General features: G+C 71.2%; 54 protein-coding genes (2 of these 54 running past the window's edge). 32 read left to right on the forward strand and 22 right to left on the reverse strand.

The window, feature by feature from the left end:
• The 4 genes from RC1_RS03530 to spt form a co-directional block, all read left to right on the forward strand.
• Positions 1–1533 carry the 3' portion of a fatty acyl-AMP ligase gene (locus tag RC1_RS03530; protein WP_012565967.1) on the forward strand. The gene continues 237 nt to the left of window position 1, outside the view, so only the last 1533 of its 1770 coding nucleotides appear in the window; its start codon lies off the left edge, out of view; it ends in the stop codon at positions 1531–1533.
• 11 nt (positions 1534–1544) lie between these two features.
• Complete coding sequence (locus tag RC1_RS03535; protein WP_012565968.1) at positions 1545–2510, forward strand: NAD-dependent epimerase/dehydratase family protein; 966 nt, start codon at positions 1545–1547, stop codon at positions 2508–2510.
• 182 nt (positions 2511–2692) lie between these two features.
• Entirely contained in the window at positions 2693–2944 is a 252-nt protein-coding gene (locus RC1_RS03540; RefSeq protein ID WP_012565969.1) for an acyl carrier protein, read from the forward strand.
• A gap of 3 nt (positions 2945–2947) precedes the next feature.
• Positions 2948–4168, forward strand: coding sequence for a serine palmitoyltransferase (gene spt, locus RC1_RS03545; protein ID WP_012565970.1), 1221 nt, complete (start codon positions 2948–2950; stop codon positions 4166–4168).
• Positions 4169–4257: 89 nt separating this feature from the next.
• Here the strand turns inward: spt and RC1_RS03550 are convergent, their stop codons facing one another.
• Genes RC1_RS03550 through RC1_RS03565 form a run of 4 tightly spaced genes read right to left on the reverse strand, consistent with a single transcriptional unit; the run spans position 4258 to position 8027 of the window.
• On the reverse strand, positions 4258–4854 hold the full coding sequence (locus tag RC1_RS03550; protein ID WP_012565971.1) for a class I SAM-dependent methyltransferase: 597 nt from the start codon (positions 4852–4854) through the stop codon (positions 4258–4260).
• Between the two features lie 7 nt (positions 4855–4861).
• Positions 4862–5836: a hypothetical protein gene (locus RC1_RS03555; RefSeq protein ID WP_012565972.1), complete on the reverse strand. Its 975-nt coding sequence runs from the start codon at positions 5834–5836 to the stop codon at positions 4862–4864.
• A complete protein-coding gene (locus RC1_RS03560; protein ID WP_012565973.1) occupies positions 5833–6786 on the reverse strand; it encodes a diacylglycerol kinase family protein in 954 nt (317 codons plus the stop codon). The genes RC1_RS03555 and RC1_RS03560 overlap by 4 nt, the downstream gene beginning before the upstream one ends.
• Positions 6783–8027: a CDP-alcohol phosphatidyltransferase family protein gene (locus RC1_RS03565; RefSeq protein ID WP_234703822.1), complete on the reverse strand. Its 1245-nt coding sequence runs from the start codon at positions 8025–8027 to the stop codon at positions 6783–6785. Before RC1_RS03565 ends, RC1_RS03560 begins: the two co-directional genes overlap by 4 nt.
• 127 nt (positions 8028–8154) lie before the next feature.
• Between RC1_RS03565 and RC1_RS03570 the strand changes: the two genes are divergently transcribed.
• The 7 genes from RC1_RS03570 (at position 8155) to RC1_RS03600 (ending at position 14904) form a co-directional block, all read left to right on the forward strand.
• Positions 8155–9126: a metallophosphoesterase family protein gene (locus RC1_RS03570; protein ID WP_012565976.1), complete on the forward strand. Its 972-nt coding sequence runs from the start codon at positions 8155–8157 to the stop codon at positions 9124–9126.
• A 129-nt stretch (positions 9127–9255) separates the two neighbouring features.
• On the forward strand, positions 9256–9720 hold the full coding sequence (locus RC1_RS03575) for an HIT family protein (RefSeq protein WP_012565977.1): 465 nt from the start codon (positions 9256–9258) through the stop codon (positions 9718–9720).
• The gene (locus RC1_RS03580; protein ID WP_012565978.1) at positions 9717–10961 is read left to right on the forward strand and encodes an LptF/LptG family permease; all 1245 of its coding nucleotides are present in this window, start codon (positions 9717–9719) and stop codon (positions 10959–10961) included. The genes RC1_RS03575 and RC1_RS03580 overlap by 4 nt, the downstream gene beginning before the upstream one ends.
• The gene (lptG, locus tag RC1_RS03585; RefSeq protein WP_012565979.1) at positions 10958–12037 is read left to right on the forward strand and encodes an LPS export ABC transporter permease LptG; all 1080 of its coding nucleotides are present in this window, start codon (positions 10958–10960) and stop codon (positions 12035–12037) included. The genes RC1_RS03580 and lptG overlap by 4 nt, the downstream gene beginning before the upstream one ends.
• Positions 12038–12155: 118 nt before the next feature.
• Entirely contained in the window at positions 12156–12944 is a 789-nt protein-coding gene (locus RC1_RS03590; RefSeq protein WP_041785116.1) for a sterol desaturase family protein, read from the forward strand.
• Entirely contained in the window at positions 12941–14104 is a 1164-nt protein-coding gene (locus tag RC1_RS03595) for a hypothetical protein (RefSeq protein ID WP_012565981.1), read from the forward strand. The genes RC1_RS03590 and RC1_RS03595 overlap by 4 nt, the downstream gene beginning before the upstream one ends.
• Entirely contained in the window at positions 14101–14904 is an 804-nt protein-coding gene (locus tag RC1_RS03600) for a nucleotidyltransferase family protein (RefSeq protein WP_012565982.1), read from the forward strand. The genes RC1_RS03595 and RC1_RS03600 overlap by 4 nt, the downstream gene beginning before the upstream one ends.
• Here the strand turns inward: RC1_RS03600 and RC1_RS03605 are convergent.
• A complete protein-coding gene (locus RC1_RS03605; protein ID WP_012565983.1) occupies positions 14901–15371 on the reverse strand; it encodes an Lrp/AsnC family transcriptional regulator in 471 nt (156 codons plus the stop codon). The genes RC1_RS03600 and RC1_RS03605 overlap by 4 nt on opposite strands.
• A gap of 149 nt (positions 15372–15520) precedes the next feature.
• On the opposite strand from RC1_RS03605, the gene ald reads away from it, so the two are divergent.
• Entirely contained in the window at positions 15521–16633 is a 1113-nt protein-coding gene (gene ald / locus RC1_RS03610; protein ID WP_012565984.1) for an alanine dehydrogenase, read from the forward strand.
• A gap of 45 nt (positions 16634–16678) precedes the next feature.
• Here ald and RC1_RS03615 read toward each other — a convergent pair whose 3' ends face one another.
• Positions 16679–17605 (reverse strand): MBL fold metallo-hydrolase, encoded by a 927-nt coding sequence (locus RC1_RS03615; protein ID WP_012565985.1) that lies wholly within the window; start codon positions 17603–17605, stop codon positions 16679–16681.
• 18 nt (positions 17606–17623) lie between these two features.
• Positions 17624–17893, reverse strand: coding sequence for a hypothetical protein (locus RC1_RS03620; RefSeq protein ID WP_012565986.1), 270 nt, complete (start codon positions 17891–17893; stop codon positions 17624–17626).
• A gap of 203 nt (positions 17894–18096) precedes the next feature.
• Between RC1_RS03620 and RC1_RS19830 the strand changes: the two genes are divergently transcribed.
• The 18 genes from RC1_RS19830 (at position 18097) to RC1_RS03710 (ending at position 35582) form a co-directional block, all read left to right on the forward strand.
• Positions 18097–18606 (forward strand): MarR family winged helix-turn-helix transcriptional regulator, encoded by a 510-nt coding sequence (locus tag RC1_RS19830; RefSeq protein ID WP_012565987.1) that lies wholly within the window; start codon positions 18097–18099, stop codon positions 18604–18606.
• 74 nt (positions 18607–18680) lie between these two features.
• Complete coding sequence (locus RC1_RS03630; RefSeq protein WP_012565988.1) at positions 18681–19157, forward strand: protein tyrosine phosphatase family protein; 477 nt, start codon at positions 18681–18683, stop codon at positions 19155–19157.
• 368 nt (positions 19158–19525) lie between these two features.
• Positions 19526–20749 (forward strand): DUF2336 domain-containing protein, encoded by a 1224-nt coding sequence (locus RC1_RS03635; RefSeq protein WP_012565989.1) that lies wholly within the window; start codon positions 19526–19528, stop codon positions 20747–20749.
• Positions 20750–20814: 65 nt separating this feature from the next.
• Positions 20815–22002 (forward strand): inositol-3-phosphate synthase, encoded by a 1188-nt coding sequence (locus RC1_RS03640; protein WP_234703823.1) that lies wholly within the window; start codon positions 20815–20817, stop codon positions 22000–22002.
• The gene (locus RC1_RS03645; RefSeq protein WP_012565991.1) at positions 21999–22604 is read left to right on the forward strand and encodes a histidine phosphatase family protein; all 606 of its coding nucleotides are present in this window, start codon (positions 21999–22001) and stop codon (positions 22602–22604) included. Before RC1_RS03640 ends, RC1_RS03645 begins: the two co-directional genes overlap by 4 nt.
• Complete coding sequence (locus tag RC1_RS03650) at positions 22601–23686, forward strand: CgeB family protein (RefSeq protein WP_012565992.1); 1086 nt, start codon at positions 22601–22603, stop codon at positions 23684–23686. Before RC1_RS03645 ends, RC1_RS03650 begins: the two co-directional genes overlap by 4 nt.
• A 24-nt stretch (positions 23687–23710) precedes the next feature.
• Complete coding sequence (locus RC1_RS03655) at positions 23711–24484, forward strand: sugar phosphate nucleotidyltransferase (protein WP_012565993.1); 774 nt, start codon at positions 23711–23713, stop codon at positions 24482–24484.
• A complete protein-coding gene (locus RC1_RS03660; RefSeq protein WP_012565994.1) occupies positions 24481–25317 on the forward strand; it encodes a TIGR04290 family methyltransferase in 837 nt (278 codons plus the stop codon). The genes RC1_RS03655 and RC1_RS03660 overlap by 4 nt, the downstream gene beginning before the upstream one ends.
• Positions 25299–26234: a beta-xylosidase gene (locus tag RC1_RS21335; RefSeq protein ID WP_012565995.1), complete on the forward strand. Its 936-nt coding sequence runs from the start codon at positions 25299–25301 to the stop codon at positions 26232–26234. Before RC1_RS03660 ends, RC1_RS21335 begins: the two co-directional genes overlap by 19 nt.
• Entirely contained in the window at positions 26231–27133 is a 903-nt protein-coding gene (locus tag RC1_RS21340; RefSeq protein ID WP_083759241.1) for a PIG-L deacetylase family protein, read from the forward strand. Before RC1_RS21335 ends, RC1_RS21340 begins: the two co-directional genes overlap by 4 nt.
• The gene (locus RC1_RS03675; protein WP_012565997.1) at positions 27124–28200 is read left to right on the forward strand and encodes a glycosyltransferase; all 1077 of its coding nucleotides are present in this window, start codon (positions 27124–27126) and stop codon (positions 28198–28200) included. Before RC1_RS21340 ends, RC1_RS03675 begins: the two co-directional genes overlap by 10 nt.
• Positions 28201–28209: 9 nt before the next feature.
• Positions 28210–29178 (forward strand): GNAT family N-acetyltransferase, encoded by a 969-nt coding sequence (locus tag RC1_RS03680; RefSeq protein ID WP_012565998.1) that lies wholly within the window; start codon positions 28210–28212, stop codon positions 29176–29178.
• Positions 29175–29978, forward strand: a complete 804-nt coding sequence (locus tag RC1_RS03685; RefSeq protein ID WP_012565999.1) for a hypothetical protein — start codon at positions 29175–29177, stop codon at positions 29976–29978. Before RC1_RS03680 ends, RC1_RS03685 begins: the two co-directional genes overlap by 4 nt.
• 136 nt (positions 29979–30114) lie before the next feature.
• Positions 30115–31260 (forward strand): endonuclease/exonuclease/phosphatase family protein, encoded by a 1146-nt coding sequence (locus RC1_RS03690; RefSeq protein ID WP_012566000.1) that lies wholly within the window; start codon positions 30115–30117, stop codon positions 31258–31260.
• 143 nt (positions 31261–31403) lie between these two features.
• Positions 31404–32399 carry a threonine ammonia-lyase gene (locus RC1_RS03695; protein WP_012566001.1) on the forward strand — a complete coding sequence of 332 codons (996 nt, stop codon included), beginning with the start codon at positions 31404–31406 and terminating at the stop codon, positions 32397–32399.
• A 151-nt stretch (positions 32400–32550) separates the two neighbouring features.
• A complete protein-coding gene (coxB, locus tag RC1_RS03700) occupies positions 32551–33561 on the forward strand; it encodes a cytochrome c oxidase subunit II (RefSeq protein ID WP_012566002.1) in 1011 nt (336 codons plus the stop codon).
• Between the two features lie 4 nt (positions 33562–33565).
• On the forward strand, positions 33566–35194 hold the full coding sequence (ctaD, locus tag RC1_RS03705; protein ID WP_012566003.1) for a cytochrome c oxidase subunit I: 1629 nt from the start codon (positions 33566–33568) through the stop codon (positions 35192–35194).
• Between the two features lie 145 nt (positions 35195–35339).
• Positions 35340–35582: a hypothetical protein gene (locus tag RC1_RS03710; RefSeq protein ID WP_012566004.1), complete on the forward strand. Its 243-nt coding sequence runs from the start codon at positions 35340–35342 to the stop codon at positions 35580–35582.
• A 41-nt stretch (positions 35583–35623) separates the two neighbouring features.
• Here RC1_RS03710 and RC1_RS03715 read toward each other — a convergent pair whose 3' ends face one another.
• The 3 genes from RC1_RS03715 to RC1_RS03725 form a co-directional block, all read right to left on the reverse strand.
• Complete coding sequence (locus RC1_RS03715) at positions 35624–35881, reverse strand: hypothetical protein (protein ID WP_012566005.1); 258 nt, start codon at positions 35879–35881, stop codon at positions 35624–35626.
• Between the two features lie 460 nt (positions 35882–36341).
• Positions 36342–37463, reverse strand: a complete 1122-nt coding sequence (locus RC1_RS03720; protein ID WP_012565724.1) for an ISAs1 family transposase — start codon at positions 37461–37463, stop codon at positions 36342–36344.
• Between the two features lie 118 nt (positions 37464–37581).
• On the reverse strand, positions 37582–38877 hold the full coding sequence (locus RC1_RS03725; protein WP_012566006.1) for a DUF3422 family protein: 1296 nt from the start codon (positions 38875–38877) through the stop codon (positions 37582–37584).
• Positions 38878–39265: 388 nt separating this feature from the next.
• On the opposite strand from RC1_RS03725, the gene RC1_RS03730 reads away from it, so the two are divergent.
• The gene (locus RC1_RS03730; protein ID WP_012566007.1) at positions 39266–40528 is read left to right on the forward strand and encodes a molybdopterin molybdotransferase MoeA; all 1263 of its coding nucleotides are present in this window, start codon (positions 39266–39268) and stop codon (positions 40526–40528) included.
• Between the two features lie 18 nt (positions 40529–40546).
• Here RC1_RS03730 and RC1_RS03735 read toward each other — a convergent pair whose 3' ends face one another.
• The 12 genes from RC1_RS03735 to RC1_RS03790 form a co-directional block, all read right to left on the reverse strand.
• Entirely contained in the window at positions 40547–41530 is a 984-nt protein-coding gene (locus tag RC1_RS03735; protein WP_049766636.1) for a hypothetical protein, read from the reverse strand.
• 1639 nt (positions 41531–43169) lie between these two features.
• Positions 43170–43949, reverse strand: a complete 780-nt coding sequence (locus tag RC1_RS03740; RefSeq protein WP_012566009.1) for a MinD/ParA family protein — start codon at positions 43947–43949, stop codon at positions 43170–43172.
• Positions 43946–44938, reverse strand: coding sequence for a flagellar biosynthesis protein FlhF (locus RC1_RS22440; RefSeq protein WP_012566010.1), 993 nt, complete (start codon positions 44936–44938; stop codon positions 43946–43948). Before RC1_RS22440 ends, RC1_RS03740 begins: the two co-directional genes overlap by 4 nt.
• A 56-nt stretch (positions 44939–44994) precedes the next feature.
• Positions 44995–47100 carry a flagellar biosynthesis protein FlhA gene (gene flhA / locus RC1_RS03750; protein ID WP_012566011.1) on the reverse strand — a complete coding sequence of 702 codons (2106 nt, stop codon included), beginning with the start codon at positions 47098–47100 and terminating at the stop codon, positions 44995–44997.
• 49 nt (positions 47101–47149) lie between these two features.
• Positions 47150–48607 (reverse strand): sigma-54-dependent transcriptional regulator FlbD, encoded by a 1458-nt coding sequence (flbD, locus tag RC1_RS03755; RefSeq protein WP_012566012.1) that lies wholly within the window; start codon positions 48605–48607, stop codon positions 47150–47152.
• An 85-nt stretch (positions 48608–48692) separates the two neighbouring features.
• A complete protein-coding gene (locus RC1_RS03760; RefSeq protein WP_012566013.1) occupies positions 48693–49598 on the reverse strand; it encodes a motility protein A in 906 nt (301 codons plus the stop codon).
• Positions 49599–49603: 5 nt separating this feature from the next.
• A complete protein-coding gene (gene fliN / locus RC1_RS03765) occupies positions 49604–49873 on the reverse strand; it encodes a flagellar motor switch protein FliN (protein WP_234703861.1) in 270 nt (89 codons plus the stop codon).
• 79 nt (positions 49874–49952) lie between these two features.
• A complete protein-coding gene (locus tag RC1_RS19835) occupies positions 49953–50669 on the reverse strand; it encodes a FliH/SctL family protein (RefSeq protein ID WP_012566015.1) in 717 nt (238 codons plus the stop codon).
• 31 nt (positions 50670–50700) lie between these two features.
• The gene (fliF, locus tag RC1_RS03775; RefSeq protein WP_041785986.1) at positions 50701–52356 is read right to left on the reverse strand and encodes a flagellar basal-body MS-ring/collar protein FliF; all 1656 of its coding nucleotides are present in this window, start codon (positions 52354–52356) and stop codon (positions 50701–50703) included.
• Positions 52357–52625: 269 nt separating this feature from the next.
• Positions 52626–54161 carry a phospholipase D-like domain-containing protein gene (locus tag RC1_RS22445; protein ID WP_012566017.1) on the reverse strand — a complete coding sequence of 512 codons (1536 nt, stop codon included), beginning with the start codon at positions 54159–54161 and terminating at the stop codon, positions 52626–52628.
• Between the two features lie 17 nt (positions 54162–54178).
• Entirely contained in the window at positions 54179–54361 is a 183-nt protein-coding gene (locus RC1_RS03785; RefSeq protein WP_012566018.1) for a CsbD family protein, read from the reverse strand.
• 85 nt (positions 54362–54446) lie between these two features.
• The gene (locus RC1_RS03790; RefSeq protein WP_012566019.1) at positions 54447–55478 is read right to left on the reverse strand and encodes a VOC family protein; all 1032 of its coding nucleotides are present in this window, start codon (positions 55476–55478) and stop codon (positions 54447–54449) included.
• A 447-nt stretch (positions 55479–55925) separates the two neighbouring features.
• Between RC1_RS03790 and RC1_RS03795 the strand changes: the two genes are divergently transcribed.
• Positions 55926–56024: the 5' end (the start) of a DUF3450 domain-containing protein gene (locus tag RC1_RS03795; protein WP_012566020.1), read on the forward strand. 684 nt of this gene lie beyond the right edge of the window; 99 of the gene's 783 nt are visible here — the first part of the coding sequence; it begins with the start codon at positions 55926–55928; the stop codon falls past the right edge of the window.

A 56024-nucleotide genomic window follows, 5' to 3' on the forward strand; every position in this document is an offset into this window, starting at 1 on the left:
GCGGAGACGGACGGCGACTTCCTGCGCGCCTTCTATGCCTGCCAGTATGCCGGGCTGGTGCCGGCGCCGATGCCGCTGCCGGCGGCCTTCGGCGGCAAGGACGCCTACATCGACCATATCCGGCGGATGATCCAGAGTGCCGGTGCCGCCGCGGCCCTGGCGCCCGCTTTCCTGCTGGATTGGCTCAACGCCGCCGCGACCGGGCTGGACCTGAAGGCCGTGGGCACGCTGGCGCAGTTCGCGGACGTGCCGGCCGGCGGCGTGGACCTGCCGCGGGTCGAGCCCGGCGCCCTCTGCTATCTCCAGTTCTCGTCCGGCAGCACCCGCTTTCCTCTGGGCGTCGCGGTGACGCAGCGGGCGCTGATGGCGAACGCGGCGGGCATCACCCGGCATGGCCTTCAGGTCCGCCCCGGCGACCGCTGCATCTCCTGGCTGCCGCTCTACCACGACATGGGGCTGGTCGGATTCCTGCTGGCGCCGCTGACCAGCCAGCTCAGCGTGGATTTCCTGGCGACGCGCGAGTTCGCCCGCCGGCCGCTGCTGTGGCTGCAACTGATGACGGACAACGGCGCCACCCTCTCCTACAGCCCCAGCTTCGGCTATGAACTGGCGGCCCGACGGGCGGAGACGGCCTCGACCGCGACGCTGGACCTGTCGCGCTGGCGGGTGGCCGGGATCGGCGGCGACATGGTGCGGCCGCGGGTGCTGTCCCGCTTCGCCGAGGCCTTCGCCCCGCGCGGCTTCCGGCGGGAGGCGTTCGTCGCCAGCTACGGCATGGCCGAGGCCACCCTGGCGCTCAGCTTCGCCCCCCTGGACCGCGGCATCGTCACCGACACGGCCGATCTCGACCGGCTGGAGAATGACGGCGTCGCCGTGCCCTCCGGCTCAGAGGCGGCGCGGGCACGGGAGTTCGTGCTCTGCGGCCCCGCCCTGCCGGCGCACGAGATCCAGGTGCGCGGCGAGGACGGGACGGTCCTGCCCGAACGCCGCGTCGGCCGCATCTTCGCCCGCGGCCCGTCGCTGATGCGGGAATACCGCGACCGGCCGGAGGAAACGGCGCAGGTCCTGTCCGCCGACGGCTGGCTGGACACGGGCGATCTCGGCTACGTGGCGGACGGTCAGATCGTCATCACCGGCCGCGCCAAGGACCTGATCCTCGTCAACGGCCGCAACATCTGGCCGCAGGACCTGGAATGGACCGCGGAGACGGGGGTGCCGTCGCTGCGCAGCGGCGACACGGCCGCCTTCTCCGTGGACAGCGATGCCGGCGAGGCGGTGACGGTGCTGGTCCAGTGCCGGGCCACCGACCCCGAGGCGCGCGAGGATCTGCGCCGGGCCGTGGCCGGGGTGCTGCGCGCCGCCCACGGGCTGGAGGTGGCGGTCGTGCTGGTGCCGCCGCATTCGCTGCCGCAGACATCCTCGGGCAAGCTCAGCCGGTCGCGCGCCCGGCAGATGTTCCTGGCCGGCGCCTTCGCTGCTTCTGCCGCCCCGGCCGGTCCGGCCGCCGCGTCGGCACCCGGCCCCGCCGCCTGATCCCGCCGGGCATGGACGGCCCGCTTCCTGTCGCCGCCGTTACCGGGGCCACCGGCTTCCTGGGCAGGTTCCTGGTCCGTGCGCTGCACCGCCAGGGCTTCCGGGTCCGCATCCTGGCGCGTCAGGACCCGGTGCATCCGCTGTTCCGTGACATCCCGCTGGAGGTGGTGCCGGGCGACCTCGCCTGTGCGCCGGCGCTGGCGCGGCTGGTCTCCGGGGCGACATCCGTGGTGCATGCGGCCGGGCTCATCAAGGCAGCCTCGGCCGGGGAGTTCTTCGCCGTCAACGAGGGCGGGGCCGCCCGGGTGGGGGCGGCGCTGGCCGGCCATGCCGCGGGCGCCCGCCTGGTGGTTGTCTCCAGCCTTGCTGCGCGGGAGCCGGAGCTTTCCCCCTATGCCGCCAGCAAGCGGGCGGGGGAGGGGGCTGCCGTCTCCGCGGCGGCGACGGCGGACTGGTGCATCGTCCGGCCGCCGGCGGTCTACGGCCCCTGGGACCGGGAGACGCTGGCCCTGTTCAAGGCCGCGGCGGGGCCTGTCGTGCCCGTCCTGGGCGGCCCGGCGGCGCGGCTGGCGCTGATCCAGGTGGAGGAGGCGGCGGCCGCCGTGGCGGCGTTGGCCCGCCCCGGCGGACCGGCCGGAACCACGTTCGAACTGGCCGATCCGCGGCCCGCCGGCTACGGCTGGGACGACCTGCTGGACGCGGCGGCGGCGGCGGTAGGTCGGCGCGCAAGGCGCATCCTCCTGCCGAAATCGGGCTTGCACGTCCTTGGCCGTATGGGCAGCCTCCGCGCCCGGGTCACCGGCCGGCCGGTCATGCTGACGGTGGGCAAGGTCCGGGAGATCCTGCACGAGGACTGGTCGGTCCAGCCGGACCGGATGCCCCCGCCGGGGCTGTGGTCCCCCCGACTCGGGCTGGTCGAAGGGTTCGCGGCGACCGCCGCGTGGTACCGCGAGAGGGGCTGGCTGGCCGTCATCTAGCGGGGTGTTGCTGATTTACAATCATTTTCCCGGCTCTCCGCGGGACGGGAAACGCCCTGGCAGGTTTCTGCTTGCATCAGCGGACGTTGCACTTACCTTACGGCGACGTGACCGATTTCTGATGCGGCGAGTTCACGGGTGGAGTGACCGCGGTCACATTGCAAACTTGACGGCATGACTAGATGAACTCCGATACCGACGCCATCATTGAAGAGATTGTCCGTGCCCTCGGGCCAAACCTGACTCCGGGCGTCGTCATAACCCCTGAAACGAACATCACCCGCGATCTGGGGCTGGATTCGCTCGCGGTGATGAACTTCGTCATGGTTCTTGAAGACAAGTTCGACGTCTCAATCCCTCTCGACAAGATCGCGGAAGTGGAAACCGTGGGCGATCTTGCGAGAACCATCAATGAACTCCGGGGCGGCAACTAGAACATGACCATACTCGCGAAATTCGCACCGCTGCGGGAGGCCTACGAGAAGCTCAGAGAGTTTGGTCACGATCCCTTCTCGGTCCAGTTCGACCGGATCGTTTCGCCGACTGAGGGCATTCTCGGGGGCCGCCGCACGATCCTGCTCGGGACCAACAACTATCTGGGGCTGACTTTCGACCAGAGCTGCATCGACAGGGCCGTGGAGGCCGTGGTCGAGCAGGGGACCGGCACGACCGGGTCCCGTATCGCGAATGGCAGCTATGCCGGCCACCGCGATCTGGAGGCCGCCCTCGCCCGCTTCTACGGGCGCCAGCACTGCATGGTCTTCACGACGGGCTATCAGGCGAACCTGGGCATCCTGTCCACGCTGGTGGGCAAGGACGACATCCTGGTGATCGACGCCGACAGCCACGCCAGCATCTATGACGCCTGCAAGATGGGGCAGGCGCAGGTCGTGCGCTTCCGCCACAACGACCCCGACGATCTCTACAAGCGGCTGAACCGTCTGTCCACGCATCCGGGCAACAAGCTCGTGGTGGTGGAGGGCATCTATTCGATGCTCGGCGACACCGCGCCCCTGAAGGAGATCGCCCAGGTCAAGCGCGAGACGGGCGCCTTCCTGCTGGTGGACGAGGCGCACTCGATGGGTGTGCTCGGCGCGCACGGGCGCGGTCTGGCCGAGGCCGCGGGCGTGGAAGAGGATGTCGATTTCATCGTCGGCACCTTCTCCAAGAGCCTGGGCGCCGTCGGCGGCTTCTGCGTCTCCGACCTGCCGGACTTCGACATCCTGCGCGTCGCCTGCCGGCCCTACATGTTCACGGCCTCGCTGCCGCCGTCGGTCATCGCCTCCACCATGCAGGCGCTGCACCGCATGCAGGAGGAACCGGCCCTGCGCCTGCGGCTGACGGCCAATGCCCGTCGCCTGTACGACGGGCTCAAGGGCCTGGGCTTCCGCGTCGGGCCGGAGGCGAACCCCATCGTCTCCATCGCCCTGCCCAGCCGGGAGATCGCCATCGCCTTCTGGAACATGCTGCTGGACAGCGGCCTGTACCTGAATCTGGCGCTGCCGCCGGCCACGCCGGACAATCTCCCCCTGCTGCGCTCCAGCGTCAGCGCGGCGCACACGCCCCAGCAGATCGACACGGCCATCGGCCTGTTCGCCCAGATCGGCCGCAGCCTCGGGCTGCTGCCGGCCACCAAGGTGCATGCCGCCGCCGAGTGACGGCGCGGGTATCTCGCAGGGTCCGGGAAGGGCGGGGGCGCAGGCTCCCGCCCTTTTCCGTTCAGGCTTTCCCGATCAGACTTTCCCGCTCAGGCTGCCCGGCGCCAGAGACCGGCCAGCCAGGTCTGCCGGCGGCGCGGCACGCCCGGCGGCCGGCGCCATTCCTCCACCGGGGCGAACCCCGCCCCGTGCAGCAGCCGGCGCGTCGTCTGCGGCCGCCGGAAGGACATCCAGCGGTCGCCGTCCCAGCCCTCCAGACCGTCGCCCGTGGGATCGCAGCAGTAGAGCACGCCGGCCGGGCGCAGCGCGCGGGCCAGCTCCGCCAGCAGCGGCTCCAGCAGCGGTGTCGGCACATGCATCAGCACGGCCTGGGCGAAGATGCCGTCGAAGCGCGCCGGCGGCAGGGTCAGGGCCAGCAGGTCCCGCTCCCAGACCTCGCAGCCGCTTTCCGCCCGGGCGCGTGCCGCCAGGGCCGGGCAGGCATCCAGCCCGACCGCCGCGTGGCCGGCTGCCGCGAAGGCCCGGAGATCGCGGCCCGGCCCGCAGCCGAGATCGAGGATCGCCGCCCGGGCGGGCAGCAGCGCCAGGAAGCGGGCGCGGCTGTCGCTGGTGTCGTGACTCAGCAGCGCCTCGGCATAGGCCTCGGCGTGCGCGACGTAGTGGCCGATGGAACCGGGTCCGGTCATGGCGGGGTCAGCGGATGGCGCCGCGGCGCCAGAGGAACCAGAGCACGCCGGGCGCGGCCAGCAGCGGCCAGCGCCGCTGCCAGGGGGCCAGCGCCAGCCGCACGCCGGAATGCCGCTCCACCTTCCAGGCGATGTAATCGACCCCGTTGCGGAAGGTGAAGGCGGCCTTCACCAGCCGCGCGACGTTCAGCAGCTTGCCGGCGACCTGCCGCCGCTGCCAGCGCCGCCGGGCCGCCTCCCGCTCGCCCGTGGCGAGGGCGGGGCGCAGGGTGCCGTCGCCGGACCCGGCGAAGCCGGTGCCGGCCAGGGCGAGGGCGGGGCGGAACAGGGCGGCGTAGCGGTCGGCGGCATGGCCGACGATGCCGCTGGCGCGGTCGGCCTTCTCCACCCGCAGCTCGGCGGCATAGGTGTGGCGGAACAGGGCGTCCCAGTATCCGGCCGGGGGGCCGCTCTCCGGCCCCAGCCGCGCCGCCCACCAGGCCGCGGTGGCGACGGCGGCCGCGACGGCCCCCGCCGCCCAGCGCCCGGCGTCGGCGTCGCGTGCATGGACAAGGCGGACCGGCTGGGCGAAGCGGGCCCAGATCGTCGTATCCAGGCTGTCCGGCCGCACCGCGCGCTCGAACTGGCGGCGGGACATCACCGCCACCTTGGCCCGCACTGTGCGGCCCTGCCAGTCGGATTCATGGAAGAAGACGTTGGGCGGCAGCAGCCGGTTCGCCAGCGCCTGCCAGGTCCCCCGGCCGTGCCAGCCGCTCAGGCTGTCCACGATCACGTAGAAGTCCAGCACCCCGTCCAGGTCGCCGGTGCGCAGCACGGAACCGTAGAAGAGGACGGCGGCGACGCTGTCGCCCCCATGCCGGACCAGATCCAGCGCCAGGGCGGTGGCGGCCGGCGCGACCGGCTCCGCCAGTTCCGCCGCGATCGCTCCGACCAGCGCCTCGGCAGCGCCGGCGGCCGGCGTGGCCGGGGCGGTCGGTGTCATGGGATCACGAAGTCCATGCTGCGGCCGGCGGACAGATGCACGGTGCCGCCGGGGCCGGGATCGAACATCTCGCCATCGACGACGAAGGGCGACCGGATGCCCAGCGTCAGCGTCTCCGCCACGCCGCTGCGGTAGCCGTCGGCCAGCATGAAGGGCTCGGGCCGGCCGCGCATCAGCGGCACCACCGCCCGGTGCAGCGATTCCGGGTGGGCGGAGATGTCCAGATAGCGGATCGGTTCCCGCCCCTCGCCCCAGAAGGGCCAGATCCCCAACACCAGCCGGTGCAGCGTCGTCGCCAGGAAGAGGAAGCGGTTCGCCTCCGGCCCGTTCGAGCCGTCCACGACGACGTTCATCGGCTCCCCGTCCAGCCAGCCGTCCTTGCCGCGCAGGGCCCGCGCCAGGGCGCCGGCGATGGTCAGCGCCACCGCCGGACCCTGGTACAGACCGCGGGAATGAACCTTCTCCTGCGCCAGGGCCGTGCCGCGGGTGAAGGCGGCGGTGCCCATGAACATGCCGCGCACCGGCGGCCGCGAGCCGTCGGCCCAGGTTGCCTCCAGGACCGGGCGGCGCTGGATATGGCTGCCCAGATAGCCGCGCCGGGCCTCCTCCACCAGCCGGCAGAAGGCGCGCGTGCCGTGGCCGGTGGTGCCGACATCGGCGGCGATCAGGTTGGTCTTGCCCGAGGCCAGGATGGACAGCATGGGCTGCTGGTCACCATAGGCTTCGGGCAGGGCGGTCAGGACCTCCCGCACCGTGCCGTCGCCGCCGTCCACGACGATGATGCCGACCTCGTTCCGGGCGAAGTCGGCCAGCACCTCCGTCAACTCGGCCGGGGTGGCGGGCTCGGCATAGAACAGGCCCAGCATCTCCGCCGCCCGCCCGGCCATGTCGCCGTGGCTGGAGCGGTTGCGCTGACTCCTCGGATTGCGGATCAGGCCCAGGCGGATCATGGGGCCAGCCAGGACCGTACCGGACCGTGCCGCTTCGCCTCGAAGGCCTGGAGGATCTGCGCCGTGTGGACCAGGAAGCTCGCCGCCGTCCAGACGGTCACGGCCAGCATGCCCAGGTCCGGGCGGCCGAAGAGGGTGAAGGCCGTCAGCAGCAGCAGGTTCGGGTTGCGCCGCGCCGTGACCAGCCGGAACTGGCTGTCGAAGCGGCGCCAGATGTGGATCTCGATCTTGAACAGGGCAAGGAACAGACCCTCCTGGAGGCGCTGCGCCACGTAGCCGCCGACGAGGATGGCCAGCACCAGCGGCTCGTTCCCCAGCGGCATGCCGGCGGCTCCCAGCCCGACGACCCAGGCCCACCACCAGAAGGGCGGATGCACGAGGTCGATGCCGTGGTCGAAGACGTTGCCCCACTTGGACGAGGTCAGCGTCACCCGCGCCAGCTTGCCGTCCACCGTGTCGAGGAAGGTCATCCCCCAGGCGAACAGCAGGCCGATCACGAACCAGCCCATCCAGAACGAGAGGAACGCCAGCACCACCAGCGCGGCCGACGCGGTCGTCACCTGGTTCGGCGTCACCGCGTTCAGGGCGCACCATTTGGTGGCGGCCTGGGCCGGGCGCGGCCAGACATACTTGGTCACCAGATCGGTGACGCCCTTGTAGGAGCCGTCGAAGGTCCGCCGCTCGATGGCGGGGACCGTCTCCGGCGTCAGCCGCAGCAGGAAGGGCGGCTCCTTCTTGCGCAGGGCATTGTTGTAGTCGGAGGACAGCTCCCCCGGCCGGACGGTGCGCAGGGCCGGGAACTGCCCTTCCGGCAAGGCCTGCCCGGAGAGAAGGACTAAAGCCACGGCCGGGGCGTTCTCGGCATCGACATGGGCGGCCACCGCCTCACCCGAGACCGGATCGAGCAGCAGCGTGCCCGGCGCGCGGACCAGATCGCGCACCAGCACCTCGTCGAAGACGAAGTCGGCGCGCAGCAGGATCTGCGGGGCCGTTCCCGGATCGGGGGCCTCCGACCAGGAGCGCACGGCGGTCACGCCGGCCCGCACGAGCTGGCGGCGGAGGCGCTCGACGGAGGACATGCCCCAGATGTCGGCCGGGCTGTCGCCGATGATCGCTGCCTGTGGCAGGGCCGGGACGGTCCGGTTCTCGATGGCCTGGCTCTCCCCAGGCGAGGCATCGGGGGTGTCCGCAGCGGAGGTCGCAGCGCCGCTCGTCACAGTGTCGGTCAGGGAATCAGTCATTGTCATCAATGCTTCTTAACGCAATGTTTCGGGTTAGATAGCTGTTCGGGCGGGCGCTGCCTACGCACCGACTGGCCGCAACGCCTGATTTGGCGGTGATGTGACGGATTTCTTCAGCGGGTGTTGCATGTTTGCCCTTCGTTTCGCGCATTTCACCGATCCGCACCTGCCACTGCCGCCGGCCGGCCCGGGCTGGACGGCACTGCTGTCCAAGCGGCTGTTCGGGTATCTGTCCTGGCGCCGCCGCCGGCACCGCATCCACCGGCCGGAGGTACTGGCCGCGCTGCTTGACGATATCCGCGCCCGGAAGCCGGACCACCTCGTCTGCACGGGGGACCTTGCGAACATCTCCCTGCCGGCGGAGTTCGAGCGTGCCCGGGTCTGGCTGGAGGCCACCGCGGCCCCGCGGGATCTGACGCTCGTCCCCGGCAATCACGATGCCCTGGTGCCCGTTCCCTGGGTGCGGGGCCTGGGGCTTTGGGAACCGTGGATGCGGGGCGATCCCGGCACGGGGCCGGACGGCACCGCCGGCGGGGAGGGGCTGTTCCCGTCGCTGCGGGTGCGCGGCGCCGTCGCCTTCATCGGCCTCAGCTCGGCCGTGCCGACCGCGCCCCTGCTGGCCACCGGCCGCGTCGGCCAGACCCAGCTCCGGCGGCTGGAGGCGCTGCTGCAAGAGCAGGGCGCCGCCGGGCGCTACAGGGTCGTGCTGCTGCACCACCCCCTGGCCGACGGGACCGTCCGTGCCCGCAAGGCGCTGACCGACCGGGCCGCCGTGCGCGCGGTGCTGGCCCGCGCCGGGGCCGAGCTGGTGCTGCACGGGCATGCCCACTGCGCCCGTTTCGCGGCGCTGCCGGGACCGCTCGGGCCGATTCCGTCGCTGACCGCCCCCAGCGCGTCCGCCGTCGCCCATGGCCGCTACGATGCGGCGCGCTGGTCCCTGGTCGAGGTCCGGCGCACGCCCGACGGCTGGCGCACCGCGGTCACGGTGCGCGGCTGGGAGGCGTCGGCGGGAGCCTTCGGGACCCTGGGCCATTACGACCTGCTGATGCCCGCGCAGACAGGCGCGGCGGGGGGAGGGGTGGCAGATCGCGCCGCCTGACAGGAAGCCGGAAGAACCGCCGGGGCGCGGGCCAGTGACGGTTTGCGCCCGCGGCCTTCCATCACTAGAGTACGCGCCCATCGCCGAGGCGCTGTGCCCGCCGTCACTCCGCCGTGCAGGGATTCCCAGATGTCCGCCGTTCCCACCGCGACCATGACGAAGTTCGGCTATCCGCGCACGCTGGTGGCGGAGACACCGCACTGGGCGGTGCTGGTGCGCCCGAAGCAGCCGACGCTGGGATCGCTGGTCGTGGCGGCCCGGCAGCCGGCGACCGCGTTCGGCCAGCTCGGCGTGGATGCCTTCGCCGGCCTGCAGCCGGTGGTGGCCCGGGTGGAGGCGGTGTTGCGCGAGGTCGTGGGCTATGAACGCATCAACCATCTGATGCTGATGATGGTGGACCCCGACGTGCATTTCCATGTCATCCCCCGCTATGAGGGCTCGCGGGCGTTCGAAGGGGTGACGTTCCCCGATGCCGGCTGGCCGGGGCCGCCCGCCCTGGGCGACGCCGTCGATCCCGATCCGGCCGTGCTGGACCGGCTGATCGCCCGGTTGCGCGCCGCCTGGGATGCCGAGGCGACGGGAACCGGCGCGTGACCGAGGTCGCCAACAGCGCCGCGGGAATGGACCGGACCCGGATTCCCTTCGGGACCCGGCTGATCGACCGCTACATCCTGACCGAGACGGCGAAGCCGCTGGCCCTGTCGCTGGTCGTCGTCATGCTGGCCCTGTTGCTGGAGCGCATCCTGCGCCTGTTCGACCTGCTGGCGAACCATGGCGGGCCGTTCCAGCTCGTGCTGCGCATGGCGGCCAATCTGGTGCCGCACTATCTCGGCCTCGCCCTGCCCGCCGCCTTCTTCATCAGCATGTTCGTCGTCGTCGCCAGGTTCGGGGACGAGAACGAGCTGGACGCGCTCCAGTCCAGCGGCCTGTCCGTGCCGCGGATCACCCGGCCCTTCCTCTGGCTGGGGACGGGGCTGATGGTGTTCAGCGTGCTTCTGTTCGGGTTCATCCAGCCCTACAGCCGCTACGCCTATCAGGCGATCCACTACGCCGTCGTCAACGCCGCCTGGGACGCGACCGTGCCCCAGTCAGCCTTCGTCGATGCGGGGCAGGGGGTGACGATCACGGCCGACATGGTCGATCCCACCGGCCGCAACCTGGAGCGGGTCTTCGTGCAGCAGCTCCGCGACGGGGAGGAATGGGTGACGACGGCCGAATCCGGCCGGCTGGGCGTCAGCGACGACCGCAAGCGCATTCTGCTGACGCTCGACAACGGCGTGCAGGTGCGGACCCGGCCGGACGCCACCGTGGAGGTGGTGCGCTTCGGCCGCCTGACGCTGGACCGCGAATTCACGCTGGAGGCGCCGCCCTTCCGCCCGCGCGGCGGCAGCGAGCGCGAGCTGACCCTGGTCGAGCTGTGGCAGGAGATGCACCAGCCCATCACCCTGGTCCCGCGCGGCACGCTGGAGGCCGAGTTCCATGCCCGGCTGGTGCGGGCGGTGTCGCTGCCGTTGATGCCGCTGCTGGCCCTGCCGATGGGCATGGCGGCCAAGCGGGCGCGGCGCGGGCTGGGCATCGCCCTGGCCGCGGCGATCCTCGTCCTCTACCACCATTCCATCCAGATGGGCGAAAGCCTGGCCGACATCGGGCGCGTGCCCGCCGCCCTGGGGATCTGGGTTCCGTTCGTCGTCTTCGCGCTGCTCTGCGGCTGGCTGTTCTACCGTACCCAGGACCGGCCGGGCGAGAACCCGTTCGCCCATGCCTTCGACCGCCTTGATGCCGTGCTGCACGGCGTCATCCGGCTGCTGCCCCGTCGCCGCAAGGAGCGGCCATGACCGGAACCCTCGCCCGCTATCTGTCGCGCCAGTTCCTGGTGCGCAGCCTTGCCGTGCTGGTGGCGCTGACGGCGCTGCTCCAGCTTCTGGACCTGCTGGATGCCGCCAGCCGCGTGCTGGAGCGGGGGGGCGCTCTGGGGGATCTCGGCACCTACGCGCTGCTGCGGCTGCCCTCCATCGTCGAGCGGCTGGTGCCGCTGGCGGTGCTGGTCGGCTCGCTGACGACGCTCTACGGGCTGGTCCAGAACAACGAGATCGTCGCCATGCGGTCGGCCGGGCTGACGCCCTACCAGTTGCTGGCGACATTGATGCCGGCGGCCGTCGCCATCGCCGTCTTCCATCTGATCCTCTCCGACCAGATCGCGCCACGGGCGGAACGCGCCTTCCTCACCTGGTGGGCGGAGACCGAGCCGCCGACGGACGACGACCTTCCCCTGGCGGAGAAGAAGCTCTGGCTGCGGGTCGGGAACACCATCGTCGCCGCCGAACGGGTGCTTGAGCGCGGCGCCCGGCTGGAGCAGGTCAGCCTCTATCCCCGCGACGACCAGGGCCGCGTGACGGAACGGACCCGGGCCGCGGCGGCCGTCTACGGTGACGGGAACTGGACCCTGCTGGACGGCACCCGGCTCGACCTGACCCGGGGCGATTTCAAGGCCGAGCCGTTCGCGCGGGCGCCCTGGCCGGTGCGGCTGCATCCCGCCAACGTGGTCGAGGTGTTGCAGCCGACGGAGAACATCCCGCTGCTGCGGCTGCGCAGCATCCTGCGCGGCGACTGGGCCGGCCGGCAGAGTCCTGCCTATTACGAGACGCGCCTGCACGAAACCTATGCCGGGCCGCTCGCCACGCTGATCATGGTGCTGCTGGCGGCGCCGGTGGCGCACGGCATGCGCCGCAGCGGAGCCGTGGGCGGCAGCATGGCCCTGGGGATCGGCATCGGGCTGACCTACCTGCTGGCGGACGGCATGCTGGCGGCGCTGGGGGAGGCGGGTGCCATGCCGGCCGTCATCGCCGCCTGGGCGCCGACGGTCTTCTTCGCCGCGGTGGGCGGTGCCATCCTGGTGCATGTGGAGGGGTAGGCACGCATCCGGGCAGGCAGGCGCCTTTCCACGGCCCTGGTGTGACGGCGGTCGCTTGATGCCGTCCGCCGGCGGTCCTACCTTCCCGGCGGCTCGGTGGAGGAACAGGAGATCGCGCATGTGGGGCGAAGCCTGGCGGGGGCGGAGCTACGATCTCGGGCGGATGACGCTGCGGGATCTCACGGTCGCCTACTGGACCTATCCGGCGATCCAGGTCTACACGGCCCTGGCGCTGCTCAGCGCCGGGCTGGCCCTCGCCTGGGCCGGCGACCCGGCCGCCCTTGTGCTGACCGTCCTGGTGGCGTCCGCCGTCTATCCGCTGGCGTGGTACGTGATCCACCGCTTCATCCTGCACGGTCGCTGGCTCTACCGGATGCCCTGGACGGCGGCGCTGTGGAAGCGCATCCATTTCGACCATCATCAGGACCCGCACCGGCTGGAGGTGCTGTTCGGCAGTCTCGCCAACACGCTGCCCACCATCGCCCTGGTGACGCTGCCGGTCGGCTGGGCCATCGACGGTCGGGCCGGGGCGGCGGCGGCGCTGGCGACGGGGCTGGTCACCACCTGCGTCTACGAGTTCTTCCACTGCATCCAGCATCTGAACTACAAACCCCGCTGGGCCTGGGTGGCGCGGATCAAGCAGCTCCATCTGGCCCACCATTTCCATGATGAAGACGGGAATTACGGCATCGTGAGCTTCCTGCCCGACAGGCTGTTCGGCACCTACTATGCGGAGGCGCGGCAGCGGCCACGCTCGCGGCACGTCTTCAACCTGGGCTACGACCTGGAGGAAGCGAGGCGCTATCCCTGGGTCATGGAGCTGACCGGCGCACCGCCGCGCGACCGGCCGGAGGGGGCGGGCCGGCGCGGTGGCGAGACGCCGGCCGGCGGGAGGGCTTGCCTGTGAGCGCGGCAGAACTGCTGGAGCCCGCCGGGGCCGGGGTGGAGATCGTGCCGGTGACGACGCCGGCCGAGATGGACCGCTTCATCCGCCTGCCGTACCGGCTGCACGCCGGCCACGCGCACTGGGTTCCGCCGCTGCTGCTGGAACGGCGGGAGACGCTGGACCCGAAGAAGAACCCGTTCTTCCAGTACGCCGAGGTCGCCTTCTTCCTGGCCGTGCGGAACGGGCGGGATGTCGGTCGCATCAGCGCACAGGTGGACCGCCAGCGCCTGTCGCTGCGGCCGGACGGGGTCGGCCATTTCGGCCTGATCGACGGGGAGGACGACCCGGCCATCTTCGCCGCGCTGACCGCCGCGGCCGAGGACTGGCTGCGCCGGCACGGCATGACCTATGTCATGGGACCGTTCGACCTGTCCATCAACGAGCAGATGGGCCTCTTGGTCGATGGCTTCGACACGCCGCCGATGCTGCTGATGGCGCACGACTTCCCTTATGTCGCCCCGCGGCTGGAAGCGCTGGGCTACGGCAAGGAGAAGGACGTCTACGCCTACTACTACGACATCCGTGACGAGTTTCCGAAGGCGGTCCGGCGCATGCTGGACCGGCCGCTGCCGCCCGGCACCGTGCTGCGCCCTGTGGACATGTCCCGCTTCCTGGAAGAGATCCGGTCGCTGACGGAGATCTTCAACGAGGCCTGGTTCGACAACTGGGGTTTCGCGCCGCTGACCCCCACGGACACCGATTATCTCGCCAGCTCGATCCGCCCGCTGATCGAGAAGGACCTCGTCTGGTTCATCGAGATCGGAGGGGAGCCCGCGGCCTTCATCGTCGTCCTGCCCAACCTGAACGAGGCCATCGCGGACCTGGACGGAAAGCTGCTGCCCTTCGGCTGGGCCAAGCTGCTGTGGCGGCTGAAGGTGCGCGGCCTGAAGACGGCCCGGGTGCCGCTGATGGGCGTCAAGCGCAAGTTCGCCAAGGGGCTCTCGGGTGGCCAGTTCTCCTGGCTGCTGATCGACGCCTGCCGCAGATCCTGCCTGAAGCGGGGTGTCCAGACCTTCGAGCTGGGCTGGATCCTGGAGGAGAACGGCCCCATGCGGCGGATGCTGGAGAACATCAACGCCCGTATCTACAAGACCTACCGCATCTATGGAAAGCCGCTGTGAGCGACACTGCGACACTGCCGGACCCCGGCCGGGTGACGGCCCTGGTGCTCGCCGGCTCCCGTGGGCCGGGCGATCCGGTGGCGCTGGCCGCCGGTGTCAGCCACAAGGCGATGGCCCCGGTGGCGGGAATTCCCATGCTGGTCCGCGTCGTCCGCACGCTGCTGGCGGTGCCCTTCGTCGGGCGCATCGCCGTGGCGATCGAGGATGCCGGCGTCGTGCGGGCGGAGCCGGAGCTGGCTGCCCTGGCCGACAGCGGACGGCTGGAGCTGCTGCCCACGGCACCGTCGCCCGCCCGCACGGTGGGGGAGGCGCTGGAACGCCTGGGCACCCCGCTGCTGGTGACGACGGGCGACCATCCGCTGCTGCGCCCGGACTGGGTTTCGCATTTCTGGACGCACCTGCCCCCCGATGCCGACGTGGCCGTCGGGCTCGCCCGCTCGGAGACGGTGCTGGCCGCCGTGCCGGAGACGCAGCGGACCTGGATCCGCTTCTCCGACGCGGCCTATTCGGGCTGCAACCTGTTCGCCTTCCGCACCCCGGCGTCGGCCCGCGTGGCCGAGCTGTGGCGGACGGTGGAGACGGAGCGCAAGAATCCGCTGAAGCTGATCGGCCTGCTCGGTCCCGTCGCCGTCGCCCGTTTCGCCCTGGGCCGGCTCTCCTCGACGGCGGCGCTGGCCCGGCTGGAGAGGATGTCCGGGGTGCGCGGCGCCTTCGTCGAGATGCCCTGGGGGGAGGCGGCGGTGGACGTGGACAAGGCCGCCGACCTTGTCCTGGCCGAGCGGCTGCTGCGCGCGGCCTAATCCGTCGGGATCGCCGTGCGCTTGGCGACCGTGCGCAGGGTGAAGCTGGAGCGCACCCGCGCCACACCGGGCAGGCGGGTCAGCATCTGGGTGTGCAGCCGCTCATAATCGGCGCCGTCCTGCACCAGCACGCGCAGCAGATAGTCGCTGTCGCCCGCCATCAGGTAGCACTCCATCACCTCGGGGCATTCCCGGACCTTCGCCTCGAACGCGGCGAGGTCCTGTTCCTGCTGCCGGTCCAGCGTGATCGAGACGAAGACGGACATGCCGCGGCCCAGCACGCCGCCGTTCAGCAGCGCGACATAGCCTTCCACCACGCCCTCCTCCTCCAGCCGGCGCAGACGCCGGTGGCAGGCCGAGGGCGAGAGGCCGACCCGGTCGGCGAGGTCGGCGTTGCTGATCCGTCCGTCCGCCTGGACGGTGTCCAGGATGCGGCGATCCATCGTGTCGAGGTCGATCTTGCGCATTGCAGCATCAGGGGCCGAAGGATCTGCGCGCCGGACAGCGTTGCGCGCACGATCCTGCGGATAGGAGCCACGCCGTTGCCCCCCTTTGCAAGGACATTCCGGCCCCGGCCCGACTATCATCCGCGACCGTTCCGGACAGGGAGGATGTCATGCTCGTCGGCGTGCCGAAGGAGATCAAGAATCACGAGTACCGGGTCGGCCTGACCCCGGGCAATGTGCGCCAGCTCGTGGCGCACGGCCATCAGGTCATCGTCCAGCGCGGCGCCGGCACCGCCATCGGCCTGACCGACGAGCTGTACACCGCGGCCGGGGCCACCCTGGTGGACGAGCCGCAGGAGATCTTCGCCCGCGCCGAGATGATCGTGAAGGTCAAGGAGCCGCAGCCGCACGAATGCTGCATGCTGCGCCCCGGCCAGATCCTGTTCACCTACCTGCATCTCGCCCCCGATCCGGAGCAGACCCGGCTGTTGCAGCAGTCCGGCGCCGTCTGCATCGCCTATGAGACGGTGACCGACCGCAACGGCGGCCTGCCGCTGCTGGCGCCGATGAGCGAGGTCGCCGGCCGCATGTCCATCCAGGCCGGTGCCCACTGCCTGGAGAAGAGCTACGGCGGCATCGGCATCCTGCTGGGTGGCGTGCCCGGCACCCCGCCGGCCAAGGTCGCCGTCATCGGCGGCGGCGTCGTCGGCACCAATGCCGCCCGCATGGCCATCGGGCTGGAAGCCTATGTCACGGTGCTGGACAAGTCGCTGGACCGGCTGCGCCAGCTCGACATGCAGTTCGGCCGCCGTCTGAACACCGTCTATTCCAACGACGAGACGGTGGAGCAGGCGGTGCTGGAGGCCGATCTCGTGATCGGTGCGGTGCTGGTGCCCGGCGCCTCGGCCCCCAAGGTCGTCAGCCGTGAGATGGTGCGGCGGATGAAGCCCGGCTCCGTGCTGGTGGACGTCGCCATCGATCAGGGCGGCTGCTTCGAGACCTCGCACGCCACCACCCACGACAACCCGACCTATGTGGTTGACGGCGTGATCCACTACTGCGTCGCCAACATGCCCGGTGCTGTCGCCCGCACCAGCACCTTCGCGCTGAACAACGCCACGGCGCCCTTCGTGCTGGCGCTGGCGGACAAGGGCTGGCGCACGGCGCTGACGGACGATGTCCACCTGCTGAACGGCCTCAACGTGTTCGAGGGCCGGCTGACCCATCCGGGTCTGGCGCATCTCGGCGACGTGGTGCCCGCCGGGACGGCGATCGGGGCCTGACGCCCGCACGGGCGGGGTCCGCAGGGGCAGGGGATCGGTCGGCCGTCACGAGCGGACGGCCGGTCGCACCTCCACCCGGTCGAAGTCCTTCGCCACCATGACCGGCTCGAAGCGGGCGCGGGCTTCCGCCTCCACTTCGGCCGGGTCGTAGCGGTCGGACTGGTGCGTCAGCACCAGCCGGCCGACACCGGCTGCCTGCGCCAGCCGGCAGGCATCCGCTACCGTCAGGTGGCTGCGGCTGCGCGCCGTCGCCTCGTCGGCGGTGCGGTAGGTCGCCTCGATCACCAGCAGGTCCACCCCGCGCACCGACTCCACCAGGGCGTCGGCGTCGCCACAGTCGCCCACCACGGCCAGACTGGTCCCCCGCTCGGCCGGGCCCAGCGCGTCCTCCCGCCGGACGGTCCGGCCATCCGCCAGCGTCACGGCGCCGGCATGGGCCAGCTCATGCCGTTCGCGCCCCTCCGGAACGCCCAGCGCGTCCAGCCGGGCGCCGTCCAGCGGCCGGTGCTCCGTCTCCTCGAAGCGGAAGCCGAAGCTCTGCGTCTCGTGATGGCACACCGGAAAGGCAGTGACGGCGACCCCGCCGGTCTCGCAGAAGCGGCCCGGCTTCAGGGTGGCGTAGATCACGTCCAGCCCGGGATGGTCGTCGGGCCAGACCACCTGATCCAGCAGGACCCGGGCGATGTGCAGCGCCTCCTCCGAGCCGTAGAGCGTCAGCCTGTCGGCCTGATCCCAGAGATCGAGTGTCCCGACCAGGGAGGCGAGGCCGAGGATGTGGTCCAGATGACCGTGGGTCAGCAGGATCCTGTCCAGCCGGCGGACGCCGACGCCGCCCTGGCGGATCTGCCGCAGGGTGCCCTCGCCGCAATCCACCAGGAAGCGGTCGGTCTCATGCTCCACCAGAAGGGCGGAGAGGCCGCGCCGGGCCGAGGGCACGGTCGCCCCGGTGCCGAGGAAGGTGAGCTGGAACATGCGCCGTCCGTGATCGGGTCATCCGGTCCGGTCTGCCGGGGACTCGGCCGGCGCTGCGGGCGCGGCGGTTCCGGCGGACCGTTCCAGCACCTTACGCACTTCCGCGAGTTCCGTCCCGATCCCCTCCAGGGCCGCGGCGATCCGGGCCAGGGTATCCTGGCCCGCCTCCTGCGGACCGCCGGGGGGATCGTCGCTGTAGAAGCCGCCGGGCGGCTCGACGACGCTGCCGTCGTCCCGCGTCGGCACGTCGGTTTCGACCTCGCGGCCCAGGATGGTGCGCTTGCTCATGGCCGGCGGCCCCCGTCATCGTTCTCCGGAAGGGCGAACAGGCGGGGGCAAGGGGCGTTCCGGGCCGGCGTGATGCGGCGGCCCTGATGCGGCCGAACGACCTTTCGCCGTCCCAACCTTTATTGATCAAGGTCAATGTCGCCGGGTCCTGCCCCATGCAGGATCGTTACAGGTCGTTTTCTCTCCTTCAGGTGAGTCACCCCATGCCGGACAGCCTGTTTCGCTTCAGGGCCGAGGACGCCGTCGCCCTGTGCCTCGTCGATGTCGCGAACGCCCTGTCGCGGCAGAGCGAGGCCATCCTGGAACAGGCCGGCCTTACCGCGCCGCAGTGGACCGTTCTCCTGAACGTCGCCGGCGACGCCAATTTCCATGACGAGACGAAGATGACCGGCAGCATCTTCTCGTCGGAGATCGCGGCCGCGCGCGGCCTGTCGCGCCCGCACATCAGCGCCACCGTGACCGAGCTGATCCGCAAGGGCCTGATCCGTCAGGACGACGATCCGCAGGACCGTCGCCGCAAGCTCTTGTCCGTCACCGGCCAGGGACTGGCCGTGCTGCGCCGCTTGCAGCCGCTGCGCCAGTCCGTGAACGACATGCTGCTGGCCGATCTCAGCCCGACCGAGTGTGAGCGTCTGCTGCACACGCTGCTGACCCTGCGCCAGCGCGCCCGGGCCGCCGACCATGTGGCCCCGGCCCTGAAGCAGGCCTCCTAGGAGGGCGGGGTCTCCCCGGCCGATCGGGTGACCGGCCGCCCCCTGGCGCGGGGCCGGGCTGTGGAGTAGCCTGGATGTCCGATCCGCAGTCCGGAGGCGACGCGATGGACCTCAAGGCCCGCCAGTTGGAAGACACCGTCTTCACCGCCCCGCAGATCAGCGAGGATGACATCGCCGAGGCTGCCCGGCAGGGCTTCAAGGCGATCATCAACAACCGTCCCGACGGTGAGGAGCCGGGCCAGCTCGACCATGAGCGGGCGGCCACGGCCGCGGCGCGGCACGGTCTCGCCTACGCCTATGTTCCGGTGGATGCCCGGACCATGGGACCGGCCGTGGTGGACGCCTTCGCGCGCGCCCTCGCCGCGGTGGAGGGACCCGTGCTGCTGCACTGCCGTACCGGCACCCGCTCCACCCATCTCTGGGCCATGGCGGCGACACGGGACGGTCGCTTCACGCCGGACGAGGTGACCGCCCGCGCGGCCCGCGCCGGCTACGATCTGGAGCCGCTGCGGCCCGTCCTCGCCGGCTACGCCAGCGGCGCCGGGCGCTGATCCCCGGACCTGCCGGTTTCATCCCGTTCCCCTGTGTGCCGATGCGGAACGCGGCAGCGCCGACGTGCGCCTGCTGTAGGGGCTGTGCCTGACCTGAACGGGAAGAGGTGATACGGGAACGGAGATGTCCCGGAACAGAGATGCCGTTGCATTCCACCCGGATGAATCTGGAATTCAAGATACGGGCTTGGTATTTTGCGAATGAATCTTCATCCTGCTCTTTGTTTTTCTGAAGTTTTTGAAAATTTTAAACGAAAATATCAATGATAATGGACGGGTTATTCCATGGGCGGGGTCATCGACCTGACCTGACCTGACCTGACCCGACCCGTTCCGCCGCACGGTCCGCAACCCCGGAGCCGATCGCCATGAGCAGAACCCCGACCGCCGAGACGCCCCGCCCGGGCACGCGCGCCCTGTCCGCCGGTGACGTCAGGAAGCTGCTGGCCGACCGCTCGGCCCAGGCGCGGATCGACACCATGTCCAAGGTCGTCGTGGAACTGTCCGAGGACCGGCTGGAACCGCGGGAGGCGGAACTGGCGCGCGAGGTGCTGCTGCGCTTCGCCCGCGATGCCGAGGTGGCCGTGCGCGAGGCCGTGGCCTGGCAGATCCACAACAGCCCGGTCCTGACCGACGATCTGGCGCGCACCCTGGCGGCGGATGTCGGCCGTGTGGCTTTTCCGGTGCTGCGCTTCGCCAGGCTGGCGGACGACTTCCTGCTGGAGGTGCTGAGCGGCCGGGATGCGGAGAAGCATGTCGCCATCGCCGGTCGCGCCCGGGTCTCCCCCGTCGTGGCCGACGCCATCGTGGAGACGGCGACCCTGCCCGCCATCGGGACGCTGCTGCGCAACGACGGGGCGGAAATCCCCACCCCGACCCTGGAACGGGTGGCGGACCGCTACGGCGATGTGGCGATGGTGGCGGACCCCCTGGCCGACCGGCCGGACCTGCCGCCGACGGTAGTGGAGAAGCTGATCCACCGTGTTTCGGAGGATCTGCGCCGGACCCTGGTCGAACGCTACCAGGTGCCCCCGTCGGTGGTGGCGGAACTGGTCGGGCGCGGGCGCGAGGCCGCGACCATGCTCCTGCTGGCGCCGCTGACGCGCGACGGCACGGATGTCGAGCTGCTGGCCCGGCACCTGCATGTCAACGGCCGCCTTACACCGACCCTGCTGTTCCGGGCGCTGTGCGCCGGCGATCTGGCGCTGTTCACGGCCGGCATGGCGGTGCGCGCCGGGATCGCCGTCGCCAATGCCGGCATCCTGCTGGCCGACGACGGGCCGCTGGGGCTCCGCTCGCTGTTCGAGCGGGCGCAGATCCACTCGCACCTGACGCCACCCTTCCGCTCCGCCCTGAAGGTCGTGCGGGAGACGGGCTACGAGGGTGGGGAAGCGGACCGGCGCGCCTTCCAGCTTGCCGTGCTGGCCCGCGTCCATGCCGAGTGCGGCCATATCGAGGAGCATGCGGTGGACGAACTGCTGATGCAGCTCTTCGACGGCAAGAGCGAGGAGGAGATCGACCGGGCCATGGAGATGGCGGGCCTGCCCTTCCTGCCGCTCCGGGCCAGCGACGACCGACGCTCCGGCGCCTGACCCCCCGTCCGGCCGCTGTGGCCGGCACTGCCCCGAACGAACGTAAGTGGGAACAAGCGGGGCCGGTGGTCGTTGAGCCCAGGGCAGGTGGGGCGCGGCCGGTCGCGCCCCTGCGGGACGGGGCGGAGCGGATCGTGGTGGCACGGGCGGTCAAGGCGGAACCCAGGGTCCGGATCGCGCTGGCGGGGGTGGGCAACTGCGCTTCGTCGCTGATCCAGGGCATCGCGTTCTACCGGGGCGCCGGGGACAACGACGCCGTGCCCGGCCTGATGAATGTCCGCCTGGGCGGCTATCATGTCGGGGATGTGGAGGTCGCGGCGGCCTTCGACGTCGCCCACGCCAAGGTCGGTCTCGACCTGTCGGAGGCGATGGTCGCCCCGCCGAACAACACCCGGCGTTTCGCCGAGGTGCCCCGGCTGGACGTGCCGGTCCGCCGCGGCCCGACGCTGGACGGGCTGGGCAGCTACCTGCGCGACCGCGTGCCGGAGTCCGAGGCGCCGCCCGTGGACGTCGCCGCGGTGCTGCGCGACACCGGCACGGACGTCCTGGTCTCCTACCTGCCGGTCGGATCGCAGCGGGCGACGGAATACTATGCCGAACAGGCGCTGAAGGCCGGCTGCGCCTTCGTCAACTGCATCCCGGTCTTCATCGCCAGCCGGCCGGAGTGGCGCCGCCGCTTCGAGGAGGCGGGGCTGCCCCTGATCGGCGACGACATCAAGTCCCAGGTCGGCGCCACCATCGTCCACCGCATGCTCGCCAACCTGTTCCGCGAGCGCGGCGTCCGGCTGGACCGGACCTACCAGCTCAATTTCGGGGGCAACGCCGATTTCCTGAACATGCTGGAGCGGGAGCGGCTGGAATCCAAGAAGCAGTCGAAGACCCAGTCGGTGGTCAGCCAGCTCGACCGTCCGTTGGCGAACGACGACGCCCATGTCGGGCCGAGCGACTTCGTGCCGTGGCTGACCGATCGGAAATGGTGCTACATCCGGATGGAGGGGACCGGCTTCGGCGACGTTCCCCTGAACCTGGAGCTGAAGCTGGAGGTCTGGGACAGCCCCAATTCCGCCGGCGTGGTGATCGATGCGGTGCGCTGCGCCAAGCTGGCGCTGGACCGCGGCATCGGCGGGGCGCTCGACGGACCCAGCAGCTATTTCATGAAGTCGCCGCCGCACCAGTGTACCGACGCGGAGGCGCGGCAGCGCACGCGCGACTTCATCGACGGCAGGGACCCCGGGACCGGCGGGGTGGCATGACCCGGTTCCTGCTGGTCCGGCACGCGCCGCACGCTCAACAGGGGCGGACGCTGGTCGGCCGCACCGATGTGCCCCTGTCCGACGAGGGGACACCGCTGGCCGCCGCGCTGGCCGAGCGGCTGGCGGGAGAGCCGCTGGCGGCGGTGCAGGCCAGCCCCCGCCTGCGCACCCGGTCCACCGCCGCGATGATCGCCGACCGCCACGGGCTGGCGGTGGAGACGGCGGCGGACCTCGACGAGATCGACTTCGGCGCCTGGACCGGCAAGGACTTTGACGCCCTTGAGCCCGATCCCGGCTGGCGCTCCTGGAACGCCTGGCGCACCGGCTCCCGGCCGCCCGGAGGTGAAACGATGCTGGAGGTCCAGGGGCGGATGCTGCGGCACCTGGAGGGGGTGCGCGCACGCCGGCCCGACGGCACCGTCGCGCTCGTCTCCCACGGCGATCCGATCCGCGCCGTGCTCGCCTTCTGGCTGGGCATTCCGCTGGACCTCGCGCACCGGCTGGAGGTCGATCCCGCCTCGGTCAGCCGGGTGGAACTGTCCCCCTGGGGACCGCGGGTCCTGTCGGTCAACGAGACGCTGCGGCCGGGGGCGGGCGTATGAGGCTGGTCGTCTTCGGGCTAACCATCTCATCCTCCTGGGGGAACGGGCACGCCACGCTCTGGCGTGGTCTCTGCGCCGCCCTGGCCCGGGCCGGCCACCGCGTCACCTTCTTCGAGCGTGACCAGGACTGGTACGCGGAGACCCGCGACTGCCACGACATCCCCGGCGGCGCGCTGGTGCTCTACCGCGACTGGGCCGAGGCGCTGCCGCAGGCCCGCGCGGCGCTGGAGGGGGCCGACGCCGCCATGGTCACCAGCTACTGCCCCGACGGCATCGCCGCCAACGACCTGGTGCTGGAGGAGGGACGGGGCGTGAGGGTGTTCTACGACCTGGACACCCCGGTGACGCTGGCCCGGCTGGAAGCCGGCGAACCGCTGGGTTACATCGGTCCGCACGGGCTGCGCGGCTTCGACCTGGTGCTGAGCTACACCGGCGGCCGTGCCCTGGACGCGCTGCGGACCCGGCTGGGCGCGGAACGGGTGGCGCCGCTCTACGGCCATGTCGATCCGGCCGTCCACCGGCCGGTGCCGCCGCAGCCGCAGTACCGCGCCGACCTCTCCTACCTGGGGACCTACGCCGCCGACCGGCAGCGGGCGCTGGAGATTCTGCTGGTCGAGCCGGCGCGCCGCCTGCCGCGGCGCCGTTTCGTGATCGGCGGGGCGCAGTACCCGGCGGACTTTCCCTGGACGGAGAACATCTGGTTCGTCCGCCACCTGCCGCCGCCGGAGCACCCGGCCTTCTTCAGCGCCTCCCGCCTGACGCTGAACGTGACGCGCGCCGCCATGGCCGCCATGGGCTGGTGCCCCTCGGGCCGGCTGTTCGAGGCGGCCGCCTGCGGCACGCCCATCCTCTCGGACCGCTGGGAGGGGCTGGACGCCTTCTTCACGCCGGGGCGGGAGATCCTGGTCGCCGGCACGACGGAGGAGGCGGTGGCGGCCATCGAGCGTGACAACGCCGACCTGGACCGCATCGCCGCTGCCGCGCGGGAGCGCGTGCTGGCCGAGCACACGGCCGACCGCCGGGCGGCCGACCTTCTGGCCCACCTGGAGCAGGCCCGCCGCCCGGCGCGGGCCGTTCTCTGACGGATCGAGAAGGGGGAGGCGCCGATGTGGGGCATCGTACCGGCCGCGGGAAACGGCACGCGCATCCAGCCGCTGGCCTTCTCCAAGGAGCTGCTGCCCGTCGGCAGCCGCCTGGACGGGGAGACGGAGCGGCCGCGGGCGGTCAGCGAGTATCTGCTGGAACGCATGGTGCTGGGCGGGGCGGACAAGCTCTGCATGGTGATCTCCCCCGGCAAGTCCGACATCCTGGAATATTACGGCGGCAGCTACGGCACCGCCGCCATCGCCTATGTCGTGCAGCCGCGTCCGGGCGGGCTCTGCGATGCCCTGTTCCGGGCGCTGCCGCTGGTCGGTCCGGACGAGCCGGTGATCGTCGGCCTGCCGGACACGGTCTGGTTCCCCGAACATGCCCTGCGCGCACTGCCGGAGGACGATCTCTCGTTCCTGCTGTTTCCGGTGGACAGGCCGGAGCTGTTCGATGCCGTGGTGCTGACCCCGGAGGGCGTGGTGCAGGAGATCCAGGTGAAGCGCGCCGACGCCGCCAGCCGCTGGATCTGGGGGGCGTTCAGGATGCCGGGCCGGGTCTTCCGGGAGCTGCACCAGCTCTGGCGGGAGCGCGACCGCCGCGACGAGTATGTCGGCACCCTGGTCAATGCCTGGATCGCCCGCGGCGGCCGCGCCCTGGGGGTCAGAGCCGGGGAGGCGTATGTCGATGTCGGCACCGTCCACGGTTACCGGGCCGCCATCGGCCTGCTGGCCGGGCAGGGCGACGGACGGGGCTCAGGTCTGCCACCGCGCGAACGGACGGAGGCGGAATGACGGATGTGACGGACCGGGCGGGGCCGGCGGATGCGGATGCTATCCGCCGCCACGCCGAGGCGCTGGGGCCCTGGTTCCACAACATGGACCTGCGCGGGGTGCGGACGGCGCCGGAGCACTTCCTGGGCGACTATCCGGCGGTCAAGTGGCGCTCCTTCGCGGACGCCCTGCCGGCCGACCTGCGCGGGCGCAGCGTGCTGGACATCGGCTGCAACGCCGGCTTCTACGCCATCGAGATGAAGCGCCGGGGCGCCGCGCATGTCCTGGGCATCGACAGCGATCCCCGTTACCTGGGGCAGGCCCGCTTCGCCGCCGAGGTTCTGGGTCTGCGCGACATCGAGTTCCGCGAGCTGTCCGTCTACGACGTGGCGCGGCTGGGCCGCCGCTTCGACCTCGTGCTGTTCATGGGGGTTCTCTACCACCTGCGCCACCCGCTGCTGGCGCTGGACCTGATCCATGAGCACGTCGCGGGCGACCTGCTGGTCTTCCAGTCCATGCAGCGCGGCAGCCCCGAGATCGAGCCGGTGGCGGAGAACTACCCCTTCGCGGAGACGGCAGCCTTCGACCGGCCGGGCTATCCGCGGCTGCACTTCATAGAGCGGCGCTACGCCGACGACCATACCAACTGGTGGGTTCCCAACAGGGCCTGCGCCGAGGCCATGCTGAGGAGTGCGGGCTTCGAGATCCTGGGCAACCCGGAACAGGAGGTCTTCGTCTGCCGCCGCGGCCCCCGGCCGCCGGGCGAGATGGCGGCCTATCCGGCCCGCGCCCCGGTTGACGTCGGCCGCACCGATTCACAGGGAGGGGAGGACGCATGCTCGACAGCGTCATGATCTGGAACGAGCCGAACAACAAGTCCCACTGGGACATCGAGCTCGACAGCGACTGGGCGCTGTTCGCCGGGATGGCGCGGCTGACCGGGCAGGCCCTGCGCGAGGCGTGCCCCGGCGTGCCGCGGGTCCTGGGCGGCATCTCCCCCATTGATCCCGGCTTCCTGCGCAACATGCAGGGCCGCGGCGTGCTGGACGAGGTGGACGCGGTCGCGGTCCACGGCTTTCCGCTGGACTGGAACCACTGGCAGATCCACGAGTGGCCGGACAAGCTGGAGGAGATCCGGCAGGTCACCTCCAAGGATCTCTGGGTGTCGGAGGTCGGCATCTCCACCTTCGGGGCGGAGGAGGTGCAGGAGTTCGGCCTGCACCGCACGGCCGACCTGCTGATCGGCCGCGTTCCCCGCATCCACTGGTACAGCCTGTTCGACCTGCCCAAGGCGTGGCCGGCCACGACCCGCCACCGCGAAGCGGAGGGGTCCAGCTACTACCGCCACTTCTACATGGGGCTGGTGCGCGAGGACGGAACGCCCAAGCGCGCCTTCCACGACTTCGCCCGCTACACCCCGGAGATGGGGTTCTGCCAGTGGTTCCATTTCCAGGACCACCGGCTGGACGATGCCGTGCGACTGATGAAGGACCTCGGCGTCACCTATCTGCGCACCGGCCTCTCCTGGGCCGACTACTACCGTCCCGGCGCGCTGGACTGGTTCGACCGGCAGATGGAGGCGTTGCGGGATTTCGACGTCACCGTCACCTACTGCTTCACACCCGAGCACAAGGGGGTCCAGCCGCACCACACGAGCCCGCCGCAGGCGGCGGAGGAGTTCGCGCAGTTCTGCGTGGAGATGACCCGCCGCTATTCCGGCCAGGCGGGAGCGGCGCGGGCCGACCAGCGGCTGGCGCCGGCCGGGGCGTGAGCCCCGGCGGACCCGGTCCGCTCGGTCGGGCGCTGCGGGGACCGGCGCGCGGCACGCCGTTCGTGGAGGCGTTCCTGCGGGAGCTGCGCCGGCCGGAGGTGACGGTCCTGGATGCCCGCCGTATCGCCCTGGTCGCCGCCCACCCCGACGACGAGACGGTGGGGCTGGGGGCGCAGCTTCCGCGGCTGGCCGGCCTGCGCATCGTCCATGTCACCGACGGCGCCCCCGCCGACATGCGCGACGCCCGCGAGCACGGTTTCGCCAGCCGCGAGGACTATGCCGCCGCCCGGCGGGAGGAGCTGGAGACGGCCATGGCCGTGGCCGGCATCCCTCCGGTGCGTCTGGTCGGCCTGGGCGTGGCCGATCAGGAGGCCAGCCATGTCATGACGGGGCTGGCGCGCCGGCTGGCCGACCTGTTCGACGCCCAGGGCGTGGCGCTCGCCATCACCCACCCCTACGAGGGCGGACACCCCGACCACGACGCCGCCTGCTTCGCCGTCCACGCGGCGGCGCGGCTGCTGGCGCGCCAGGGCCGGCCGGCCCCGGCCGTTCTGGAGATGGCAAGCTATCACGCCGGGCCGGACGGCAATCTGGTGACCAACCGCTTCCTATGGCGGCCGGACTGTCCGGAGGTGGAATTGCCTCTGGACGAACAGGCGCGCATCCTGAAGAGACGCCTTCTCGCATGCCACCACACCCAGCAGGCGGTCCTGGCGCAGTTCCACCTCGGCTGCGAACGGGTGCGTCCCGCACCCGCCTACGACTTCCTGAGCCCGCCCCACGAGGGGCCGCCCTGGTACGAGAACTTCCGCTGGGGCGGGCTGGACGGTGCGGGCTGGCGTGCCTTGGCGGCCGGGGCGATCGGCGCGCTGGAACTGGAGGCTCCGCCATGGCGCTGACCGTGTTGCAGGTCGCTTACCCGCTGGCCCCCGTGAGTGCAGACGCCGTGGGCGGGGCGGAACAGATCCTGGCCTGGCTCGACCACGGTCTGGTCGAACGCGGCCACCGCTCGCTGGTGATCGCCTGCGAGGGCTCGACCGTCGCCGGCGAGCTGCGGACGATCCCGGCCGAGACGGGCGTGCTGGACGAGGCGGCCCGACAGCGCGCCCAGGCGCGGATGCGCGAGGCGATCCGGGACGTGCTCGACCGCCATCCCGTCGATCTCGTCCACCTGCACGGCGTGGACGCCATGGCCTATCTGCCGCCGCCGGGCGTGCCTGCGCTGCTCACCCTTCACCTGCCGCCCAACTGGTATCCCGATCTGCTCTGGCGGCTGGAGCGGCCGGACACCTGGCTGGTGCCCGTCTCCGAGACACAGGCGCGCGCCTGCCCGGGCGGGACCGCGGCCCTGCTGCCCCCGGTGCTGAACGGCGTGCCGGTGGAGGCGTTCGGGCGCGTCACCCGCCGGCGCCCGGTCGCCGCCGCCCTGGGCCGAATCTGCCCGGAGAAGGGCTTCGAGCACGCGCTCGGGGCCGCGACCCTGGCCCGGATGCCGCTGCTGCTGGCCGGGCAGGTCTATGCCTATGAGGCGCACCGGCGCTACTTCGACGATGTGCTGCGGCCGCGTCTGGTGCGGCCGCACCGCTGGCTGGGTCCGCTGGGCTTCCGGGCCAAACGGCACCTTCTGTCGCTGGCCCAGTGCGTGGCCGTGCCCAGCCTGTGCGATGAGACGAGTTCGCTTGTCGCCATCGAGGCGATGGCCTGCGGCACGCCCGTGGTGGCCTTCCCGCGCGGCGCCCTCCCGGAGGTGGTGACGGAGGGGGTCACGGGATTCCTGGTGCCGGACGTGGACTGCATGGCGGAGGCGATGCAGGGCGCGCGCTTCATCGACCCCGACGCCTGCCGCGCCGCGGCCCGCGCCCGTTTCGGCCTGGACGCCATGGTGGAGGGCTATCTCGCCCGCTACCGGACGGCCTTGCGGTCCCGTCGGGACGGGGCGGACCGGTCCCGCGCCATGGCCGGCTGAACGGTGCGGGTGGCGGAGGAGGTCCGGGGCGCCGATGCCCTGGCGGCATTGGCCCTGGACTGGGAGCGCCTGTGGCGGGACGATCCCGCGGCCACGCCCTTCCACCACCCGGCCTGGCTGGTGCCCTGGGCGCAGACCTTCCAGCCGGACCGCTGCCGTGCCCTGACTCTACGCGACGGCGGGCGGCTGCTGGCGCTCTGGCCGCTGTTCCTTCTGGGGGACCGGCTGCTGCCGCTGGGCTGCGGCACGACGGACTGGCTCGGTCCCGTGGTCGCACCGGGCCTGACGGGCGCCGATCTGGCGCCGCTGTTCGCGCGGCTGGAGCGGGACCCGGACTGGCGCTCGTGCGAGGCCGACCGGCTGCCGCCGGACTCCCCGCTCGTCCTGGCCGCCGCACCCTGGCCGGGCGAGGACGGGGAGGGGGAACCCGCCCCGGCGCTGGACCTGCCCGCTCCCCTTTCCCGTGCCCGGCGCCAGAACCTGCGGACCGGCTGGAACCGGCTGCGGCGGCTCGGCCTGCCGGCCGTGCGGCGGGTCCGGGGCGGGGCGGTGGCGGCGGCGTTCGACGCGCTCTCTTCCCTGCACGCGGCGCGCTGGCGGGAGCGGGAGGAGGCGGGCGTGTTGGCCGCCCCGGAGGTGGAGGCGTTCCACCGGCTGGCCGTGCCGGCGCTGGAAGCGGCGGGGCTGCTGCGGCTGCTGTCGCTCGACCTCGACGGCCGTCCGGTGGCCGTGCTCTACGGGCTCCAGGCCAAAGGGTGCTTCCACTACTATCTCGGCGGCTTCGATCCGGCGCTGGCCGAGGCCGGTCCGGGCACGCTTCTGGTCGGGGAGGCGATCGGCGCGGCGGCGGCGGAGGGTTGCACCCTGTTCGACTTCCTGCGCGGCCGCGAACCCTACAAGTACCGCTGGGGCGCCGTGGACCGACCCTGCCGCACCCGCCGCTTCTTCCGTGACGGACACCGGGGAGACCGCCCATGACCCCTCTGCCCCCCCTGGGCCTGCGCTGGACCGTGGGCGATGTCAGCGCGCGCGGGTTCCGCGCCCTGCGCCTGTCGTTACTCGGCGCCCGGCGTGTCTTCGGCCCCGCGGCCGACCTCGCCGTGGTGGTCAATTCGCTTCCACCGGAAGAGGCGCGGCGGAGGACCGGCGCCGTGCCGGCGGAGGTGCGCTGGCTGCCGGCCGGCGATCTGCCGGAGGGGCTGCGGGCGCATCTCGACGCCGGCATGGCCGAGGGCGTGGCCTGGAAGCTGGCGCCCTTGCGCCTCTTCCCCGACCGCTGGGAACTGGCCTTCGACAACGACCTGATCCTCTGGTCCCTGCCGGACTCCCTGCGCGGCTGGTTGGCGTCGCGCGACGCTGGCCGCTGCGTTCTGGCGGCGGATGTGGAGCGGGCGCTGGGCGCCTTCGACACCCTCTGCGGTCCGCTCGCGCTCAACACCGGCATCCGCGGCTTCCCGCCGGGATACGACCTGGAGGCGGCGCTGCTGGCGGTGCTGGCCCGCAACCCGGTGCCGTTGCGCAGCGAACTGGACGAGCAAGGGCTCCAGGTCGCGGCGATGCAGGCGGCCGCCGATCCCGTCGTCGTCGGGGTGGAGGAGGTGTCGATCTGCTCCCCGTTCTGGCCGAAGCGGCCCGAACTGGGGACGGCCGGCGCCCATTTCGTCGGGCTGAACGCCCGCAACCTGCCCTGGGACTGGTACGGCCGCCCGGCCAGCGACTGCCAGAACGGGAATTTCGACCGCTGGGAGCCGGTGATGGCGGCCCGCGTCGGGGCGTGACCGTCGGGACGAGACGGGGCTCGCCTTTATGCCGTCCTCACCCGGCAGCGCAGCACCTCCGCCACGCTCCATGCCTGGGCGACGCAGCCGCGTTTCCATCGGGACGGGAACGGCGCGCCGGGCGTTCTTTACCGTCATGACTCCTTCCAAGCCGTTCCGCTGGCCTGCCTGCCTGTCGCTGGCGGTCTTCCACCTGCTTGCCGGTCTTCTGCTTGGAGGTTGCGCCGGGCCGCACCCGCAGGAAGCCCCGCTGCCGCAGACGGCCGTGGCCCGGGAGCCGGCGATCGGGACCGATCCGGTTACCGGCGAGCGCAGCGTCGAGCTGAGCGTGCTGATCTACAATGTTCACGGTCTGCCCTGGCCGTTCCGGCGGACTCCGGGGCAGGCGCTCGACCGTATCGGGCAGGAGCTGGCGGGGATGCGTGCGGCCGGGCGGGAGCCCGACATCGTGCTGCTGCAGGAGGCCTTCATCCCGAGGGCCGCACGGATCGGCGAGCGGGCCGGCTATCCCAACCGGGTGCGCGGCCCCCGCCGCCGCGACCCGTCGCCGCCGGCCTCCCCCGACATCGACCCGGAGTTCCTGGATTCCCGCCGTTTCCTGAAGGGCGAGCGGGCGGGCAAGGTCGTCTCCAGCGGCCTCTACGCGCTCAGCAACTATCCGATCCTGGAAAAGGCGCAGCGGCCGTTCAAACAGTACGAATGTGCCGGCTACGACTGTCTGGCGAACAAGGGCGTGCTGCTGGTGCGGGTGCAGGTCCCCGGCGTGCCGGTGCCGGTGGACCTCATGACGACGCACCTCAACGCGCAGCGCGCCTCGGGCGTCTCGCTGAAACGGGCCCTCTATGCCCACAACCGCCAGATCGACGAGATCGACGACTTCCTCGACAGCCACCGCGATCCCCGCAATCCGCTGATCTTCGGCGGCGACTTCAACATGCGGGGGGCGCGGGAACGTCTCGACTACGCCATGTCCAGGCGCCCCTATCCCTTCGTCCGCTACTACTGCACCGTCACCGCCAATGACTGCGACATCCGGATGTCCTGGGACGGGGACGAACCCTGGCTGGCGACGCAGGACCTTCAGGGCTTCGATGACGGTGCCTGCGTCGCGGTCCGTCCCGTCCGGGTCGCCGCCCTGTTCGACGCGCCGGTGCCCGATACCCCCGACGAACCCGCAGCCCTGCGTGGCCGGTTGCTCTCCGATCATGACGGATATCTGGTCGTCTACCGGCTGAGCTGGCCCGCGCCCGGAGTGATGCCGGCAGGCTGTCCGCCGGCCTGAGACGTCGCTCCGGCCCCGTCAGGTCCGGCGTGTCCTGCGGGGCGCCGGCGCGACGCGGCGGTCCTTGCGCCCGTTCCGGGGCTGGGCAACAAAGGCATCCCAGACCTGCGGCCCGGACCGGGCCCGATGCCGACGAGCCCGCCATGGATGCCGCTGCCCTGCCGACGCTTCCCACCGCCGCCGACGTGGAGGACGCCGCCCGCCGGCTGGCCGGTCAGGCGGTCGTCACGCCGCTCCTGCGCCATGCGGAACTGGACCGTCTGACCGGCGCCACCGTGCTGGTGAAGCCGGAGGTGTTGCAGGTCACCGGCTCCTTCAAGTTCCGGGGCGCCTTCAACCGGCTCTCGCGCATCCCGGCGGCGGAGCGGTCGCGCGGCGTCGTCGCCTGGTCGTCCGGCAACCATGCCCAGGGCGTGGCGGAGGCCGCGCGGCGGCTGGGCATGCCGGCCACCATCGTCATGCCGGCCGACGCGCCGGCGCGGAAGATCGCCAACACCCGCGCGCTCGGCGTTTCGGTCGTCCTCTACGACCGCGCGACGGAGAGCCGGGAGGCGATCGGCGGCCGCATCGCGGCGGAACGGGGCGCGACCATCGTGCCGCCCTTCGACGATGTCCACATCATCGCGGGGCAGGGCACGGTCGGGCTGGAGATCGGCCGGCAGGCACGCGAGCTGGGCGTCGCGGCGGTGGACCACTGTCTTGTCTGCTGCTCCGGTGGCGGGCTTGCCACCGGCACGGCGCTGGGCCTGCACCTGAGCCACCCCGGCGCCCGTGTCCATACGGTGGAGCCCGTGGGCTTCGACGATTTCGCCCGTTCCCTCGCCAGCGGCCGCAAGGAGCGCAACGACAGCAGTACCGGCTCGGCCTGCGACGCGCTGATGGTGCAGACGCCGGGCGACATCACCCTCGCCCTGGCCCGCCGCGAGCTGGCGGAGGGGCTGGCGGTCAGCGACGGGGAGGCGTTCGCCGCCATGCGCTTCGCCTTCGACCATCTGAAGCTGGTGGTGGAGCCGGGCGGGGCCGTGGCGCTGGCCGCCCTGCTGAGCGGCCGCCTGCCGGTCGCGGGCCGCACCGTGGCGGTCGTGCTGTCCGGCGGCAATGTGGACGCGGCGCTCTTCGCCCGGGTGCTGGCGGGCTGACCGCGGCAGCCCTGCCGGACCCGCACTCTCCGAAATAGACGGCGTCCTCTCCGGGCATATTCCCGAGCGGCAGTGTTCTCCCAGCGGGACCCGGCCGTCAGGCCGGTCGCGCGCCCCGAGCCAGGGAGCCCGCAGCCAGGGAGTAGGATGCATGAGGATTTGGCCGAAGCGCCGGACGGGCGTGCCGTTCGCGCTGGCGGCGCTGCTGTCCGGCGGCGCTCTGGCCCAGGAGCCCCTGGGCCAGCCCGTCGACTGGCAGATGTGGCATCAGGTGCCGGCGACGCCGGTCATGCAGCGGCTGGAGGATTTCCACTGGATGCTGCTGGGCATCATGGTGCTGATCTGCCTGCTGGTGGTCGCCCTGCTCGCCTATGTCGTCGTGCGCTTCAACGAGAAGCGCAACCCGACCCCCAGCCGGACCAGTCACAACACCGTGCTGGAAGTGGCCTGGACCGTCATCCCGGTCGTGATCCTGATCGCCATCGCCATCCCGTCGTTCCAGTCCCTCTACTACATGGACCGGGAGCCGGCGCAGGTGGACATGACGATCAAGATCACCGGCCGGCAATGGTACTGGGACTTCGAATACCCCGACCATGGCGGGGTCCAGTTCTCCAGTTTCATCGTCACCGATGACGACCTGCCGGAGGGCGGCCTCCGCCTGCTGGAGGTGGACAACCGCGCTGTCGTTCCCGTGGGCGCCAACATCCGCCTGCTGATCACGGCAGGCGACGTGCTGCATTCCGTGGCGATGCCCTCGCTCGCCATCAAGCGCGACGCCATTCCCGGCCGGCTGAACGAATCCTGGATGCGGATCGACCGGCCGGGCGTCTATCGCGGCCAGTGCTCGGAGATCTGCGGCACCAACCACGCCTTCATGCCCATGGTGATCGAGGCGGTGGAGCCGGAACGCTTCGCCGCCTGGGTCAACGAGCGCCGGGCAGAGGCCGGTCTGGAGCCGATGACGGTGCAGGTCGCCTTCGCGCCGCTGGCCGCCCCGTCGGAGGCCCCCCCTTCGGAAGACGCCCCTTCGGAGGACGCACCGCAGGAGAACGCGGGGACCGAGACCCCCGGCAGTATCGTCACCGGGATGGCGGCGGAGGACCCGCCCGTCATCCCGTCCGCCACCGCCGGCGGCACCGCCGCATCCGGCCAGGAGTGACACCATGGTCGAAGTGAACCGCACCGGGACGCCGGGGTCCGACGGGACCGGCAGCCACTCCGCCGAGGGGCACGGGGATCACCGGCCGGGCTTCGTCCGGCGCTGGCTGTTCTCCACCAACCACAAGGACATCGGAACGCTCTACCTGATCTTCGCCGCGGTCGCGGGGCTGATCGGGGCCGTCTTCTCCATCATCATGCGGCTTGAGCTGCACAGTCCCGGCCTGCAGGTGGTCGAGGACGGTCAGCTCTGGAACGTCATCGTCACGGCGCATGGCCTGATCATGGTGTTCTTCGCCATCATGCCGGCGCTGATCGGCGGCTTCGGCAACTGGTTCCTGCCGATCATGATCGGCGCCCCGGACATGGCGTTCCCGCGCCTGAACAACATCAGCTTCTGGCTGCTGGTGCCGGCCTTCCTGCTGCTGCTCGGCTCGGCCTTCGTCGATCTCGGCGCCGGCACCGGCTGGACGCTGTACCCGCCCCTGTCGAGCAATCTCGGCCATCCGGGGCCGGCGGTGGACATGGCGATCTTCGCCCTGCATCTGGCCGGGGCCAGTTCGATCCTGGGGGCGATCAACTTCATCACCACCATCTTCAACATGCGCGCGCCGGGCATGACGCTGCACAAGATGCCGCTGTTCGCCTGGGCGATGCTGGTGACGGCGTTCCTGCTGCTGCTGGCGGTGCCGGTGCTGGGCGGCGCCATCACCATGCTGCTGACCGACCGCAACTTCGGCACCCACTTCTTCGAGCCGGCCGGCGGCGGCGACCCGGTGTTGTTCCAGCACCTGTTCTGGTTCTTCGGGCACCCCGAAGTCTACATCATGATCCTGCCCGGCTTCGGGATCATCAGCCACGTCGTCTCCACCTTCAGCCGCAAGCCTATCTTCGGCTATCTGGGCATGGCCTATGCCATGGTGGCGATCGGCGTGGTCGGCTTCGTCGTCTGGGCCCACCATATGTTCGCCGTCGGCCTGGACGTGGACACCAAGGCCTATTTCACGGCGGCGACGATGATCATCGCCGTGCCGACGGGCATCAAGATCTTCTCCTGGATCGCCACCATGTGGGGCGGTTCCCTCAGCCTGAAGACGCCGATGCTGTTCGCGCTGGGCTTCATCTTCCTGTTCACGGTGGGCGGCGTGTCGGGGGTGGTGCTCGCCAACGGCTCCATCGACATCACGCTGCACGACACCTACTACGTGGTGGCGCACTTCCATTACGTGCTCAGCCTGGGGGCGCTGTTCTCGATCTATGCGGGGATCTACTACTGGATCGGCAAGATGAGCGGCCGCCAGTACCCGGAGATCCTGGGAAAGATTCATTTCTGGCTGGTCTTCATCGGGGCCAACCTGCTGTTCTTCCCCATGCATTTCCTGGGCACGGCGGGCATGCCGCGGCGCATCCCCGACTATCCGGACGCCTATGCCGGCTGGAACGCGCTGGCGTCCTGGGGTGGCTATCTCTCCTTCGCCGGGCACGCCGTCTTCATCGTCACGATCCTCTACACGATCGTCGCCGGCCGGCGCGTCGGCTCAGACTACTGGGAGACGGGGGGAACGACCCTGGAATGGACGCTCTCCAGCCCGCCGCCCTTCCACCAGTTCGAGACGCTGCCCCGGATCAGGTAGGCCGGGTCATCAGGACAGATCGGGCAAGGGAAAAGGCCGTCCGGGGTGACCCGGGCGGCCTTTCTCCGTCTGCCGGTGCCGCGCGGATGGTTGGCCCGGGCCGGCCGGGTGCGCTACATCAGGGGAGGCATCGCAGGGGAAGGTCATGAAGCTTGAGGACAGGCTGGCGGTGAAACTCCTCGCCCAGGCGCAGTCCGCCCTGGGCAAGGCGGTCAACGAGACCCTGTGCACCGAGCCCGACCGGCGCATCGTGCGCGCCATGGTCGCGGAGGCGGCGGAGCTGATCCGCGAGTTCAACGAGCAGTATTTCGATCTGTCCGCCGCGGAGACGGGCCGCGGCCCGGGAGGGCCTCCTGCGGGGGAGGCGGGGATGCGCCGGAAGCCCTGACGCCCCCGCCGACCCTGTACCTGTCCGCGCCGCGGGTTCCCTCAGGCCACCATGCCGCAGCAGGCGCCGAAGCTGCGGAACACCTGACCCCGGCTGTCCTGGCGGCGGCCACCGTTGCCGGCCAGCGACGCCTCGCGCTGCCGGGCGGCCCGTTCGGCCGCGGCGATGCTGGCGAAGCGGCGGCCTTCCAGCGTGCCGTAGCACGGGTGGGAGGCGAAGAAGCGGTACCCGTCGCCATCGGCAACGGCGATGCCGGCGGTGGTGTTCGCGGTTTCGATCACAAAGGCGGTAGCTGACATGAAAAATACCTCCCGCGGGCAGCGGCGCCGCCCGCGTATCAGACGTTCTATCGTTCGGGGGACCCGTCAATGCCGCGGTCGCGGCGTCCGGGTCGTGGACCTCAACAGGTCAGCAGGCCGGCATTCGGCTGCGACACATACACCTGCCGACGGCGGGCATGGCCCAGGCGGCGGTGTGCGGGACCCGGGTGCGTAAACGCACGGACCCTTGGTAAAAATCCAGGGAAAGGGGATGCGGGGAGGCGATGCCCATGGTGGCCATGGTGCCCTTCCTTTCTCTCCATCGAGAGCCACGAAGGGTCTTCGTGGCGCTTTAGCGTTTGGTGACGCGGCGCAAGCTGCTTCGATCAAATGCCCGCGGGCCCTGCTGCCGGGCCAGGCGTGAACCCCCCGTGGGGCTCGCTCACAGAGTTAGGCATGGCCGCGCGGATGTCAACCGTCGAAGAACAACAGGGCACGGCTATCGCATTTGCCCGAGGATGGTTCGGGCATAGTCGTCGGACCATCCGGCGCGTTTTCTGCGGAGGCGGATGGAATCCTGGTTGTTGGCGGAGCGGACGACGTTGAGTGCGAGTTTTCGGAGTGTGGCGAGGTTTTCCGGGCCATGGTCCTTGCGGTTACGGGCGCGGTCTTCGTCGAAGGAGGTGTCGAGCACCCAATGGACGGCGGCCTCGATGCTCCAGTGGGCGCGGACGGCGCGGGCGAGCGTCTTGGGCTCCAGCGCGGCGGAGGAGAGATAGAGGGTTCGGGTGGCGGTAGTGCGGCCGTCGGGGCTCGTGACCGTGCGTTCGACCAGGCCCAGGATCTTCAGGCCCGGCAGTACGGCCTCGTCGGGGAAACGTCGGTCGGAGGCGAGCCAGGCCACGTCGTGGCTTACCCAGTGGCGGCGCACCTCGATACGACCGTGGTCGGCATCGGTGGTGACATGGGGCACGGCCAGAACCGTTGCCGGGTCCGCGAAGTAGCGCTCAACCTCGGCCCGTAGCGCAGGGCGGTTGTCTTTCAGCGGAAAAAGCCAGTCGCCGCCCCGCTCCAGGATGGTCTGCGCCGTCCGCTCCTGCGCGTGCAGAGCGTCACCGGTTACCAGCACACCCTTGAGATCGAACAGTTCCAGCAACGCCCGCGCCGCCACGATCTCGTTCTCGCCCGCGGCCACCGCCCGCTGCCCCACGATCATCCGCGCGCCGGACGCAAACGCGCTCACCACATGTAGAGCCGAACGCCCCGCCGCCCGGTCGAAGGAGCGCCGTAGCGTCTTGCCGTCAATGGCCAGGACCCCGGCCCCATCCTCCCCCAGATGATCAAGGAACTGCTGGAAACAGCGGGAAAACGCCACCGGGTCCAGAAGCCGGAATACCCGTGAAAACGTGTCGTGGCTGGGCAGCCCGCCGGGAAGCTCGAGGAACTCCTCGAACAAGGCCCGCCGGTCCCGCGCGAAGGTCGCAAAGTCCACGCAGCTTTCCGCCCCGCAGATCGACGCCGTCAACGCAATCGTCAGAACATCCAGAAGAGCGTGACGCCGCGCATTCCCTGTCCGCGGATCGGGAAGACCTTGAAACGAAATCCGAAAAATTCCAGCCATCGACCCCTCCCATAGATCAGGGCCGACATACAGAATCCATTTCCCAACACCGCGCTACAAAACTTTCCCTAATGCGATTCCCGTGAACAACAGGGCGGGAAGGCGGTCCTCCGGCGCGTCATCCTTTCGCCATCAGCGCCTCTTTCAGACGGCGGACCGCCAACCAGACCGCAGCGACCACGGCGGGGGCGGCGATGGCCGCGAACAGCTCCTTGGAGACAGGGATGCCCAGCGCCGGCAACCCGTCCACCACGTATTTCAGGAGCCCCACCGCATAATAGCTGATGGCGAAGACGGACAGCCCCTCCACCGTCTGCTGGATGCGGAGCTGCGCCTTCGTCCGCCGGTCCATCGAGCGCAGCACGCCGGCATTCTGCTCCGCCAGCCGCACGTCCACCCGGGTGCGCAGCATGCCGCTGGCACGGGCAAGGCCTTTGCCCAGTTCGGCCTGCCGCCGGCCGACCGCCTCGCAGGTGCGCACGGCCGGGAAGAAACGGCGCGACAGGAAGGAGCCGATCCGCTGCAGGCCGCCGATCCGCTCCTCCCGCAGCTCTTCCAGCCGGCGGGAGATCAGCTCGGCATAGGCGGTGGTGGCGCTGAAGCGGTAGCGGGTGCGCGAGGCGAGCGCCTCCGCCTCGGCCGCCAGCAGGGTCAGCTCGTCCAGCAGCCCGTGCTCGGCATCGGGGGTCAGGGCCTTGGCGGTGCTGCTGACGATCTCGGACAGGCGGTGCTCCATGGCGGAGAGCTGGCCGCCCACCTCCTGCGCCAGCGGCAGGGAGAGCAGCGCCATCATGCGGTACGTCTCCAGCTCCACCAGCCGCTGCACCAGCCGGCCCGTCCTGTCCGGGGTCAGCAGCCGGACGTCGCGCAGCAGCATCCGGCTGAACCCGTCCGGGCGGATGCGGAAGTCCGTCCAGGCCAGCGCGTCGCCGGCATAGACGGAAGAGCCGACCGCCTCCCCGCTGGGAAACAGGATGGAGATGCGCTCCTGCCAGTGGGCCTGACCCGCCCCCGGTTCCACCCGCACATGGACGGCGACCAGCCGCTCCCCGGGCAGCCGGTCGGCCCAGGCCTCCAGCTCCGGGTCCAGGGCCGACCAGTCGTCGTCGCCCGCCAGCCCGTCCGCCGCGACGGTGATCGAGGTGAACTCCGTATGCCGTTCCCATTTGAGCTGGCGGGTGCCGATCCGCGCCAGCATGTGGCGGTCGCCCGGCCCCGGCGGGGGGGCGCCGTGCCGGCGGCACAGCTCCGCCACCATCTCCCGCTCCAGCGATGCAGGCTCTCCCGTCAGGATGGCGAGGTGGGTCACCCGCGACGGTGTGCGGACATAGAGGCTCGGCCGGGCATGTACCTCGTCGTTGAGGCGGCGGCGTTGGGGATGGTGCTGCGCCACGGGCTGGACCTGAACGTCCATGCGGGTCTCCTGGGGGTGGGGCGTCGATCGGAACAGGATGGCGGGGCTCTCAACGCTCCCCCCGGGGCTTCCCCGGGGCTCCCCCGGGCCGGTGCCCCTGCCGGCCGGGGGAAGGCGCATCTTTAGATAGGTCGGTTCAACACCTTAGAAAGGACCCTGACGCAGATCCGCGGCTGCCGTTCCGGCAGAGCCGGCATGTCGATCTGTCCGATTGGCAGCCGCGGCCCTGGCGGAGAGGATGGCACCGGTTTCGCCGAATGCGCCATCGACTTCCGCGGTCTGCCATCCAAGTCTGCCACCCAGGTCCGCCGCCCAGGTCTGCCATCTGCGATGCCGCCCGCCCCGCCGACGGGCCGGGCCGTTTCCGAGTCTTGCCACGAGGTGCCCCTTGGCCCCGCTTCCCGACGACCGCTCCGCTTCCGCCGGGCCGCTGCTGCCCGTTGCCGGGGCGGAGGAACTGCTGCGCGACCGGTTCACCCCCGTGGCGCCGATCGAGCGCGTGCCGCTGCCGGCTGCGCTCGACCGTGTGCTGGCGGAGGAGGTCGTCGCCGCCCTGGACGTTCCCCCGCAGGACAGCGCCGCCGTGGACGGCTATGCCGTCCGCCATGCCGACCTGGAAGCAGGCGCCGAGACCACGCTGCCGCTGGTCGCGCGGATTGCCGCCGGGCATCCGGCTGCGGCGGCCGGGGAGAAGGTGGCGGTGCGGATCTTCACCGGTGCCCGCCTGCCGGCGGGGTTCGATACCGTGGTGATGCAGGAGGACGCGCGGGCCGAGGGCGACAGCGTCGTCCTGCCCGCCGGGATCGAGCCGGGCGCCAACCGCCGCCGGGCCGGGGAGGATGTGGGCAAGGGAACGGCCATTCTGCGGCCTGGACGCCGGTTGCGCCCGCAGGACATCGGACTGGCGGCCTCCGTCGGGGCGACGCGGCTGGCCGTGCGCAGCCCGCTGCGCGTGGCGGTCCTGTCCACCGGGGACGAGATCGTGGACCCGGCCTCCCTTGCCGGCCGGCCGCCGCCGCCGGCCGCGGTCTTCGACAGCAACCGCTACACGGTCACGGCCCTGCTGCGCCGTCTGGGCTGCGACGTGACCGACCTGGGGATCGTGCCGGACTCCGCGCCCGCCATGCGCGAGGCGCTGACCGCCGCGGCCCGCCGCCACGACCTGGTGGTCAGCAGCGGCGGTGTCTCGGAGGGAGAGGAGGACCATCTCTGTGGTGCCCTCCAGGCCGCGGGCCGTCTGGATTTCCGGGGGCTGGCGATCAAGCCCGGCCGGCCGGTCGCCCTGGGCCGGATCGGGGAGACGCCGGTGGTCGGGCTGCCCGGCAGCCCGGTGGCGGCGATGATCGCCTTCCTGAAGCTGGTGCGCCCCCTGGTCCACCGGCTGCAGGGCTGCGACGCGGCGGACCCGCCGCCGTTCCCCGTGCGCGCCGCCTTCGCCTACGCCAAGAAGCCGGACCGCCGGGACTATCTGCGGGTGACGCTGGTCCGCGCGGCGGACGGGATGCTGGAGGCACGCCGGCTGTCGCGGGACGGATCGGCCGTCCTCTCCGCCATGGTCGAGGCCGACGGGCTGATCGAGCTGGGCGAGGCGGTGACGGCCGTGGCGGAGGGCGATCTGGTGCCCTGCCTGCCGCTCGGCAGCCTGTTCTGAGGGCGGGCCGGGTTCCGGTCAGGCGCGCACGGTCCCGCCGGGGCCGCCGCCGCGGCGGATGGTGATCCAGCCATGCGCGCCGGTCCGGAAGCCGAGGCTACCGGCATAGCCGAACAGCTCCAGGCTCTCCCGGAACAGGGCATTCAGGTCGCGGGTCATGGCGGCCGGCAGCAGGTCGCGCGTCCGGACCAGAAGGTCGAGCTGGCGCGGCCGCACCAGCCCGTCGAGCTGCATCGGTCCGAAGCGGCTGAACTCCACCTCCAGCAGGAAACGGGTGGCGCCGGGCCGGCCGCGGCCCCCCGGCGCCGCGGATCCGTCTTCCCCCTGGCGGAGATAGAGCTGGAGGCGGCCCGGCCGCTCCGCCTCCCCGAAGGGCACCGTCCAGGCACGCCAGCCGTCCGGCAGCGGCTCCTGCGCCTGCCGCGACAGGGTACGGAAATCCTCCGTCAGACGGTGCAGCAGCTCGCCCCGGCCGCTGCCCTCCAGAGCCGAGACGGCGGCGTCCCCCAGCCAGCCGGCGGCGTCACCGCCCCGGATGGCCGAGAGGAAGAACAGCAGGTTGGCCGCCAGCCGGCGGTTCGGCTGCGGCAGCACCGCCGCGGCCACGGCGCGGGCCAGGGTCGGGTCGCTGGCGGCCAGCGTCTCCATCACCTCACGCAGGGCGGGCCAGTCATTGCCGGCGGCCGGATCCAGGCGTGTCGGGGGCGCCGGGCGGGCGGCCGGCGCCTCCAGGGACAGCAGCAGCTCCGATCCCGCGGGCAGGCCCGCGCGCGCCTGCAACAGCAGCGTCCCGTGTGGCGTGGTGACGACCGCCAGCCCGCCGGAGGTGCTGCCGGTCAATGTCCCGACGATCCCGCCGGGCGGCCGGGCGCCCGGGTCTGCGTTCACGGGGGCGTTCACGGTGGCGGGCGCATCGGCGGGGAGCGGACCGGCGGGGGCTGGCGGAGCGATGGAGGCCGTGTCGGTCGCCAGGATGCGGACCAGCAGACTCTGCCCCGGCATCAGTTGCTGCGATGCCGCCTGTCGCGGCGGGGGGAGGAGCGGCGCCCCGGCCCCCTCCGCGGCTCCTTCCGCCTCGATCGGAACCGGCGGGTTGCCCGCCAGTGGGGGAGGGGCGGGCGGACGTGGCGGCCCGGCGGCCTCCGGAGCGGCCCCGTGCGGCCCGGCGGGTGCGGCGGTCAGGGGAGGACGGGCCGGTGCCGCGAGACCGGGTGTTCCGCCGTCCTCCGGTTCCGGCGGGCCGGTGAGACGGTCAAGGGGGGCTGCGGATGCTCCCGGATCTGGATCTGTCGGGCCAGGGGCTGCCTGACTGTGCGATGGCGCGGGCATCCCGGCGGGAGCGCCGGGTCCCCCCAGGGAAGTCGCCGCTGCCGGACCGGAGAGGGCCGGACCGGAGAGGGCCGGTCCGGCGGAGGGCGGGGCGGGGCGGGACAAGGCCACCCCGTCTCCCGGCGCTCCCTCTCCCGGCAGCCCGGTTCCTGCCAGCGGTCCTCCCCCTTGCGGCGATGCTCCGCCTGCCGGCGTCGGGAACGGCATCACTTCCGGGATGGGCGGAAGAACGGGGAGTGTCGGCAGGGGCGGGACCGGCGGCAGCGGTACGGTCGGAAGGGGGACGACAGGCAGCGGGGGCAGGGCTGTGAGTGCAGGAAACCCTGCCGCCATGCCGGCTGCCGTCATGCCCCCGGCCACAGGCAGTCCTGCCATCGGGAGCCCCGCCGTCGGGAGTCTCACCGTCGGGGTCAGCCCCGGCCCCCCTGCCTGAGGGGCGCCGGGGACGGTCGGCGCCTGGGGCTGCAGCGGCCCTGTCGGCCCGCCGGTCGGCCCCGTGACCAGGGAGGCGCCCGGTGTCCCCTGGGGAGGGGGGGCAGTCTGACCCGGTCCCGCCTGACCGGCCTGGGCCGGCGACGATCCGGCGGCGGCCGACAGGGCCGTCAGCGCCTCGGCCGGCAGCGGCAGGGCGGTCTGGCCGCCGGCGCTCCCTGGCAGGATCAGGCCCAGCCCCGGGGCGGCCGGCGCCGGCAGGGGAGCGGTGCCGCCGGTCGGCGTGGACGTTGCGGACGCGCCCTGGCCGGTTGCCGTCGATCGGAGGTCCTGGCCCGGCCGGACCGGGGAGGCGATGACGACCGCCGTCACCACCGCTCCGGGCTGGAGCAGCGGTGGTGTTCCCGTCGGCGGAGGCACGGGAGCGGCCGGGGGCCCGGTCCTGGCCGTCGCGGGGGGCTGTGCCGGCCCCGCGGCGGGGGGCGCAGCCGTCGGAGGAGTGGCCGGCGCGGGGACCCGCGGCGCCGGCGTGGCGGTCGGGCCAGCGGGGGCGAGGGCGATGGCGCGCAGCAGGGCCGCGGCCGTTCCGGCGACGGCCGGCGGCGGGGCGACGATCTGGAGGGAGACGGGCCGGTCCGTCGGCAGCGGCTGCGGCGTCCGCACCACGACATCGCCGGCGGAGGTGCGCAGCGTGGCGCTGCCGCCCTCCTGCGCCACGACCTGCCCGGTCAGCATTACCGAGCGGTTCAGTCCGGCCAGCCGCTCGGGCAGCCGCTCCACCGTCACCTCGCCCAACGGCAGCAGCATCTGTCCGGCCTGGGGAAGGCCGGTGCTGCCGGAGCCGGGCGGGACGGCGGTGGTCACGGCGGCCGTCCGGATGTCATGGCAGGGCGGCGAGGCGCTGGGCGATGGCCTCCACGTCCTGGGCCGCGTCGCTGCCCGGCGAGCGCATCAGCAGCGGCGTCTGCGAGCGGATCGCGTCGCGCACCTTCTGGTCGCGGCGGACGATGCCGGCCAGCGGCGGTTCCTTCTTCAGGAAGCGGCGGCAGGCCGACAGCAGCGTGTCGTAGGTCTTCTCGCCCTGGCCGCGCGTCTCCGCCATGTTCACGACGACCCGCAGATCCGCCCCCGGGTTCGACTGGTACCCCAGCTTCAGGAAGGCATAAGCGTCAGTGATGGAGGTCGGCTCGTCCGTCGTCACCACCAGCGTGGTGCGGGCCGGCCCGGCGAAGGTGCGGACATTGCGGTCCACGCCGGCACCCAGGTCGATCACCACGGTGTCGTAGCTGCGCGACAGATCCAGGAGGTCGGTGCGGAGCTGCTGCAGGCGCGGCGGCGGCAGGTTGGCGAGGCTGCCCGAGCCCGAGCGGCCGGCGATGATGTCGAATCCACCATCGCCGAAGCGGGTGACGGCGCCGGCCAGATTGACCTGCCCTTCGATCACCTGGCCGAGGTCGCGCTTGGGCATCAGCCCGAGCTGGATGTCCACGTTGGCGAGGCCCAGATCGCCGTCGAACAGCAGGGTGCGACGGCCGATCCCGGCCAGCGCATGGGCCAGGGTGATGGAGAAGAAGGTCTTGCCGACACCACCCTTGCCGCTGGCGATGGCGATGACGTTCCGGCGCGCGGCCGATGCTGCGGGAAAGGCGAGTTCGGTCATGAATGCGTCCCTGTCTGCTTGGCGCGGCGCTGGCCGGCCTCGGCTTCAGGCATCATCAGTCGGGCGAGCTGGGTGGGCGAAAGCGGGGTCAGCCCTTCCGCCACCTTCGGGGTGGTGCTGGCGTCGGTGAGGGCAAGCCCCCCCTCGTGCGCGGCGGCGAGCAGGCTGCCCAGCCGGCGGGCCAGATCCAGGCGGGTGGGCAGCAGGCGGGTGACCCCGACATCGGCGAAGGCGCGGGCCGTCTCCGCGGCTTCCACCGCGTCCAGCCCGGCGGGCATCACCAGCACCGGGTCCACGTCGGCGGCGGCCAGATACTCGCGCAGGTCGCGCATGTCGGCGGCGCTGTAGGGGTTGCGGCCGGCGCTGTCGATCACGACCTGTTCGATCCCGCGCTGCACCTCCAGGGCGCCTGCCAGGGCGGGCGGGTCCTCCACCGTGATCAGGCGCAGCTTCAGCACACGGGTGAAGGCCTGGAGCTGTTCGATGCCGCCTGCCCGCACCGTGTCGGTGGAGATGACGCCGACCGGACGGCCGCGCAGGGCGGAGCGGGCGCAGAGCTTGGCGATGGTCAGGGTCTTGCCGCAGCCGGGAGGGCCGACCAGCATGATCGGCCGCGGCGCCCGCGTCTCCGGCAGGGGGGAGAAGGCAAAGACGGCGTCCAGCGCGGCCGAGAGCGCGGTCAGCGGGTCGCGGGCGCTCAGGTCGGCGATGCTGTCCAGCATCTGTGCGCTCAGTTCCTGCGGCACCCCGTGGCGCAGCAGCACGTCGGACACCTGGTCCTGCACGTCCGGACCGAGCGGGGCGGCCAGCCGCAGGGGGGCGGCGCCCAGGCCGCCCAGCATCTCGTCCTCTTCGATCGCCGCCGTGACGCGGACGCCGACGCCCTCCTCCTCGCGCGTGGCGACGATGATGGCATCGTCGCCCAGCACCTCGCGGACCTGGCGCATGGCGTCGGCCATGGTCGGGGCGTGAAAGGACTTCAGCCGCATGGCAGGTCTCTTCGTTCAGCCATCCCCGTGTCCTCGTCGTCTCCCCGTTCCCCGCATCAGATCTGCCCCAGCGTCTTGATCTTGGCCTTGGGGTGGATCTCGTTCTGAGACATCACCACCGTCGCCGGACGGAACCGCTCGATGATGGAGCGGACATAGGGCCTGACGCCCGGACTGGTCAGCAGCACCGGCGCCTCACCCTGCATGGCGAAGCGCTCGAAGGTCTGGCGCACCACCGTGATGAACTGCTGCAGCCGTGACGGCGCCATGGCGAGCTGGCGGTCCTCGCCGTCGCCCACGATGGCCTCGGCGAACGACTGCTCCCAGTCCGGCGACAGGGTGACCAGGGGGATGTACCCCATATGGTTGGTGTTGGCATCCGAGATCTGCCGCGCCAGCCTGACGCGCACATGCTCGGTGATCTGGGTGATGGCACGGGTGTAGGCCGTGGCTTCGGCGATCCCCTCCAGGATGGTCGGAAGATCGCGGACCGAGACCCGCTCCGACAAGAGGTTCTGGAGCACCCGTTGCAGCCCGCCCACGCTGATCTGGCCGGGCACCACGTCGGCGACCAGCTTCTGGTGCTCCTTGCCCAGCTCGTCCAGCAGCTTCTGCGTCTCGGCGTAGGACAGCAGGTCGGCCATGTTGTCCTTCACCACCTCGGTCAGATGGGTGGTGATGACGGTGGGCGGATCGACCACCGTCAGCCCCTTGAACATGGCCTCCTCGCGGTAGGCCGGCTCGATCCACATGGCCGGCAGGCCGAAGGTGGGCTCTGTCGTCGTCTCGCCCGGCAGGCCGATGGGCTCGCCGCGCGGGTCCATGCACAGCAGCATGTTCGGGCGGATGTCGCCCTTGCCCGACTCGATCTCCTTGACCCGGATGACGTAGGTGTTGGGCGGGAGTTGCAGATTGTCCTGGATGCGGACCGACGGCAGGATGACGCCGATCTCCCCGGCGAGCTGCCGACGCAGGCCACGGATCTGGTCGGTCAGGCGCTGGCCGGCCGGGCTGTTGATCAACGCCAGCAGGCCATAGCCCAGCTCCAGCCGGATCAGGTCGATGGCAAGAGCGGAGGAGATCGGCTCCTCCGGCACCGGCGGCGGCGGGATCGCGGCGATCTCCTCGCGCGCCTTCTCCTCCGCCTCCTTCTCCCGCACCCGCGGCAGATAGTAGGCGGCGAAGCCCAGGGCCGCCGCGGCCGGCAGGAAGATGAACCAGGGCATCCCCGGCAGGAAGCCCAGCACGCCCACCAGCACCGAGGTCAGCCCCAGCGCCACCGGGTAGAAGGTGAGCTGGCCCACCACCGCCTTGTCGGTCGATCCCGGCGTTCCGGACTTCGACACCATGAGGCCGGCCGCCAGCGACACCAGCAGGGCGGGGATCTGGGAGACCAGCCCGTCGCCGATGGTCAGCTTGGTATAGGCGTCGGCGGCGGCGGCGAAGGCCATGTCCTCCTGGCCGATGCCGATGATCATGCCGACGATGACGTTGACGAAGGTGATGATCAGGCCGGCGATGGCGTCGCCGCGGACGAATTTCGAGGCACCGTCCATGGAGCCGAAGAACTGGCTCTCGTCCTCCAGCTCCTTGCGGCGGGCACGGGCCGACGCCTCGTCGATCAGGCCGGCCGACAGGTCGGCGTCGATCGCCATCTGCTTGCCGGGCATGGCATCCAGGGTGAAGCGCGCCGCCACCTCGGCGATGCGGCCCGCACCCTTGGTGATGACCATGAAGTTCACCAGCGTCAGGATGGCGAAGACCGTGATGCCGATGATGAAGTTGCCGCCCATGACGAAGGAGGCGAAGGTCTCGATGACGCTGCCGGCGGCATCGGCCCCCCGGTGACCGTCCGCCAGGATCAGGCGGGTGGACGCCATGTTCAGCGCCAGCCGCAGCATCGTCGAGATCAGCAGGATGGTGGGGAAGCTGCTGAAATCCAGGGGCTTCTGGATCGACAGCACCACCATCAGGATCAGGATCGAGAAGGTGAAGGAGATCGTCAGGCCGATGTCCAGCAACCAGGTGGGCATCGGCAGGATGAGCACGACGATGAGCGCGACGATGGCGAGGGCGAAGGCGACTTCGCTCCGCTTCATCGACTGCCAGATGGCCGGCAGGTTCAGCGCCTGCAACGGGCTGCGGCCGGTCTCGTCGGTCATCCGCGACCTCCCCGTCCGGGGTATGGTGTCCGCTCAGGCTGCATGACGCTCACGCCGTCGCCCGTTCGTCCGCGTCCGATCCCGCGGGCGGCGGTACGGCGATACCCTCCTCGGAGTACTGCTTGAGCTTGTTGCGCAGGGTCCGGATCGAGATGCCCAGGATGGTCGCCGCGTGCGTCCGGTTGCCCAGCGTGTGGGACAGCGTGTCCAGGATCAGGTCGCGCTCCACCTCCGCCACGGTGCGGCCGACCAGCGCCTGGGTCGGGCTGCCGGGCGGCTGTCCGCCATAGGCGGCCGCGGCCCCGGCGAAGCCGCCGGAGGACCCGCCATAGGCACTGGCCGCGGCGGCGGCGCGGGAGGCGAGCGGGGCCGCGGGCTCCGCCGGCTTCGGCGTTGCCGCCACCGGGTCCGCGCCCGTCAGCAGGATGGCCTCGGGTCCGATCTCCGCCGTGGAGGAGAGCAGCACCGCCCGGTGCAGGGTGTTCTCCAGCTCGCGCACGTTGCCGCGCCAGTGGTGCGCCTGGAGCATCGCCATCGCCTCCCGGCCGATGGTGCGGTCGGGCAGGCCGTTGGCCTCGGCGTACTTGCGGGCGAAGTGCTGCGCCAGCAGCGCCACGTCGGCCGGACGCTCGCGCAAGGGCGGCAGGGTCAGGTTGACGACGTTGAGGCGGAAATAGAGGTCCTCGCGGAAGCGTCCGGCCTTGGCCTCGGCCAGCATGTCGCGGTTGCTGGTGGCGAGGATGCGGATGTCCACCTTCACCGGCTGACTGCCGCCGACGCGGTCGATCACCCGCTCCTGGATGGCGCGCAGCAGCTTGGCCTGCAGGCGCAGGTCCATCTCCGAGATTTCGTCCAGCAGCAGGGTGCCGCCGTTCGCCTCCTCGAACTTGCCGATGCGGCGGGCCACGGCGCCGGTGAAAGCGCCCTTCTCGTGCCCGAACAGCTCGCTTTCCAGCAGGTTTTCCGGGATCGCCGCGCAGTTGACGGAGATGAAGGGGCCGTTCGCCCGCCGCGACTTGCGGTGGATGTGCCGGGCCATCAGCTCCTTGCCGGTGCCGGACTCGCCGGTGATCAGGACCGAGGCTTCGGACGGCGCGATCTGCTCGGCCAGCCGCAGCACGGCCGCCATCGCCGGGTCGCGGCTGACGATGGCGTGGCTTTCCTCCGCGATGGCCTCCAGCACGGCGCCGATGAGCTGGGCGTCGGGGGGCAGGGGGATGTATTCCTTCGCCCCGGCGCGGATCGCCTTCACCGCGGCCTGCGCGTCGGTGCCGACGCCGCAGGCGACGACGGGCACGGCGAAGCGCTCGGCCTTCAGCCCGTCGATCAGCAGGCCCACATCCAGCTTGACGTCGATCATCACCAGGTCGGCGCCCTGGCCGCTGCGCAGGGCCGTGAGCGCACCGTCGATGCTCTCCGTATGGGCGACCTTGGCGCCCCGCTGGAGGGCGATCTTGCCGGCCGCGGTGATATAGCCTTCCAGCGTTCCAACGATCAGCAGGCGCATCGGGGCAACCCTCTCCGGGTCATCGGGGGCATGGTCGGTTCGGTCGGTCGGGTCGGGCGCGGGCCGTGGTGCATGGCATCCGCCCTCAGTCGAAGGTGCTGAGCCGGAGTTCCGGCGGCAGCACGGTGTTGATCAGGATCTCCAGCCGGCGCGGATTCTCCTGCCGCGCAATGGAGCCGGCGCCCAGCATGTAGAGGCTGCTCACCAGCGCCTGCACCTCGGCGTTGCGATCCACCTTTCCGGCGAGCGGAGACAGCACCATGCTGCCCAGCACCGCGCCGTAGAAGGTGGTCAGCAGCGCCACCGCCATGGCCGGGCCGATGCTGGCCGGATCCTGCAGGTTGTCCAGCATCTGGACAAGGCCGACCAGGGTGCCGATCAGCCCCATGGCGGGGGCGACCTCGGCGGCCCGGCGCAGCACGGCGGCCCCGGCCCGGGCGCGGGCCTGATCGGCCTCGATCTCGGTGCGCAGGATGCGCTCCACGTCGTCGGCCGGCAGCCCGTCCACGATCATCTCGATGGAGCGTTGCAGCACCGGCTCCGCTGCCAGCGACGGTGCCAGCGGCTGCAGGGCCAGAGGACCGTTGCGCCGGGCGATGTCGGCAAGCTGGAGCACGTAGCGCGCCACGCCCTGCGGGTCGTGGACGGTACGGGTCACGGCGCCGAGCAACAGGCGGCCGGCGGCCGCCACGTCCCGCACGGAGAAGGAGACGGCGGTCACCGCCACGGTTCCGCCCAGCACGATGGCGACCGACGGCAGATTGAAGAAGGCGCCCAGGCTGCCACCCAGGGCCAGTGCCGCCCCGACCAGCCCGAAGCCGCCGACCAGACCGAGCACCGTCGCCAGATCGATGCCGCCCTTCGGCCGCAGCGGCCGTGGCAGCGGGCCGGCGCGCCCGGCCTCGGCCGCGGCGGGGGGCTGCTGCGCCAGGGCCTGCGTCCGGGCGCGGGCCTGGGCGAGAACGGAACCGGGCTGTCTGGTGTCGGTCATCGCCCTCAGCCCCTGTCGGACTTGATGATCTCGGTCATGGTCACGCCCAGCCGGTCTTCGACGACGACGACCTCCCCGCGGGCCACCAGCCGGTTGTTGACATAGATGTCGATCGCTTCGCCGACCTTGCGGTCAAGTTCCACCACGGCGCCGCGGCCCAGCTTCATCAGCGAACTGACCTGCATGGTGCATTTGCCCAGCACGGCGGAAATCTGGACCGGGATGTCGTAGACGGATTCCAGGTCCTTCACGACCATCACGGCGTCGGCGTCCATCTCGGACCGGCCGGCGCCGTCGAACTCGTTCAGGCCCATTTCATCCTTGGCGGCCATGCGTCAGGGCTCCATCAACGGATCAGGGACGGGCGGTCGCGGCAACCGCCGCGGGACCGCCCGGAATCTCGGCCGGCAGCCCGCCGGCGATGCGCTCGATTTCGCTCCAGAGGTGGGTGACGTCGCGCTCCGCCGCGCCGTCGCCCCAGTCGGCCCGCACGTCCAGCTCGCCCATCCGGGGATCGGACAGAAGCGACAGGGTGCCGCCGAACCCGGCCCGGACGGCCATCTCCTCCAGATGGGGGCGCAGCGCCTCCAGCCGGCTCTCATGCACGCGCAGCACCAGCTTCGGTTCCTCCGCCAGCTCCAGCAGGAAGGCGGCGATGGTCGTCTCCACCTCAGCCAGCCCGTGCTGGCGGGCAAGGGTCGGGAACAGCTTGCGCACGATGGCGAGCGCCAGTTCCCGCGCCTGTTCGGTCTGCCGGCGCCGCGCCTCCGGCTCCGCCGCCAGCAGCCGGCACAGCACGTCCTCGACCCGGACCAGCGCTTGGGTCAGGGCCTGCTGCGCGGCCGTCTCCGCCGCCTCCCGGCCGGCGGCCATGCCGGCCTCATGCCCTGCCGCCTGGCCCTGGTCGCGGGCGGCGGCGAGCTTCGCCGCCAGCGCCGCTTCCGTCAGCGTGACGGTCGGCTCCGGCGGGGGCGCGGGCTCGGCCTCCGGTTCGGGTTCGGGCTCCGGCATGATCTGCCGCCCGAACTCGTCGAAGGAGATGTCGAACTGGAACTTCTGGATCGTCGGCATGGCCGGGCGTCGTGTCCTGTGCGGGGGCCGCTCAGCTTTCCTGGTAGAGCCAGTTGCGGATGATGGAGACGGCCTCTTCCGGGTGCTTCTCCACGATCTCGCCCACCTTGCGCAGCGAGGAGGCGCGGACACGGCCGTCCACCCGGTTGATGTCGATCATCTGTTCCAGCTCCTCGTTGGCCTGGGCCGCCTCCAGCGCCAGCTCGCGGGCCAGCGCGCCGCCGCCGGGGCCGGCGAGCTGGGGCACGCCGTCGCCGCCGGCCAGCAGGTCGGGCTCGTCCTCAAGCTGCGGCGTGCGGTCCAGCGCCCGGGCGACCAGGGGCTTGATGACCAGCAGGATCACCAGGATCGCCACGATCGCCAGGACGATGGTCTGGGCGATGCGGAAGACGTCCTCCTTCGGCAGGCCGAAGATCGTCTCCTCGCCCAGCCCGGCCAGATCATCCGGCGTGGCGAAGCGCATGTTCACCACCTCCACCGTGTCGCCGCGGGCGGCATCGAAGCCGATGGCGGATTCCACCAGCCGGCGGAGCTGGTCCAGCTCCGCCTCCGGGCGGGGCTGGTAGGTGGAGGTGCCGTCCTCCGCCGCCGCATAGGTGCCGTCCACCAGCACCGCGACGGACAGCCGGCGGATCTGGCCCGTCTCCCGCTCATGCACCTTCACGGTGCGGTTGATCTCGTAGTTGATCGACTCCTCCGCCCGGCTGGTCTTGGAGGAGGAGAGGCCGGAGGCTGTGTTGGTGGCGTCCGCGGTCGGCAGGTTGTTCGCCACGGTCACCGGGTCGATGCCGTCGCGGTTCTGGTCCTCGGACTGCTCGTTCACCGTCTGCGTGCTGCGGACGACCTGGCTGTCGGGGTCGTAGATCTCGCTGTTCGTGGTGATCCGGTCGAAATCCAGCTCGGCCGACACCTGCGCCCGCACGCGGCCGAAGCCGACGGTACGGGACAGCAGGTCCTCCACCGTCTGGGTCAGCCGCTGTTCATAGGCGAGCTTCTTCTCTTCGGCGGTGGCGAGCATCGCCTCCTGGGAGTCCGACCCCATGCCGCGCGCCAGCACGTTGCCCTTGTCGTCCACGATGGCGACCATGTCGGGTTCAAGCTGCGGCACGGCGGCGGCGACCAGGGTCTGGATCGCCAGCACCTGTTCCTTGCCCAGGCTGGCACCAGGACGCAGGCGGACGAAGACGCTGGCGGTGGCGGTCTGGTTCTGGCGGGAGAACAGCTCCCGCTTGGGCAGCACCAGATGGATGCGTGCCGCCTGCACCGGTTGCAGGGTCTGCACCGTGCGCGACAGCTCGCCCTCCAGGGCGCGGAGCTGCTGGATGTTCTGCATGAAGCTGGTGGTGCCCAGCCCTTCGGGCTGGTTGAACAGCTCATACCCGACATTGCCGCCGCTGGGCAGGCCCTGCTGCGCCATCAGCATGCGGACACGGCCGACCTGATCGGACGGAACCTCGATGCGGGTGCCGTCGGGGCTCGCCTTGTAGGGGATCTGCTGCTGTTCGAGCTGCTGGACGATGGCGCCGCCGTCGGCCGGGGTGAGATCGCTGTAGAGCAGCGACATTCCTGGGGAGGACCATTGCGACATCATGTAGACGAACAGGCCGACGATCACCAGCGTGGCACCGCCGATGGCCGCAAGGCGCACGGCGCCGAGGTTCCGCAGGGTCTGGAGGAAGGAGTCCACGGGCACTGCTCCCACAAGGATCCGACGCGGCTGGCGAAGGCCGGTCTGTCCTGATTCTACACAGGGCCATCACCCATTTCGAGGCAGGATGCGAACATTCGGTGAATAGGGGATTAAGCCACTGGGCAAATTTTGCCCAATTTGGAAGAGGTGCGACGATCATGCAACAGGCAACATAGCCTTCAGCGTCGCTGAGGGCCTTGCATTCTGCATCGATGGGCGCATGGGGGAGGGGGGCACGAAGCCGTGGCGGCCGGCCGGTCCGGCTCTTATCCGGGCTTAGAGGCGCGCCGCCGGCGGCGGTTCAGCCAGCTCCAGTCGACCCGGTGCAGCAGGGTCTGCAACGGCCAGCGCGGCCGTTCCGGGTCCAGCAGTTCGTTCTCGACGAAGAAACCTTCGGCCACACCGACCTCGTCCGCCTCCAGCGGCACCAGGGTCCGGCCCGGCCGCCGGCGCAGCGCCTCGATGGCAGCCACCAGGGAGCCGCCCGCCGCGGCCATGGCACCGCGCAGGTCGGCGACGGTGCAGCCCAGATGCTCGGCGGCCAGCCCGTCGCGGAAGTCCAGCAGGGCGGCGCGCCGGGTGTCGCTGTCCGGCCGGTCGGGCGGCACCTCGACGGCGAGGTCGCACTCGGTATCGAAGCCCATGGAGCGGTTGTTGATGTTGGAGGAGCCGATGCGGAGCAGCCGGTCGTCCACCACCAGCACCTTGGAATGCACGAAGATGCCGCGGCCACGGGCGGTCACGGGCGTGTAGATGCCGAAACGGCCGCCGGGGTCCAGCCCGCGCAGGGCCGCCAGGATGTGGTCGCGGGCCATGCCCATGGCCCGCTCCTCCAGCCAGCCCGAGACCTCGCTCGGGTTGATGACGACGATTTCCGGCCCGTCCGGCTCGCTCAGGCGCTCGGCCAGGGCTTTGGCGATGCTCCGGCCCGCGAGATACTGCGCCTCGATGTAGAGGCAGCGGCGGGCACTGCGGATCGCCTCCAGCCAGAGGGTTTCCACTTCGTGCGCCGCGGGCTGGTCGCCATAGGCCGGCTGCGTGCGGGCGATGCCGACGGGCAGGTCGCGGAGAAGGGGGGTGAGATCCGCCGGCCAGGGATCGGAACCGGCGGGCGGGGGCGGCAGCCGGTCGCCCGTGGCGGACTCCCAGCGGTCGCGGGCAAGCCGGCCGAGCGCCCGGGCGGCATCGCCGTCCACGGCCATGGTGACATCGTGGAAGGGGCCGTAGCGGGCGCCGCCGGGCCTGCGCCGGAAATGCTCGGAATCATGGTGGGCGCGGGTGTCCCAGCGGTCCGTCGTCACGTCGATGCCGCCGCAGAAGGCCAGCGCGTCGTCGATGACGACGATCTTCTGATGATGGCAGGCCCCGACGGGATGGTCGGAGGCCAGCCGGTACTGCAAGCGGTCACCCGAGCGCAGATCGAGCAGGAACAGCGGCACCATTCCGCGCGCCGCAGCCTGAAAGACGCTCAGCCGCCATTTCAGCACATGCACCCGCAGGTCGGGGCGCGAGCGCACCAGCATGGACAGCAGGCTGCCCAGCTTCTGCGGCTGCCCGGCCTCGCGGCGGGCCGGTTCCAGACGGATCCGGGTATCGAAGTCCCAGGCGATCAGCAGGACCTGATGACGGGCCTTGAGCAGCGCCCGTTTCAGGACCGCGAAATAGTCGGCCGCGTCCACGATGGGCGCGATCCTGTCAGCCCGGGCGATGCGCCAGCAGGTATCGCCCGGGCGCAGCAGGCTGTCGGCCTGTGACGCCCGGGCGTCCGGTCGGAGACGCGGAGATGTTTCCGCCAGCGTCATGCCGGGAGGCGTGGCGTCTAGCGGGTGATGTCCTTGGCGGTCTGCTTGACGTCGCCCTTGACCTGCTGCGCACGGCCTTCGACGCGGTCAGCCTTGCCTTCCCGCTGGAGGTCCTTGTCGCCGAGGGCTTCGCCGGCCGTCTCCTTGACGTCGCCCTTGATCTCCCCGACCTTGCCGGAGACCTTGTCCTTGTTCGTCATGTCCGGTTTTCCCTTCGCTGGGCGCCATCGTGGCGCGAGCATGGGGTGAACAGCCGGATCGGGAAAACGTCACGCAGCCGGTCGCTCAGGCTTCGAAGGCCGTCCAGTGGTAGCCGTCGGGGGCGACGAAGGCGCAGGCCGGGCGGCCGAACTCATCTTCGACCACCGGCGTCACCTCGCCGGCTCCCGCCGCCGCGATCCGCTCCCGCAACGCGGCCAGCCCGTGGACCCGCAGGCAGTAGCCGGACAGGCCGAGCTGTCCGGGCCGGCTCTCCCGGCGGGCGTCGGGCAGGGCGCTGGCGCTGCGGAAGCGCAGAACGCGCAGACGCGCCGCCCGGACCGGGGCGGGATCGGTCGCGGCCACCGCCGCGTCGAAATCCACCAGCCCGTGCCACTCCCCCTCCCGCAGATCCAGCAGGCGGGGAGCGCCCCGGGACGGATCGTAGGGCAGGGACTGGTCGGTGGCGCGCTGCAGTCCGAGGGTCCGGTCGTAGAATTCCAGGATCTCCGGCCGGTCATCCTGGATCACCATGCCGAAATGCATGGCCGGTCCCGTCCGCATCAGGCAGGCCGGGTTGATCGTCGGCTGCGCCCGGCCGCTGCCGCTGAAGATCTGGACGCAGAGCAGCCGCCACAGCGGCTGCGTCAGGGTCATCTGGCGCGTGGCCGGCACCGGCTGGTCGAACGGGCGCAGCGCCGCCTCCGGACGCTGCGGCGGCACATGCACGGGGTCCACGAAGCCGATGGGACCGCCCTGGGCGCGCAGCACCTCGGCATGGTTGGCGATGTTCAGGATGTCGTCGGTCAGGCACGCCAGCCAGCGGTTCCCCTGCACCCGCCAGGGGCCGGTTCCCAGGCCGGGACCGGCCGGCCGGTCCCAGACCATCAGGCGCAGCAGGCCCTGGTCGGCATCCTGGTGCAGCAGGCGGACGGAGTGCAGGGGGCTGTCCACCCCGTAGAGGGTGCGGGCGGCATCCGCGGCGAGCTGGCCGGCCGGTCCGACCCGGTAGCCGAACCTCTCCCAGTGGCGGATGGCAGCAACCGGATCGCGCACACCGATGAAGGCTTCCTGCACGCCACCGACAACACCGCTCCTGCCCGCATAGCGCTCGGCCATGGATTCGTCTCCCTTCGCCGTTCCCGGTCTGGCTGCCCGGAATGCTCGCCCCCCGACTTCAGGACAGACTCTTTCACGCCGATGGCGCTCTTCCAAATTCCATGCTCAATTGACAGGGCGGAACGTGTCGGATATGCGTCTGACACATTCGCCCTCTACCCATTGTGCATGGCGATGCGGCGGACAGAAAGTGGCTGAAAAACGCCCTTGCGAAGGTTAAGCTGCCGAACCAGTCCGGCGGACGTGTCGAAGCGGGAGGAACCCGCGGACAGTCCGTCGGACCCTCAAGAAAATCAAGGCCGCATACCGGAGCAAGGCAGGAGGGCCAAGGGAACACGCCATGGTATATAGTAAATGATACGTTCAGTGAAATAATTCACCGGATATCAGCACAGATAATGTGCATCAAGGCGCCAAACTAGGCGCCCTAGGGCAGTTGGAGACTACATGACCCAGTCGAACCGCGCGCGGTGTGCGGCCGTCGTGGCCGTGACCGCATTCCTGCTGGCCGGCGCCGGAACCGCCCAGGCCCAGCAGATCGAGCAG

Source organism: Rhodospirillum centenum SW (assembly GCF_000016185.1).
GTDB classification, from domain to species: Bacteria; Pseudomonadota; Alphaproteobacteria; order Azospirillales; family Azospirillaceae; genus Rhodocista; species Rhodocista centena.

Excerpts from the sequence above, each read along its gene's own strand:
- RC1_RS03660 (WP_012565994.1), top strand. The coding sequence starts at position 24,481 with ATGACGGATGTGACGGACCGGGCGGGGCCGGCGGATGCGGATGCTATC.
- RC1_RS03605 (WP_012565983.1), bottom strand. The coding sequence starts at position 15,371 with ATGCGCAAGATCGACCTCGACACGATGGATCGCCGCATCCTGGACACC.
- ald (WP_012565984.1), top strand. The coding sequence starts at position 15,521 with ATGCTCGTCGGCGTGCCGAAGGAGATCAAGAATCACGAGTACCGGGTC.
- RC1_RS03620 (WP_012565986.1), bottom strand. The coding sequence starts at position 17,893 with ATGAGCAAGCGCACCATCCTGGGCCGCGAGGTCGAAACCGACGTGCCG.
- RC1_RS03685 (WP_012565999.1), top strand. The coding sequence starts at position 29,175 with ATGACCCCTCTGCCCCCCCTGGGCCTGCGCTGGACCGTGGGCGATGTC.
- RC1_RS03675 (WP_012565997.1), top strand. The coding sequence starts at position 27,124 with ATGGCGCTGACCGTGTTGCAGGTCGCTTACCCGCTGGCCCCCGTGAGT.
- spt (WP_012565970.1), top strand. The coding sequence starts at position 2,948 with ATGACCATACTCGCGAAATTCGCACCGCTGCGGGAGGCCTACGAGAAG.
- RC1_RS03630 (WP_012565988.1), top strand. The coding sequence starts at position 18,681 with ATGTCCGATCCGCAGTCCGGAGGCGACGCGATGGACCTCAAGGCCCGC.
- RC1_RS03710 (WP_012566004.1), top strand. The coding sequence starts at position 35,340 with ATGAAGCTTGAGGACAGGCTGGCGGTGAAACTCCTCGCCCAGGCGCAG.
- RC1_RS22445 (WP_012566017.1), bottom strand. The coding sequence starts at position 54,161 with ATGACGCTGGCGGAAACATCTCCGCGTCTCCGACCGGACGCCCGGGCG.
- RC1_RS03735 (WP_049766636.1), bottom strand. The coding sequence starts at position 41,530 with ATGCCGGGGCAGAGTCTGCTGGTCCGCATCCTGGCGACCGACACGGCC.
- RC1_RS03575 (WP_012565977.1), top strand. The coding sequence starts at position 9,256 with ATGTCCGCCGTTCCCACCGCGACCATGACGAAGTTCGGCTATCCGCGC.
- RC1_RS03760 (WP_012566013.1), bottom strand. The coding sequence starts at position 49,598 with ATGACCGACACCAGACAGCCCGGTTCCGTTCTCGCCCAGGCCCGCGCC.
- flhA (WP_012566011.1), bottom strand. The coding sequence starts at position 47,100 with ATGACCGACGAGACCGGCCGCAGCCCGTTGCAGGCGCTGAACCTGCCG.
- RC1_RS03715 (WP_012566005.1), bottom strand. The coding sequence starts at position 35,881 with ATGTCAGCTACCGCCTTTGTGATCGAAACCGCGAACACCACCGCCGGC.
- RC1_RS03650 (WP_012565992.1), top strand. The coding sequence starts at position 22,601 with ATGAGGCTGGTCGTCTTCGGGCTAACCATCTCATCCTCCTGGGGGAAC.
- RC1_RS03725 (WP_012566006.1), bottom strand. The coding sequence starts at position 38,877 with ATGGACGTTCAGGTCCAGCCCGTGGCGCAGCACCATCCCCAACGCCGC.
- RC1_RS03720 (WP_012565724.1), bottom strand. The coding sequence starts at position 37,463 with ATGGCTGGAATTTTTCGGATTTCGTTTCAAGGTCTTCCCGATCCGCGG.
- RC1_RS03550 (WP_012565971.1), bottom strand. The coding sequence starts at position 4,854 with ATGACCGGACCCGGTTCCATCGGCCACTACGTCGCGCACGCCGAGGCC.
- ctaD (WP_012566003.1), top strand. The coding sequence starts at position 33,566 with ATGGTCGAAGTGAACCGCACCGGGACGCCGGGGTCCGACGGGACCGGC.
- coxB (WP_012566002.1), top strand. The coding sequence starts at position 32,551 with ATGAGGATTTGGCCGAAGCGCCGGACGGGCGTGCCGTTCGCGCTGGCG.
- fliN (WP_234703861.1), bottom strand. The coding sequence starts at position 49,873 with ATGGACGCCGACGCCGTGATGGTCGTGAAGGACCTGGAATCCGTCTAC.
- RC1_RS03535 (WP_012565968.1), top strand. The coding sequence starts at position 1,545 with ATGGACGGCCCGCTTCCTGTCGCCGCCGTTACCGGGGCCACCGGCTTC.
- RC1_RS03565 (WP_234703822.1), bottom strand. The coding sequence starts at position 8,027 with ATGACTGATTCCCTGACCGACACTGTGACGAGCGGCGCTGCGACCTCC.
- RC1_RS19835 (WP_012566015.1), bottom strand. The coding sequence starts at position 50,669 with ATGCCGACGATCCAGAAGTTCCAGTTCGACATCTCCTTCGACGAGTTC.
- RC1_RS21335 (WP_012565995.1), top strand. The coding sequence starts at position 25,299 with ATGCTCGACAGCGTCATGATCTGGAACGAGCCGAACAACAAGTCCCAC.
- RC1_RS19830 (WP_012565987.1), top strand. The coding sequence starts at position 18,097 with ATGCCGGACAGCCTGTTTCGCTTCAGGGCCGAGGACGCCGTCGCCCTG.
- RC1_RS03740 (WP_012566009.1), bottom strand. The coding sequence starts at position 43,949 with ATGACCGAACTCGCCTTTCCCGCAGCATCGGCCGCGCGCCGGAACGTC.
- RC1_RS03540 (WP_012565969.1), top strand. The coding sequence starts at position 2,693 with ATGAACTCCGATACCGACGCCATCATTGAAGAGATTGTCCGTGCCCTC.
- RC1_RS03790 (WP_012566019.1), bottom strand. The coding sequence starts at position 55,478 with ATGGCCGAGCGCTATGCGGGCAGGAGCGGTGTTGTCGGTGGCGTGCAG.
- lptG (WP_012565979.1), top strand. The coding sequence starts at position 10,958 with ATGACCGGAACCCTCGCCCGCTATCTGTCGCGCCAGTTCCTGGTGCGC.
- RC1_RS03785 (WP_012566018.1), bottom strand. The coding sequence starts at position 54,361 with ATGACGAACAAGGACAAGGTCTCCGGCAAGGTCGGGGAGATCAAGGGC.
- RC1_RS03555 (WP_012565972.1), bottom strand. The coding sequence starts at position 5,836 with ATGACACCGACCGCCCCGGCCACGCCGGCCGCCGGCGCTGCCGAGGCG.
- RC1_RS03645 (WP_012565991.1), top strand. The coding sequence starts at position 21,999 with ATGACCCGGTTCCTGCTGGTCCGGCACGCGCCGCACGCTCAACAGGGG.
- RC1_RS22440 (WP_012566010.1), bottom strand. The coding sequence starts at position 44,938 with ATGCGGCTGAAGTCCTTTCACGCCCCGACCATGGCCGACGCCATGCGC.
- RC1_RS03560 (WP_012565973.1), bottom strand. The coding sequence starts at position 6,786 with ATGATCCGCCTGGGCCTGATCCGCAATCCGAGGAGTCAGCGCAACCGC.
- RC1_RS03615 (WP_012565985.1), bottom strand. The coding sequence starts at position 17,605 with ATGTTCCAGCTCACCTTCCTCGGCACCGGGGCGACCGTGCCCTCGGCC.
- RC1_RS03590 (WP_041785116.1), top strand. The coding sequence starts at position 12,156 with ATGTGGGGCGAAGCCTGGCGGGGGCGGAGCTACGATCTCGGGCGGATG.
- RC1_RS03635 (WP_012565989.1), top strand. The coding sequence starts at position 19,526 with ATGAGCAGAACCCCGACCGCCGAGACGCCCCGCCCGGGCACGCGCGCC.
- RC1_RS03695 (WP_012566001.1), top strand. The coding sequence starts at position 31,404 with ATGGATGCCGCTGCCCTGCCGACGCTTCCCACCGCCGCCGACGTGGAG.
- RC1_RS03570 (WP_012565976.1), top strand. The coding sequence starts at position 8,155 with ATGTTTGCCCTTCGTTTCGCGCATTTCACCGATCCGCACCTGCCACTG.
- flbD (WP_012566012.1), bottom strand. The coding sequence starts at position 48,607 with ATGCGCCTGCTGATCGTTGGAACGCTGGAAGGCTATATCACCGCGGCC.
- RC1_RS03690 (WP_012566000.1), top strand. The coding sequence starts at position 30,115 with ATGACTCCTTCCAAGCCGTTCCGCTGGCCTGCCTGCCTGTCGCTGGCG.
- RC1_RS03655 (WP_012565993.1), top strand. The coding sequence starts at position 23,711 with ATGTGGGGCATCGTACCGGCCGCGGGAAACGGCACGCGCATCCAGCCG.